55 protein-coding genes (1 of these 55 cut by a window edge) are annotated in these 57,105 nt (G+C 54.8%); 21 read left to right on the top strand and 34 right to left on the bottom strand.

Going from position 1 to position 57,105, the window contains the following annotated elements:
* Both H0S68_RS07605 and fghA read left to right on the top strand, forming a co-directional pair.
* Positions 1–97: the 3' end of an S-(hydroxymethyl)glutathione dehydrogenase/class III alcohol dehydrogenase gene (locus tag H0S68_RS07605; RefSeq protein ID WP_410529453.1), read on the top strand. 1,031 nt of this gene lie to the left of the window's left edge; the window shows 97 of its 1,128 coding nt (coding positions 1,032–1,128); its start codon lies off the left edge, out of view; the stop codon is at positions 95–97.
* A gap of 14 nt (positions 98–111) precedes the next feature.
* Positions 112–954 carry an S-formylglutathione hydrolase gene (gene fghA / locus H0S68_RS07600; RefSeq protein WP_410529287.1) on the top strand — a complete coding sequence of 281 codons (843 nt, stop codon included), beginning with the start codon at positions 112–114 and terminating at the stop codon, positions 952–954.
* A 61-nt stretch (positions 955–1,015) separates the two neighbouring features.
* On the opposite strand, the gene H0S68_RS07595 is transcribed toward fghA, so the two are convergent.
* The 9 genes from H0S68_RS07595 to H0S68_RS07555 form a co-directional block, all read right to left on the bottom strand.
* Positions 1,016–1,207 (bottom strand): hypothetical protein, encoded by a 192-nt coding sequence (locus H0S68_RS07595; protein WP_128864031.1) that lies wholly within the window; start codon positions 1,205–1,207, stop codon positions 1,016–1,018.
* A gap of 26 nt (positions 1,208–1,233) precedes the next feature.
* The gene (locus H0S68_RS07590) at positions 1,234–1,578 is read right to left on the bottom strand and encodes a hypothetical protein (protein WP_259216693.1); all 345 of its coding nucleotides are present in this window, start codon (positions 1,576–1,578) and stop codon (positions 1,234–1,236) included.
* A 262-nt stretch (positions 1,579–1,840) separates the two neighbouring features.
* Complete coding sequence (locus H0S68_RS07585) at positions 1,841–2,068, bottom strand: hypothetical protein (RefSeq protein ID WP_410529286.1); 228 nt, start codon at positions 2,066–2,068, stop codon at positions 1,841–1,843.
* 27 nt (positions 2,069–2,095) lie between these two features.
* Positions 2,096–3,004, bottom strand: coding sequence for a glutathione ABC transporter permease GsiD (gene gsiD / locus H0S68_RS07580; protein WP_170868507.1), 909 nt, complete (start codon positions 3,002–3,004; stop codon positions 2,096–2,098).
* A 9-nt stretch (positions 3,005–3,013) separates the two neighbouring features.
* A complete protein-coding gene (gsiC, locus tag H0S68_RS07575; protein ID WP_046374081.1) occupies positions 3,014–3,934 on the bottom strand; it encodes a glutathione ABC transporter permease GsiC in 921 nt (306 codons plus the stop codon).
* A gap of 50 nt (positions 3,935–3,984) precedes the next feature.
* A complete protein-coding gene (gene gsiB / locus H0S68_RS07570) occupies positions 3,985–5,523 on the bottom strand; it encodes a glutathione ABC transporter substrate-binding protein GsiB (RefSeq protein WP_020825980.1) in 1,539 nt (512 codons plus the stop codon).
* A 23-nt stretch (positions 5,524–5,546) separates the two neighbouring features.
* Positions 5,547–7,424, bottom strand: coding sequence for a dipeptide ABC transporter ATP-binding protein (locus tag H0S68_RS07565; RefSeq protein ID WP_262215329.1), 1,878 nt, complete (start codon positions 7,422–7,424; stop codon positions 5,547–5,549).
* A 19-nt stretch (positions 7,425–7,443) separates the two neighbouring features.
* A complete protein-coding gene (locus H0S68_RS07560) occupies positions 7,444–8,400 on the bottom strand; it encodes an isoaspartyl peptidase/L-asparaginase family protein (RefSeq protein ID WP_020825978.1) in 957 nt (318 codons plus the stop codon).
* Between the two features lie 409 nt (positions 8,401–8,809).
* Positions 8,810–9,346 carry a DUF924 family protein gene (locus H0S68_RS07555; RefSeq protein WP_020825977.1) on the bottom strand — a complete coding sequence of 179 codons (537 nt, stop codon included), beginning with the start codon at positions 9,344–9,346 and terminating at the stop codon, positions 8,810–8,812.
* A gap of 92 nt (positions 9,347–9,438) precedes the next feature.
* Here H0S68_RS07555 and moeA point away from each other — a divergent pair, with 92 nt between their 5' ends.
* Both moeA and moeB read left to right on the top strand, forming a co-directional pair.
* Positions 9,439–10,677 (top strand): molybdopterin molybdotransferase MoeA, encoded by a 1,239-nt coding sequence (moeA, locus tag H0S68_RS07550; RefSeq protein ID WP_128864028.1) that lies wholly within the window; start codon positions 9,439–9,441, stop codon positions 10,675–10,677.
* Between the two features lie 2 nt (positions 10,678–10,679).
* Positions 10,680–11,435, top strand: a complete 756-nt coding sequence (gene moeB / locus H0S68_RS07545) for a molybdopterin-synthase adenylyltransferase MoeB (RefSeq protein ID WP_410529285.1) — start codon at positions 10,680–10,682, stop codon at positions 11,433–11,435.
* Between the two features lie 261 nt (positions 11,436–11,696).
* Here the strand turns inward: moeB and H0S68_RS07540 are convergent, their stop codons facing one another.
* The 3 genes from H0S68_RS07540 to cynR form a co-directional block, all read right to left on the bottom strand.
* Positions 11,697–13,289, bottom strand: coding sequence for an ABC-F family ATPase (locus H0S68_RS07540; protein ID WP_071827008.1), 1,593 nt, complete (start codon positions 13,287–13,289; stop codon positions 11,697–11,699).
* Positions 13,290–13,448: 159 nt separating this feature from the next.
* Entirely contained in the window at positions 13,449–13,865 is a 417-nt protein-coding gene (gene mchS3, locus H0S68_RS07535) for an MchS3 family protein (RefSeq protein ID WP_261108157.1), read from the bottom strand.
* Between the two features lie 100 nt (positions 13,866–13,965).
* Positions 13,966–14,850 carry a transcriptional regulator CynR gene (gene cynR, locus H0S68_RS07530; protein ID WP_142815632.1) on the bottom strand — a complete coding sequence of 295 codons (885 nt, stop codon included), beginning with the start codon at positions 14,848–14,850 and terminating at the stop codon, positions 13,966–13,968.
* Positions 14,851–14,964: 114 nt separating this feature from the next.
* On the opposite strand from cynR, the gene H0S68_RS07525 reads away from it, so the two are divergent.
* Both H0S68_RS07525 and cynS read left to right on the top strand, forming a co-directional pair.
* Positions 14,965–15,618 carry a carbonic anhydrase gene (locus H0S68_RS07525; protein ID WP_046374088.1) on the top strand — a complete coding sequence of 218 codons (654 nt, stop codon included), beginning with the start codon at positions 14,965–14,967 and terminating at the stop codon, positions 15,616–15,618.
* 18 nt (positions 15,619–15,636) lie between these two features.
* Positions 15,637–16,107, top strand: a complete 471-nt coding sequence (cynS, locus tag H0S68_RS07520) for a cyanase (RefSeq protein ID WP_046374089.1) — start codon at positions 15,637–15,639, stop codon at positions 16,105–16,107.
* A 71-nt stretch (positions 16,108–16,178) separates the two neighbouring features.
* Here cynS and H0S68_RS07515 read toward each other — a convergent pair whose 3' ends face one another.
* Positions 16,179–16,673: an AAA family ATPase gene (locus H0S68_RS07515; RefSeq protein WP_410529284.1), complete on the bottom strand. Its 495-nt coding sequence runs from the start codon at positions 16,671–16,673 to the stop codon at positions 16,179–16,181.
* A 224-nt stretch (positions 16,674–16,897) separates the two neighbouring features.
* Positions 16,898–17,245 carry an antibiotic biosynthesis monooxygenase family protein gene (locus H0S68_RS07510; protein ID WP_020825969.1) on the bottom strand — a complete coding sequence of 116 codons (348 nt, stop codon included), beginning with the start codon at positions 17,243–17,245 and terminating at the stop codon, positions 16,898–16,900.
* Between the two features lie 97 nt (positions 17,246–17,342).
* On the opposite strand from H0S68_RS07510, the gene H0S68_RS07505 reads away from it, so the two are divergent.
* The 6 genes from H0S68_RS07505 (at position 17,343) to H0S68_RS07480 (ending at position 23,928) form a co-directional block, all read left to right on the top strand.
* On the top strand, positions 17,343–18,026 hold the full coding sequence (locus H0S68_RS07505; protein WP_020825967.1) for an ArsR/SmtB family transcription factor: 684 nt from the start codon (positions 17,343–17,345) through the stop codon (positions 18,024–18,026).
* A 63-nt stretch (positions 18,027–18,089) separates the two neighbouring features.
* The gene (locus H0S68_RS07500; protein WP_020825966.1) at positions 18,090–18,797 is read left to right on the top strand and encodes a glutathione S-transferase N-terminal domain-containing protein; all 708 of its coding nucleotides are present in this window, start codon (positions 18,090–18,092) and stop codon (positions 18,795–18,797) included.
* A gap of 253 nt (positions 18,798–19,050) precedes the next feature.
* Positions 19,051–20,478, top strand: a complete 1,428-nt coding sequence (phoA, locus tag H0S68_RS07495) for an alkaline phosphatase (RefSeq protein ID WP_410529283.1) — start codon at positions 19,051–19,053, stop codon at positions 20,476–20,478.
* Positions 20,479–20,666: 188 nt separating this feature from the next.
* Positions 20,667–21,239, top strand: coding sequence for a GNAT family protein (locus H0S68_RS07490; protein ID WP_316044338.1), 573 nt, complete (start codon positions 20,667–20,669; stop codon positions 21,237–21,239).
* A 447-nt stretch (positions 21,240–21,686) separates the two neighbouring features.
* Positions 21,687–23,264 carry a malate:quinone oxidoreductase gene (locus H0S68_RS07485; RefSeq protein WP_020825962.1) on the top strand — a complete coding sequence of 526 codons (1,578 nt, stop codon included), beginning with the start codon at positions 21,687–21,689 and terminating at the stop codon, positions 23,262–23,264.
* A 205-nt stretch (positions 23,265–23,469) separates the two neighbouring features.
* Complete coding sequence (locus tag H0S68_RS07480) at positions 23,470–23,928, top strand: helix-turn-helix domain-containing protein (RefSeq protein WP_128864019.1); 459 nt, start codon at positions 23,470–23,472, stop codon at positions 23,926–23,928.
* A 61-nt stretch (positions 23,929–23,989) separates the two neighbouring features.
* Here the strand turns inward: H0S68_RS07480 and H0S68_RS07475 are convergent, their stop codons facing one another.
* From H0S68_RS07475 to H0S68_RS07460, 4 genes are all read right to left on the bottom strand, one after another.
* Positions 23,990–25,033 carry a fimbrial protein gene (locus H0S68_RS07475; RefSeq protein ID WP_128864018.1) on the bottom strand — a complete coding sequence of 348 codons (1,044 nt, stop codon included), beginning with the start codon at positions 25,031–25,033 and terminating at the stop codon, positions 23,990–23,992.
* 11 nt (positions 25,034–25,044) lie between these two features.
* Positions 25,045–27,660, bottom strand: a complete 2,616-nt coding sequence (locus H0S68_RS07470) for a fimbria/pilus outer membrane usher protein (RefSeq protein WP_020825959.1) — start codon at positions 27,658–27,660, stop codon at positions 25,045–25,047.
* Positions 27,661–27,688: 28 nt separating this feature from the next.
* The gene (locus H0S68_RS07465; protein WP_020825958.1) at positions 27,689–28,372 is read right to left on the bottom strand and encodes a molecular chaperone; all 684 of its coding nucleotides are present in this window, start codon (positions 28,370–28,372) and stop codon (positions 27,689–27,691) included.
* A gap of 71 nt (positions 28,373–28,443) precedes the next feature.
* A complete protein-coding gene (locus H0S68_RS07460) occupies positions 28,444–28,971 on the bottom strand; it encodes a fimbrial protein (protein WP_012005952.1) in 528 nt (175 codons plus the stop codon).
* A gap of 516 nt (positions 28,972–29,487) precedes the next feature.
* Between H0S68_RS07460 and H0S68_RS07455 the strand changes: the two genes are divergently transcribed.
* From H0S68_RS07455 to H0S68_RS07445, 3 genes are all read left to right on the top strand, one after another.
* Complete coding sequence (locus tag H0S68_RS07455; RefSeq protein WP_217330978.1) at positions 29,488–30,204, top strand: EAL domain-containing protein; 717 nt, start codon at positions 29,488–29,490, stop codon at positions 30,202–30,204.
* Positions 30,205–30,226: 22 nt separating this feature from the next.
* Complete coding sequence (locus tag H0S68_RS07450) at positions 30,227–30,817, top strand: LuxR family transcriptional regulator (protein ID WP_020825955.1); 591 nt, start codon at positions 30,227–30,229, stop codon at positions 30,815–30,817.
* A gap of 182 nt (positions 30,818–30,999) precedes the next feature.
* Positions 31,000–32,622 (top strand): FMN-binding glutamate synthase family protein, encoded by a 1,623-nt coding sequence (locus tag H0S68_RS07445; RefSeq protein ID WP_115059427.1) that lies wholly within the window; start codon positions 31,000–31,002, stop codon positions 32,620–32,622.
* Positions 32,623–32,752: 130 nt separating this feature from the next.
* On the opposite strand, the gene betA is transcribed toward H0S68_RS07445, so the two are convergent.
* From betA to betI, 3 genes are all read right to left on the bottom strand, one after another.
* A complete protein-coding gene (gene betA / locus H0S68_RS07440; RefSeq protein ID WP_410529282.1) occupies positions 32,753–34,420 on the bottom strand; it encodes a choline dehydrogenase in 1,668 nt (555 codons plus the stop codon).
* A 219-nt stretch (positions 34,421–34,639) separates the two neighbouring features.
* Positions 34,640–36,112 (bottom strand): betaine-aldehyde dehydrogenase, encoded by a 1,473-nt coding sequence (gene betB, locus H0S68_RS07435; protein ID WP_020825952.1) that lies wholly within the window; start codon positions 36,110–36,112, stop codon positions 34,640–34,642.
* 20 nt (positions 36,113–36,132) lie between these two features.
* On the bottom strand, positions 36,133–36,729 hold the full coding sequence (betI, locus tag H0S68_RS07430; protein ID WP_046374098.1) for a transcriptional regulator BetI: 597 nt from the start codon (positions 36,727–36,729) through the stop codon (positions 36,133–36,135).
* Between the two features lie 413 nt (positions 36,730–37,142).
* Between betI and H0S68_RS07425 the strand changes: the two genes are divergently transcribed.
* Positions 37,143–39,182, top strand: coding sequence for a choline transporter (locus tag H0S68_RS07425; RefSeq protein WP_020825950.1), 2,040 nt, complete (start codon positions 37,143–37,145; stop codon positions 39,180–39,182).
* 47 nt (positions 39,183–39,229) lie between these two features.
* Here the strand turns inward: H0S68_RS07425 and H0S68_RS07420 are convergent, their stop codons facing one another.
* From H0S68_RS07420 to H0S68_RS07405, 4 genes are all read right to left on the bottom strand, one after another.
* Entirely contained in the window at positions 39,230–39,700 is a 471-nt protein-coding gene (locus H0S68_RS07420; protein ID WP_046374100.1) for a YkgB family protein, read from the bottom strand.
* Positions 39,701–39,770: 70 nt separating this feature from the next.
* Complete coding sequence (locus H0S68_RS07415) at positions 39,771–40,091, bottom strand: pentapeptide MXKDX repeat protein (protein WP_046374101.1); 321 nt, start codon at positions 40,089–40,091, stop codon at positions 39,771–39,773.
* Between the two features lie 58 nt (positions 40,092–40,149).
* Positions 40,150–40,938: a molybdopterin-dependent oxidoreductase gene (locus tag H0S68_RS07410; protein WP_410529281.1), complete on the bottom strand. Its 789-nt coding sequence runs from the start codon at positions 40,936–40,938 to the stop codon at positions 40,150–40,152.
* Between the two features lie 10 nt (positions 40,939–40,948).
* Positions 40,949–41,560, bottom strand: coding sequence for a cytochrome b/b6 domain-containing protein (locus H0S68_RS07405; RefSeq protein ID WP_020825946.1), 612 nt, complete (start codon positions 41,558–41,560; stop codon positions 40,949–40,951).
* A gap of 150 nt (positions 41,561–41,710) precedes the next feature.
* Here H0S68_RS07405 and H0S68_RS07400 point away from each other — a divergent pair, with 150 nt between their 5' ends.
* Together H0S68_RS07400 and H0S68_RS07395 are read left to right on the top strand one after the other, a co-directional pair.
* On the top strand, positions 41,711–42,424 hold the full coding sequence (locus H0S68_RS07400) for a response regulator transcription factor (RefSeq protein ID WP_020825945.1): 714 nt from the start codon (positions 41,711–41,713) through the stop codon (positions 42,422–42,424).
* Positions 42,425–42,427: 3 nt separating this feature from the next.
* Positions 42,428–43,894 (top strand): sensor histidine kinase, encoded by a 1,467-nt coding sequence (locus tag H0S68_RS07395; protein ID WP_020825944.1) that lies wholly within the window; start codon positions 42,428–42,430, stop codon positions 43,892–43,894.
* A 7-nt stretch (positions 43,895–43,901) separates the two neighbouring features.
* Here the strand turns inward: H0S68_RS07395 and H0S68_RS07390 are convergent, their stop codons facing one another.
* From H0S68_RS07390 to H0S68_RS07350, 9 genes are all read right to left on the bottom strand, one after another.
* Positions 43,902–44,609 carry a fimbria/pilus periplasmic chaperone gene (locus H0S68_RS07390; protein WP_048761595.1) on the bottom strand — a complete coding sequence of 236 codons (708 nt, stop codon included), beginning with the start codon at positions 44,607–44,609 and terminating at the stop codon, positions 43,902–43,904.
* Positions 44,578–46,212: a hypothetical protein gene (locus H0S68_RS07385; protein WP_115059434.1), complete on the bottom strand. Its 1,635-nt coding sequence runs from the start codon at positions 46,210–46,212 to the stop codon at positions 44,578–44,580. Before H0S68_RS07385 ends, H0S68_RS07390 begins: the two co-directional genes overlap by 32 nt.
* Positions 46,202–48,727, bottom strand: a complete 2,526-nt coding sequence (locus H0S68_RS07380; protein ID WP_410529452.1) for a CS1-pili formation C-terminal domain-containing protein — start codon at positions 48,725–48,727, stop codon at positions 46,202–46,204. The genes H0S68_RS07385 and H0S68_RS07380 overlap by 11 nt, the downstream gene beginning before the upstream one ends.
* A gap of 79 nt (positions 48,728–48,806) precedes the next feature.
* Positions 48,807–49,475 (bottom strand): hypothetical protein, encoded by a 669-nt coding sequence (locus H0S68_RS07375; protein WP_020825940.1) that lies wholly within the window; start codon positions 49,473–49,475, stop codon positions 48,807–48,809.
* A 79-nt stretch (positions 49,476–49,554) separates the two neighbouring features.
* The gene (locus H0S68_RS07370) at positions 49,555–50,142 is read right to left on the bottom strand and encodes a common pilus major fimbrillin subunit EcpA (protein WP_020825939.1); all 588 of its coding nucleotides are present in this window, start codon (positions 50,140–50,142) and stop codon (positions 49,555–49,557) included.
* A gap of 464 nt (positions 50,143–50,606) precedes the next feature.
* Positions 50,607–51,236 (bottom strand): LuxR C-terminal-related transcriptional regulator, encoded by a 630-nt coding sequence (locus H0S68_RS07365; protein ID WP_020825938.1) that lies wholly within the window; start codon positions 51,234–51,236, stop codon positions 50,607–50,609.
* 205 nt (positions 51,237–51,441) lie between these two features.
* On the bottom strand, positions 51,442–52,281 hold the full coding sequence (locus tag H0S68_RS07360; RefSeq protein ID WP_046374108.1) for a transcriptional regulator: 840 nt from the start codon (positions 52,279–52,281) through the stop codon (positions 51,442–51,444).
* A 531-nt stretch (positions 52,282–52,812) separates the two neighbouring features.
* Positions 52,813–54,237, bottom strand: a complete 1,425-nt coding sequence (locus H0S68_RS07355) for a heavy metal sensor histidine kinase (RefSeq protein ID WP_130015999.1) — start codon at positions 54,235–54,237, stop codon at positions 52,813–52,815.
* Positions 54,234–54,905: a heavy metal response regulator transcription factor gene (locus H0S68_RS07350; protein WP_020825935.1), complete on the bottom strand. Its 672-nt coding sequence runs from the start codon at positions 54,903–54,905 to the stop codon at positions 54,234–54,236. Before H0S68_RS07350 ends, H0S68_RS07355 begins: the two co-directional genes overlap by 4 nt.
* Before the next feature lie 140 nt (positions 54,906–55,045).
* On the opposite strand from H0S68_RS07350, the gene H0S68_RS07345 reads away from it, so the two are divergent.
* Genes H0S68_RS07345 through H0S68_RS07335 form a run of 3 tightly spaced genes read left to right on the top strand, consistent with a single transcriptional unit; the run spans position 55,046 to position 57,052 of the window.
* Entirely contained in the window at positions 55,046–55,672 is a 627-nt protein-coding gene (locus H0S68_RS07345; protein WP_046374110.1) for a hypothetical protein, read from the top strand.
* A 14-nt stretch (positions 55,673–55,686) separates the two neighbouring features.
* Complete coding sequence (locus H0S68_RS07340) at positions 55,687–56,295, top strand: cytochrome b/b6 domain-containing protein (protein ID WP_020825933.1); 609 nt, start codon at positions 55,687–55,689, stop codon at positions 56,293–56,295.
* A complete protein-coding gene (locus H0S68_RS07335; RefSeq protein WP_020825932.1) occupies positions 56,285–57,052 on the top strand; it encodes a molybdopterin-dependent oxidoreductase in 768 nt (255 codons plus the stop codon). The genes H0S68_RS07340 and H0S68_RS07335 overlap by 11 nt, the downstream gene beginning before the upstream one ends.
* The last annotated feature ends 53 nt before the right edge of the window (positions 57,053–57,105 follow it).

Here is a 57,105-nt window from a genome sequence, read left to right as displayed (position 1 = left end):
TACCCACACCATGGGCCTGGAGCAGATTAACGAGGCGTTCGATTTGATGCACGAAGGCAAATCCATTCGTTCCGTTATTCACTTCGACAAAAAATAAGCCAGGAGGCAGAGATGACCTTGTCATTAGAACTTCTCGAAGAGCACCGCATGTTTGGCGGCTGGCAACAGCGTTACCGCCATGCGGCGCAGAGCCTGAATTGCAACATGACTTTCAGCATCTATCTGCCGCCACCGCGCGATGATAACCCGCCGCCGGTGCTGTACTGGCTGTCGGGGCTGACCTGCAATGACGAAAACTTCACGCTGAAGGCCGGTGCGCAGCGTATCGCCGCCGAGCTGGGACTGGTATTGGTGATGGCCGACACCAGCCCGCGCGGCGACGATGTGCCGAATGATGAAGGCTACGATTTGGGCCAGGGCGCAGGCTTCTATCTGAATGCCACCCAAGCACCGTGGGACAAGCATTTTCGCATGTACGACTACATCAGCGATGAGCTGCCGGCGTTGATAAACCAGCATTTCAGCGTTAGCGATCGCCAGTCGATTTTCGGCCATTCGATGGGCGGCCACGGCGCACTGATGATGGCGTTCCGCAATCCGCAGCGCTTCCGGTCGGTATCGGCGTTTGCGCCGATCGTCAATCCCTGTCAGGTGCCCTGGGGACGTAAAGCCTTTGCCGCCTATTTGGGCGACGACGAAAGCCAGTGGCTGCAGTATGACAGTTGCCACCTGCTGGCCAACGGCGCGGAAAAAATACCGGTATTGGTGGACCAAGGTGACGACGATCAGTTCCTGGCAGATCAACTGCAGCCGGCAAAACTGGCCGAGCTGGCACGCCAGCGCGACTGGCCGCTGATCCTGCGCATTCAGCCGGGCTACGATCACAGCTACTTTACCATCGCCAGCTTTATCGAAGACCATCTGCGCTTCCACGCCGAACATCTGTTCCGCTGATCATAAAACCGTAACAGTGCTTGCGATAATCGCTATCGCAAGCACTTATTACGGCGACTGCTTATTCCCGGCCATTAAACCAATAATAAAAATTCTCAACTGAAGTCATTACCGCCTTCACGCCAAAAAAGGCGAAAACCGCCACGGCAATATCCACATAGCTATTATCCGGTTTCATAATGGCCAGTGATGAGTGATTAATCAAAGGGTAAAATATTGATGTCCATAGTGCGATAATAATGCAAGCTTTCATCTTATATTCCATTGATGAAATATGAATTACCAGCGACATTGGCCATTCACACTATTACGGCTATTATTACCTCCCAGCGCATCCTGTCGTCCCCCTCTGCTAGGCCCCTCATCCGCACATGATATTCCCGCTTGTATTCCCCCAAACACAGCACCAGCAATCATAGCTGCCGGATGACCAGCTCTAAGAATAGCACCGATAACCACGCCTTCAATCACACCGGCAATGAGACTGGCACCCACTTTATTCGCACAGGTATTCGGTGCTCCACCATAGTGACCACGGCCATCCCCACGGCCTTCATAACCGGAGTCAGCGTTACCGCCCGAAATTAAATCAAGATCCTGTGATGTTAACTCACGAATAGCCATATTATTCACTCCATGAAGTAAAGTGATTAGATCCTCACAAACAAACACACCGGACAACCATGGCGATAATATAACCATGAGAATGAAACGCAAATTTTAATTATTAAAAACGTGACGAGGGCAATAGGTTACTCAAGTATTCCGCAGTTAATTACCGACAACACTAAAACACTCTATTTAATTAAAAAACTAAAAACTTAGCGTATTAACCTTGAGGTAAATTAATCTTATCCGGTACGTTAGCCTTCTCTCACGCTAAAGATCATGAAACATTCTCGATGCCGTTATACCAACGGTAGAAGGCTTGCATCAGGTTACAGGCCTTCCAGATACCAAAAAATGCCAGCAAACCAACAACCACATCGACATAGCTAATATTGGGGTAGGCTACCAGAAGCGACGAATTGCACACCAGATAGGATCCTCCCCAATAGGTGATGATGGTAATCAGCATGCTTGTTTTAATTCCCTTTTTACTGATATTGCTCATAGCCAGCTCCTTTGGACTAAAAAACGGTTATCCCTTCAACTTCGGATCCAACGCATCGCGCAAGCCATCCCCCAACAGGTTAAACGCCAGCACGGTGATAAATATCGCCAGGCTGGGGAAAATCGCCACGTGCGGCGCAATCACCATATCCGCCCGCGCCTCGTTGAGCATTGCGCCCCATTCCGGCGTTGGCGGCTGGGCACCCAGCCCGAGGAACGACAGGCTGGCGGCGGTGATGATTGAAGTACCGATGCGCAGGGTAAAATACACCACAATCGACGAAATTGTCCCCGGCAAAATATGCCGCATGATGATGGTCCAGTCTGACGCGCCAATGCTGCGTGCCGACTCGATGTAGGTCAGATGTTTCAACACCAGGGTGTTGCCCCGCACCAACCGGGCAAATGCCGGAATGCTGAAAATGGCCACGGCAATAATCACGTTGGCCATGCCGCTGCCCATAATCGCCACCACGCCGATCGCCAGCAGAATGCCAGGAAAGGCGAACAGCACATCGCAGATACGCATGGTAATGCGATCCCACCAGCCTTCGTAATAGCCCGCCAGCAGACCCAGCAGCGTACCGATCAGCCCGCCCACCAGCACCGAGAACACTCCGGCGGCCAGCGAAATACGGGTCCCCATCAGAATGCGACTGAAAATGTCTCGCCCCAGCGAATCCACCCCCAGCCAATGCATCAGGGAAGGGCCTTCGTTCAGGCGGTCGTAATCAAAGTAATTTTCCGCGTCAAAGGGAACCAGATAGGGTGCCAGCAGCGCAGCAAACACCAACAGTAACACCAATAGCGCAGCGACCAGCGCCACGCGTTGCTGACGGAACCGCCGCCAGAATTCATGCCACGGCGTTCGTACCGCGTTAGGATCGATTGTCGGCATCGCCTTCAGTGCGGCGTCGCGTCGCCAATGCTTAATCATGCAGCGCCCTCATTTGTATCGTATTGCCGGGTTAATTGCCGCATACAGCAGGTCCACCAACAGGTTAATCAGAATAAACTCCAGCGAGAACAGCAAGACTTCGGCCTGGATCACCGGGTAATCACGCATCTCCACCGAATCGACCAGCAGCCTGCCCAACCCCGGCCAGTTGAAGACCTTCTCCACGACGATCGAGCCGCCGAGCAGGAAGCCAAACTGCAATCCCATCATGGTGACGACCGGGATCATCGCGTTGCGCAGCCCGTGTTTCACTACCACCATGGTTTCCCGTACGCCTTTGGCGCGCGCGGTACGCATGTAGTCTTCCTGTAGCACCTCAACAAACGAAGCGCGGGTAAAACGCGCCATCACCGCCGCTACCGCAGCCCCAAGGGTGATGGAAGGCAAAATATAGTGCCGCCAACTGTCGGCGCCCACCGTCGGCAACCAACCGAGATTGACGGAAAACACCTGCATCAGCAGCATACCCAGCGCAAAGGCGGGGAACGAAATCCCGGAGACCGCCAGGGTCATGCCGAGACGATCGGGCCAGCGGTTGCGCCACACGGCAGACACCATGCCGATGCCCATACCGAAAATCACCGCCCACAGCATGCTGCTCAGCGTCAGCCACAGGGTCGGTAAAAAGCGCGAGCCGATCTCTTCGCTCACCGGGCGCTTGGAAACCATCGAGGTACCGAAATCCCCCCGCAGCGCATTGACAAAAAAGTGCACGAACTGTTGCGGCAGCGGCTTGTCCAGCCCCAGATCCTTACGCACCAGCTGTACTACCGCTTCGTCGGCTTCCGGTCCTGCCGCCAGCCGCGCCGGATCGCCGGGCAGCATATGGACGAACAAAAACACCAACACCGCGACAATCAGCAGCGTCGGGATCAGGCCCAGCAGTCGTTTAAGAAAATAATTAAGCATCTTGGGTGCGTCCCTTCACCCCGCCCTCCAGGAGAGCGGGGATCGGTGCCTTATTTAAGATCGGCATTATCAAAGTTGAACGAGGTATCCGGCATCACGTAAAAGCCGCTCAGCTGTTTATTGTTAGCCGACAGCAAGCGCTCGGTGGCCAGGAAAATCCATGGCGCATCTGCCCAGATACGATCCTGCGCGTCCTTGTACAGTTTCTGCTTCTCTGCGCGGTCGGTGGTCGCCAGCGCGCCGGTCAGATCCTGATCCACCTGCGGATTACTGTAAAACGCCGTGTTGAACTGCTTCGGCGGCGCAGCCTGGGTTGAGAACAGCGGTGACAAGGCCCAGTCCGCTTCACCGGTTGATGCTGACCAGCCGGTATAGAACATACGCACGCCGGTGTCTTTCACCCCAACGCTTTCCACCTGGGCCGCGCGCTGACCGGCATCCATCGCCGTCACCGTCACTTTCACGCCAACCTGCGCCAACTGCTGCTGGGCAAACTGCAGCACTTTCTGCGCGGTGCTGTGGTTATGAGACGACCACAGGGTGGTGGTAAAACCGTTAGGGTAACCGGCCTCTTTAAGCAGTTCGCGCGCCTTGGCAGGATCATAAGGCCAAGGCTGGTAACGGGTGGCAAAATCGATCGCCGGCGGTACCGGGCCTTCCGCCGGAACGGCGTAGCCGGAGAACGCGACCTTGATCAGCGCGTCTTTGTTGATGGCGTAGTTCAACGCCTGACGTACTTTCAGGTTATCGAATGGCTTTTGAGTCACGTTCAGGCTGATATAACGCTGCAGGATCGACGGCGCGGCCACCAAATCGAGCTTGGCATTGCCTTCCAATACCTTGGCCTGCTCATAGGGGATCGGGAAGGCAAAGGTCGCTTCACCGGTCTGCAGCATGGCAGCGCGGGTATTGTTATCCACGACCGGGCGCCAGGTGATGCTGTCGAGCTTCGGCAGCCCCTGTTTCCAATAACCGTCAAACTTTTTCACCTTGACGAAATCGGTCTGGTTCCAGGTCACGAACTGATAAGGGCCGGTCCCCACCGGGTGGAAACCAATCTCTTTGCCGTACTGCTTCAACGCGGCCGGCGAAATGATCACCGCCGCCGGGTGCGCCAGGTTGTTGATAAAGGCCGAGAATGGCGCTTTCAGCACGATCTTCACCGTATTGGCGTCCACCACTTCGGTTTTGTCGATCATTTTGAACAGGTTGTAGCGCTTGAGGTGATTGTCCGGGTTGCTGGCGCGATCCAGGTTCACCTTCACCGCTTCGGCGTTAAACTCGGTGCCGTCATGGAATTTCACCCCCGGATGCAGCTTGAGGGTGTAAGTCAGGCCGTCTTTGCTCACCTCATAGCTGTCCGCCAGCACGTTCACCAGTTTCATGTCTTTATCGAAACCGAACAGGCCCTGATAGAAGGATTTGGCCACCGCCTGCGACAGCGTATCGTTGGCGTCATACGGATCAAGCGTGGTGAAATTGGACGCGACGGCGATCACCGCATCTTTCGCAGCCCAGGCTGGGCCGGCGACCGCGGCCGCCAGCAGCACGGCGCCCGCTAATGCCTTACGTTTGAATGAGTGCTTCATGGTGCTTGTCTCTCCTGAGGTCACTAAAAGGCACCGGCGATCGGATGGCGGGCGACAAAATGCCCCGGTCCAACCTGCACTAGCGGTGCGGTAACGGGTTCATCGCCCAGCGCGCGGATCGGGCTGGGGATTTCATCGACCAGCAGCGGCTGGCGTTTATAAGCATGGTTAGGATTGGCCACCGGCACCGCCGCCATCAGCTTGCGGGTGTAAGCGTGCTGCGGGTTCTCAAACACCGCCCGACGCGGGCCAATCTCGACAATCTGCCCGAGATACATCACCGCAACGCGGTGGCTGATGCGCTCTACTACCGCCATATCGTGCGAGATAAACAAAAAGGCGATGCCGAACTCACGCTGCAGATCGAGCAGCAGATTGACGATCTGCGCCTGAATCGACACGTCGAGCGCCGACACCGATTCGTCAGCGATCACCACCTTGGGATTAAGCGCCAACGCGCGCGCAATGCAGATTCGCTGCCGCTGGCCACCGGAAAACTCATGCGGATAACGACGCGCATGCTCTGGTTTAAGCCCGACGCGTTCCAGCAGCCAGGCCACGCGCTCTTGTGCCGCCTTGCCACGCGCCACGTTATGTACCAGCAGCGGTTCCATGATCGAGAACCCGACGGTCAGACGCGGATCGAGCGAGGCGTAAGGATCCTGGAAGATAAACTGGATGTCCCGCCGTAGGTGCTGCAGCGCCGGGCCTTTCAACTGATTGATTTGACGACCGTCAAAGGTAATGGTGCCGCGCTGGCTGTCCACCAGCTTCAACAACGAGCGGCCGGTAGTTGATTTGCCGCAGCCGGACTCTCCCACCAGCCCCAGCGTTTCGCCGGGGTAGAGATCAAAACTGACGTTTTCCACCGCATGCACTCGCCGGGTGACGCGATTTAAAATACCGCTGCGTAGGTCAAAGCGCGTAACCAGATTTTCTACCCGCAGGATCGGCGTCGCCCCCGGCGGTACGGTATCCTGCGGCCCGCCATTGTCTGCGCCGTTCGGCAACGGGAATTTCGCCGGGAAGTCCAACTCCGCCATTGATCCCAGCCTGGGTACCGCCGCCAGCAGCGCTTGGGTATAGGGCTGTTGCGGCGCGGCAAACAGTTCGCGCACCGGCCCCTGCTCCACCTGTTCCCCCTGACGCATGACCAGTACCCGATCGGCTATCTCCGCCACTACGCCCATATCGTGGGTAATAAAAATCACCCCCATCTGCATTTCCTGCTGCAGTACGCGGATAAGCTGCAGGATTTGCGCCTGAATGGTGACGTCCAGCGCTGTGGTAGGTTCATCGGCAATCAATAAGGCTGGCTTGCAGGACAGCGCCATGGCGATCATCACCCGCTGGCGCATACCGCCGGAGAGCTGATGTGGGTAACGGTTAAGTACGTCTTTGGCTTCGGGAATGCGCACTAAATCGAGCATCTGCAAGGCGGCTTGTCTGGCGGCGCGGTGATCCATCGCCTGATGCAGGCGCAGAGATTCGGCGATCTGTTCCCCTACCGGGAATACCGGGTTCAGCGAGGTCATCGGTTCCTGAAAGATCATCGCCATATCGGCACCGCGCACCGTGCGTAATGTACCCTGACGTGCGTGGGCCAGATCGAGCACCTCGCCGTTACGCCGACGAAAGGGCATCGTCCCGCTGACGATGTTGCCACCGCCCTGTTCGACCAGGCGCATCAATGCCAGAGAGGTGACAGATTTACCCGAACCGGATTCACCGACGATCGCCAGCGTCTCGCCGCGATCGAGATCAAATGACATGTTGCGCACCGCTTCTACGGTATCGCCCTGTTGTTGAAATTGGACGCTCAGATCGCGCACCGACAGCACGCGCTGCGGCGGCAATAATAGCCCGGCGTCGGCCGCAAGCGGCATTAAGGCATCGGTCATGCACCCTCCTGGCGATCGGTTAGCGGTAAATCCCTACGGACGGCGCATCGCCGACATAACCGAAACCGCGGTACATGCCTTCACTGTTGAAAGGCAGCGCCACGTTGCCGTGACTGTCGATGGCAATCATGCCGCCACTGCCACCCATCGCCAGCAGTTTTTCCATCACCACCCGGTCAGTGGCCTGCTGCAGACTGAGCCCGGCGTACTCCATCAATGCGGAAACGTCATAAGCCGACACGCCGCGCATGAAGGTTTCCCCGGTACCGGTGCTGGAGACCGCCACCGTGGCATTGTTGGCGTAACAACCGGCACCGATGATCGGCGTATCCCCCACCCGGCCGGCCTGTTTGTTGGTCATGCCGCCCGTCGACGTTGCGGCCGCCAGGTTGCCCAGGGCATCCAGCGCCACCGCGCCAACGGTACCGAATTTACGATCGGGGTCGATCGGCTCACCGCTTTGCGCAGCGCCATCGTGATCGAGCAACACACGCCCAAGCTCTGCCTGAGCACGGTGCAGTTGGTCAAAACGTGGTTGGGTAAAGAAGAAATCGGGTGCGACCATTTCAAGATCGTGGGCGGCGGCAAATTTCTCCGCACCCTCCCCAGCGAACAGCACGTGCTGGCTGTTTTCCAATACCGCGCGCGCAGCCAGCACCGGATTGCGTATCCGGCTGACGCAGGCCACGGCACCGGCATCGCAGGTGCTCCCATCCATCACACAGGCATCCAACTCGTGGGTGCCCTGATGGGTGAATACCGAGCCTTTACCGGCATTAAACAATGGGCACTCTTCCAGCAGCCTCACCGCCTCGGTGACCGCATCCAGGGCGCTGCCGCCCTGGGCCAGGATCTGCTGGCCGGCGGCGACGATGTCGGACAACGCCTGAATATACTCCTGTTCCTTTTCAGCACTCAGCGCCGCACGGGTAATTGCGCCCGCGCCGCCATGAATGGCAATCACTGGTTTGCTCATTTGCCTGTCACCCTGTGTTAATCCTGCCAATCCCGCCCCTCATTGAAGGGGAAATAGATTCACCTCGGCGGCAGCCCACAACGCGGCGGCCGGCAAGGCGACGGGTATAATTATTATTCGGCCTTTTCCCGACTATATTTAGCCGCGCTATCGAAGTAAAGCATAAAGTCTTCGCCCAGCTTTTAGCGTAGCCCGCTTAGATTATTTCGCACATTGAAATATCTTAATGGAATAAAAACAGAGAGTTATAAATTGGAAAAACCGTTCTGAATAACGATTGGGATTTTTGGTAGAAACCCGTGAGGGGCACACAGTAATTACCGGCAAAAATAATCGATATCTCTAAATATCCGGCCGTTGTGCGTTCAACCTGCTGTTTTTTAGCCGGCTGAACGCAGATGATCAATATTTAGAATCCTGACCCCGGCAACAGCAGAAATGCTTCCTCCTCCGGGGTAGAGACTCGGCCTAATATCGCATTACGGTGCGGGTAACGGCCAAAGCGGTCAATAATGGCTTTGTGCCGCACTTCAAACTCCAACTGATTGGCATTGCCCAGCTCGGTATACAACGCCAAAGCCTGTTGATGAATCAACGCCGACTCTGAATGCATAAAGGGCAAATAGAGAAAGCCCCGTTGCTCTGGCGTAAGTCGTTCACATTGCCCACTACGGACCGCTTCCTGTGCCAGCACCAACGCCATGCAGTCGCTGGCAAATGAACGCGGCGTGCCGCGGAACAGGTTGCGACTGAACTGATCGAGCACGATCACCTCCGCCAACCGCCCCTCAATGGTGTCTCGCCAGTGCGCCAGCTCGCCGGCGGCGGCGGCCTGCCAGATCTGACCAAAGCGCGTATGCAACAGGCGATCGAAATCATCGTCCTTTTTGAACCACATTGCCGGTTCGATCTCGTCAAACCAAAAGTCTAATACCTGTCTGTGCATCACTGCCTCCCGTTGTTTACTTCAGCATAGCATCCTTCATAATACCCCCACTTTGCCGCCATTTGTCGCGCACCCTGATTACGGAGTTCCTTATGGATCATTGCCATACTTCCGATCTTATTTCCCTGGAGCAGGCGTTGGAGAAGATGCTCAGCCAGATCTCCCCCCTTCAGCAGACCGAATCCATTGCCCTGACCGCCGCCGCCGGCCGCATTACCGCCGCGCCGGTCATTTCGCCGATTGATGTACCGCCCTTCGCCAATTCGGCCATGGACGGCTATGCCGTGCGCCTCACCGATCTGCAAGCCAACGCGCCGCTGCCGGTCGCGGGCAAAGCTTTTGCCGGTGCTCCGTTCGACGGCAACTGGCCAACCGGTACCTGCGTACGCATCATGACAGGCGCGCCTGTCCCCGCAGGGGCCGAGGCGGTGATCATGCAGGAGCAGGCCGAGATCAGCGATGCCGGCGTGCGCTTCACGGCCGAAGTGCAAGCCGGGCAAAATATTCGCCTGGCGGGGGAAGATATTCGCCAGGGTGCCGGGGTTTTACCTGCGGGTATCAGACTGGGCGCTGCGCAGTTGCCGCTGTTGGCCTCGCTCGGTGTCGCCGAGGTGCAGGTGGTACGTAAGCTGAAGGTGGCGGTATTCTCCACCGGCGACGAGTTACAGCCGGTCGGGCAGCCGCTGCAGGCGGGCCAAATCTATGATACCAACCGTTTTGCCGTACGCCTGATGCTGGAACAGTTAGGGTGCGAAACGCTGGATCTGGGCATTATCCGTGATGATCAAAACGCGCTGCGCGCCGCCTTCGAGCAGGCAGACCGCCAGGCCGATGTGGTGATCAGCAGCGGTGGCGTCTCGGTCGGTGAAGCCGACTACACCAAGCAGATGCTCGACGAGCTGGGCGAAGTCGGCTTCTGGAAGCTGGCGATCAAACCCGGTAAACCCTTTGCCTTCGGCAAGCTCAAGCAGGCCTGGTTCTGCGGCCTGCCGGGCAACCCGGTTTCTGCAGCGCTGACCTTCTACCAACTGGTGCAGCCGCTGTTGGCGAAGCTGGCGGGCCACAGCGACTGGCATTTGCCACCGCGTTTGCAGGCTCGCGCCCTGACCCCCCTGAAGAAAGCGCCGGGACGCCTTGATTTTCAGCGCGGCGTGTTTAGCAGCAACGCTCAGGGCGAGCTGGAAGTGAGCACCACCGGCCATCAAGGGTCACACGTGTTCAGTTCTTTCAGCCAGGGTAACTGCTTTATCGTGCTGGAGCGCGAACGCGGCTCCGTGGCAGTGGGCGAAAAAGTGGACATTGAGCCCTTCAACGCCTTGCTGAGGAGCTGAGCATGCTGCCGGAATTAACCGATGACGAAGCGCTGCGCTATAACCGCCAGATTATCCTGCGTGGCTTTGACTTCGACGGTCAGGAAAAACTGAAGGCCGCCCGGGTATTGATTGTCGGCCTCGGCGGGTTAGGCTGCGCCGCCGCCCCCTATCTGGTCGCGGCGGGCGTCGGCCACCTGACGCTGGTTGATTTCGACACCGTTTCACTCTCTAACCTGCAGCGCCAAATCCTGCACCGCGACGCGCGCATCGGTATGGCGAAAGTTGAATCGGCCCGTCTCGAACTCAGTGCCATCAACCCACATGCTCAGATTGAAACTGTTGATGCACAGCTGGACGACGACCAGATGGCGGCGCAGATTGCCGCCTGCGATTTGGTGCTGGACTGCACTGACAACGTGGCGACGCGCAATCTGCTAAATCGCCTCTGTCATACTCAGCGCAAACCCCTGGTGTCCGGCGCGGCCATCCGCATGGAAGGGCAGCTCAGCGTCTTCACCTATCAGCCCGGAGAACCCTGCTACCGCTGCCTGAGTCGGTTATTCGGCGACAACGCCCTTACCTGCGTCGAGGCCGGTGTCATGGCACCGCTGGTCGGTACCATCGGCACGCTGCAAGCGATGGAGGCCATCAAACTGCTGACGCAGTACGGCCAACCGCTCACCGGAAAACTGCTGATGTTTGATGCCATGACGATGCAGTTCCGCGAGATGAAGCTGCCGAAGGATCCGCAGTGCGACGTTTGCGGTGGGGAATAGCAGAGACAAAAAAGGCGGGAATGCTCCCGCCTGAGATTTTTTGACAAAGGGGGATAAAAGCGTGGTTTTTCCCCCTTTGTGTTATCAGCCGAAAATCAATAAATTGATTTTCCTGATTTGTTTTCAAAACCTTTAGCGCCTGCCGCCAAACATTATATGTTTGTCAGCCGTCTCTGGCGGGAATGCTCCCGCCCGAGTTTGATGACAAATTCGTCACCGGTTATAGCTTCGGGCGCAGCATGCCGCGCCCCTGCCGCTGGGTTACACGATACCCTGGCTACGCAGATAATCTTCGTAGTTGCCGGTAAAGTCGATCACTTTGGTCGGCGTCATTTCCAGTACCCGGGTCGCCAACGAGCTAACGAACTCACGGTCGTGGGAAACGAAGATCAAGGTGCCTTCGTACATTTCCAGCGCCATGTTCAGCGACTCGATGGATTCCATATCCAGGTGGTTGGTCGGTTCATCCATAACCAGGATATTAGGACGCTGCATCATCAGCTTGCCAAACAGCATGCGACCCTTCTCACCCCCGGACAACACCTTCACTTTCTTCTTGATGTCGTCCTGGCTGAACAGCAAACGGCCCAGTACGCTGCGCACCGCCTGCTCGTCGTCTTTTTCCTGCTTCCACTGGCTCATCCAGTCGAACACCGTCAGGGTGTCATCGAATTCGTATTCGTGATCCTGAGCGTAGTAACCGATCTTGGCATTTTCAGACCATTTCACGGTACCGCTGTCCGGCAACGTATCGCCCACCAGCGTTTTCAGCAGGGTAGATTTACCGATACCGTTCGGGCCCAACACCGCCACTTTCTCGCCCACTTCAACCATCAGGTTGAACTTGCTGAACAGAGGACCGTTGTCGAAACCTTTGGCCAGCGCTTCCACTTCCAGCGCGTTACGGAACAGTTTTTTGTCCTGTTCGAAACGGATGAACGGGTTCTGACGGCTTGAAGCCTTAATTTCTTCCAGCTGGATCTTGTCGATCTGGCGGGCACGTGAGGTTGCCTGCTTGGATTTGGAGGCGTTGGCACTGAAGCGGCTCACGAACGATTGCAGTTCGTTAATCTGCGCCTTCTTCTTGGCGTTATCCGCAACCAGACGTTCACGCGCCTGAGTGGCCGCCGTCATATATTCGTCGTAGTTACCCGGATACACGCGCAGTTCGCCGTAGTCCAGATCCGCCATGTGAGTACAAACCATATTCAGGAAGTGACGGTCGTGCGAAATGATAACCATGGTGCTGTTACGTTCGTTCAGCACCTGCTCCAGCCAGCGGATGGTGTCGATATCCAGGTTGTTCGTCGGTTCGTCGAGCAACAGAATTTCCGGATCGGAGAACAGCGCCTGCGCCAGCAATACGCGCAGTTTGAAGCCCGGTGCGATTTCGCTCATCGGGCCATAATGTTGTTCAACCGGGATGCCGACGCCGAGCAGCAGTTCGCCGGCGCGCGCTTCGGCGGTATAACCGTCCATCTCGCCGTAGGCCACTTCCAGATCGGCCACTTTATAGCCGTCTTCTTCGCTCATTTCAGCCAGCGCATAAATGCGATCGCGTTCTTCCTTCACCGCCCACAGTTCGTTGTGGCCCATGATGACGGTGTCCAGCACGCTGTATTGCTCGAAAGCGAACTGATCCTGACGCAGTTTACCCAGGCGCTCGTTCGGATCGAGGAACACGTTGCCGCCGCTCGGCACCAGATCGCCGCCCAGGATTTTCATAAATGTGGATTTGCCGCAGCCGTTGGCGCCGATCAAACCATAGCGGTTACCGCCGCCAAACTTAACGGAGATGTTTTCAAACAGCGGCTTACTGCCAAACTGCATAGTGATGTTGTTAGTGCTTAACACAGCGCTCGCTCTTCATATCATTGGGAATGTGATTTGGCGCGCATTATGCCATAACGGGCAACAGAGATCGCGGGAAGTTTCGGTGACAATTTGAGCAAAGGTGCGGCGGCAGGCCAAGTGGAAAGAACGTCTCGGCCTGAGGGAGGTGAATGCAGAGGTTTACCAACACCCCTGTTTTAGAATACTGAAATAAACATCGCTGAATTTTTCTTTCCTTAAAACATCCCCTTTCAATACCGAAACCGGTTGATCCCACACTTGGGTGAAATTGGGTTCGCCGGTTTTGTTATTGAGCTTTTTTAAGCCGCAGGCAGCATAAAGTTTCGCTTCTGGGGTTGCCTGCGGGTTATTGGCAATACGCAAGAAAACGGCCCCCGCGTCCTGGTAGGTTAGGATTTCTATTACATCGGTTTCTCCGGCACTGCCAATGCCAACAAACCCGTTCATTCCCAAAGAGAAATGAGTCACCTTGGATAAATTATTTTCTGTCGCTTCACGGTGTTGCTCAGCGGCGTAACCGTGGAGGGAACAGAAAGAAACAAAAACCAAAATAATAACGCTCAAGATCCTTTTCACAAAAACCTCCCTATTCAGCCAAGAATGAAAGTGACGATCGGACCAGCTCGGTGCGCCACACTACCACGGTATTCAGCCGGTTTTATAGCGGGCCGAAATGTCACTGGCTAAATTTCTGCCGGTGCAAGACCTCGATAAACGCCCGTGACGCCGCGCTACGGTAGGCGTCTTTACGTTGCAGCAACACCGCCCGGCGAGCGGGCATGACGTCGGTAAGCCGTACCGGGTGCAACTGCGGGTTTTCCTGCGCAACCGCTGCCGGTAGCAGGGTAGCCAGTTGGCCACGGCGCACAATTTCAATGATGGCACCAATTGCGTTGGCCTCCATTGCTACCCGGGGGCGGATCCCCTGTCGACGACAATAATCGTCGATAAACTGACGGGTAGCGAAGTCCTCGCTTAATAACACCAGAGGTTGCTGTTCGAACACCTGCGCACTCAAAGGCTCACGCTGTTGAACCAGCGGGTGCTGAGCCCCAACCATCATATTCAGTGACTCGGTAAACAGCTCCTCGGCCACGATGTCCACCGATTGCGCCTGACTGAACGCGATCCCCACATCCAGCCGATCTTCCGCCAGAAGCGCCTCGATCCTGTCCTGCGTCATTTCATGAATACTCACCGAAACGCCCGGATATTGCCGATAAAAAGCATCGATAACAGGCCCCACCAGATAGGCGGTAAAGGTTGGCGTCATCGCCAGCCGCAAATTACCGCGTTCCAGCGTCGCCACGTCGTGGATCGCCCGAGTGCCGGCTTCCAGATCCTGCAGCGCCAGCCGGGCATAGCGCATCCAGGCCATACCGGCGTCGGTCAGGCGCACCGTTCGGCCGGAACGATCAAACAGAGGCGTTCCCAGGTTTTCTTCCAACTGCTTGATTTGTTGCGACAGCGTCGGTTGCGAGACGTGTAGCGCTTCGGCGGCGCGGGTGAAGTTGCCCTGTTCGGCAACGGCAAGAAAATAACGGATGTGTCGCAGCAGCATAACGCCTCAACTATTAGTAATTTCTATGGAGACCATTATAAATGGGTCTTAGACCCTATAGCCAGAGCGGCGCATCATGCCCCCATCGCTTAACAGCATCCTGATGGAGACAGCATGAAAGAGGTTATTGAGGGTTTTTTGAAGTTCCAACGCGAGGCGTTTGTCGAACGGTCCGAACTGTTCCGGCAGTTGGCCACGCGCCAGAACCCACGCACCCTGTTTATCTCATGTTCCGACAGCCGCCTGGTGCCGGAACTGATCACCCAGCGTGAGCCGGGTGACCTGTTCGTGATCCGCAATGCCGGCAATATCGTGCCTTCGTTCGGCCCGGAGCCGGGTGGCGTAACAGCTTCTGTGGAATATGCCGTCGCCGCACTCGGCGTGGAAGATATCGTGATCTGCGGACACTCCGACTGCGGCGCAATGACCGCCATCGCCACCTGTCAGTGCCTGGATCATATGCCAACCGTAGCGAATTGGCTGCGTTACGCCGATTCAGCCAAGGCGGTGAATCAGGCCCATCCGCATACCTCTGAAAGTGAACGCGTCAGTTCGATGGTGCGTGAGAACGTCATCGCACAACTAACCAATATTAAAACCCATCCTTCAGTGGCGCTGGCGCTTGAGCAGGGCCGGTTGAAGCTGCACGGTTGGGTCTATGACATTGCCAGCGGCTGTATTGAAGCGCTGGATGGCGAAACCCGCCGCTTTATTCCACTGGCCACCAATCCAAATGTCACGGCTACCCCTGCCGTATCCCGTTTTTGATCTCAATAAGGAGATAACATGACACAGTCCCTGCATTATTCATCCCCACGCGAAACCTTGACCGACACCATTATGGCCGCCAAGATCCGTAAAAACCTGACTTTCGAAGCGATCAACCAGGGTACCGGGCTGAGTCTGGCCTTCGTCACCGCCGCTCTGCTGGGTCAGCATCCGCTACCAGAACAGGCGGCGCGTGTGGTGGCCGCCAAGCTCGATCTGGACGAAGACGCCATCCGTCTGCTGCAAACCATTCCGCTGCGCGGCAGCATCCCTGGCGGTGTGCCGACCGATCCAACCATTTATCGCTTTTATGAAATGGTGCAAATTTACGGCTCCACGCTGAAAGCGCTGGTGCATGAGCAGTTTGGCGACGGCATTATCAGTGCGATAAACTTCAAACTGGACATCAAGAAAGTGCCGGATCCGGACGGTGGCGAACGCGCGGTGATCACCCTGGACGGTAAATACCTGCCAACCAAGCCTTTCTGATCCTGACGATGCCGGCGATAGCGTCGCCGGCATCGGATGCTTTTCTCCGCAGTCTCTGCGCTTCACCCCATCTATTCACCGTATCTGATAAGGCTCAGGCGTTCTTCCTCGGTAGGGGCGACAAAATATTGCGTGAGCAGATCGAAGGTCTCTTCACTGAGCACAAAGGGATGTTCACCTTGCTCATTTCTGTGTTTTATTCTGCTCTTGCACTGCGCATTGCTGACGTCCAGAAAATGCAGGCAGTGCGCTACACCGGCCTCCTCCGCCAGTTGTCTGCCCCATAAGCGCCGATCCGGCGTATTCATCGGAAAATCCAGCACCACCGACAGACCATGCCGCAGCAGTTGCACCAAATGCTCGCTCAGCACCTGCCGCAGGTTGGCGGAATAACGAACGTAGTCCTGTAGGGTTTTCATCTGCTGGTCATATAACGTTGCCAACCAGCTATCTTCAACGATCAGCAGCGTATGGGGCTGCTGCGCCAGTCGATTTGCCAGAGTTGATTTGCCGGAGCCGGCTTTGCCGCACATCAAATGTAAAACGGCGTGGGAAGAATTATTCATGGCGTTCTCCTGAAGGTGAGTACCGGCAGGAGGAAAAGATGGCCCGCCTTACCGGCGGGTTTTAGCATGACAGAGACGCGCTATCCCACCACTCCGAGAATGGTGATAATAATCTGCGCGAATGAAACCTTGTTTATGCTCATACATTATCAATAAGGCAAATCCCCACATATTGTCAACAACGCTGTGCCTCACAGAGTCATAACTGATAATGGCCGCGCACTTTACCCCGCGTGATAGCCGCGGCTGTCATGCGGGGTCTGTTCTCGCTGATCCAGACCATAGTCCCGCACCACCTCAGCCACCCGTAGGCGATACTGTGCCAGCACGCCATGGCGGCCCCGTTTCTGTGCGGCTCGGTGCTGCTCGACATTTCGCCACTGCTGTACCGCCGCCTCATCACGCCAAAAGGACAGTGACAGCAGCCGCTGCGGATCGGCCAGGCTTTGAAAACGCTCAATGGAAATAAAACCGTCAATTTCTGCCAGTAGCGGCTTCAGATCGGCGGCCAAATCAAGGTAGGTCTCACGTTGGCCGTCAGCGGCCTGCAGCTCAAAAATAACGGCAATCATAGGGCGCTCCTGTCAGAGGTAAAACTCAGGCACACATTCATTTTGTGAACTCATCCTAACGGTGGACGCACAGCCATACTTCGCCTAACCTCGAAGTATGAATAACATCGATATTGAAGATCGTCTGGCGGCACTGAGCGGTGCCATTGCCGACCGCACCCGGGCGCGCATGCTGTGCCTGCTGATGGATGGTCGCGCTTATACCGCCACCGAACTCAGCGCCGCGGTGGACGTTGCCGCCTCTACGGCCAGCGGCCATCTGGCACGCCTGCAGGAACAGCGACTGATCGCCTGCGTCAAGCAAGGGCGTTACCGCTATTTCCGTCTGGCAGGGCCGGAAGTCGCCGCCGCGCTGGAAACGCTAATGGCACTGGCCGGCGTCGAAAAGCCCGTGGTGAAAAGCACTACTCCGACGTCATTGCAATTCGCTCGTACCTGCTATGACCATCTGGCCGGTGAAGTGGCGGTAAAACTGCACCAACGCCTGCATCAGCTAACCTGGTTAGAAGGTGAGGAAGACTATCGGTTAAGCGAGGCCGGCCACGCTGCACTCACTCGGTTGGGCGTCGACTGTTCCCCTGCGCCCTCACGAAGACGCTTCGCCTGCGGTTGCCTGGACTGGAGCGAGCGCAAGGCCCATCTGGGTGGTGCATTAGGTGCGGCGATGCTTACCGCATTTATCCGTCGTGGCTGGATAAAACGCCAGTTGGAGAGTCGTGAACTGCAGCTCACCGCCAGCGGGAAAAAAGCGCTTAAAGCACATTTTGACCTCACTGTTTAACCTCACAACAGGTTAGTTTTGGTGCAATACTCAATAAGCAAACCGTCAACCCGAGGACTCCCCATGCTCGATCAAACCCAATTCCCAATCACCAAACTGTGGCCGGCGCAGCATCCGGAGCGGCTGCAGCTCTATTCGCTGCCCACGCCGAACGGGGTAAAAGTTTCTATCATGCTGGAGGAGATCGGCCTGCCGTATGAAGCGCACCTGATCGACATCGGCAAAAACGAGACCTGGACGCCCGAGTTTTTGTCGCTGAACCCGAACGGCAAGATCCCGGCAATCATCGATCCCGATGGCCCTGGCGGCAAGCCATTACCCCTGTTCGAATCCGGTGCCATTCTGCTGTATCTGGCGGAAAAAAGTGGCAAGTTCCTGCCGCAGGATCCGGCTCTGCGTTATGAAACCATTCAGTGGGTATTTTTCCAAATGGCAGCCGTTGGCCCCATGTTCGGTCAGCTCGGCTTCTTCCACCGTTTCGCCGGTCGTGAATACGAAGATAAACGCCCGCTTGAGCGTTATAAGAATGAGTCCAAACGCCTGCTGGGCGTACTGGAAAGCCGGCTTGAAGGCCGCGACTGGATCATGGGCCAGGATTACACCATTGCCGACATTTCACTGTTGGGCTGGGTGCGTAATCTGATCGGCTTCTACGAAGCCCGCGAGATAGTCGATTTCGACAGTTTCCCACGCGTAGGGCAATGGCTGGAGCGCGGTCTGGCACGACCGGCGGTGCAACGCGGCGTCAACATTCCCGCCCGCAGCGAATAATGGCTTGCCTGGGATAGCCGCCCGGCTATCCCTTTTGCGTCTTCTTTACCGTCATAAAAGTGTCACACCCCTGCATTACCCTCCCTGCCTAACAAGTTCGTGTTATACCCCTATGATTTTTAAGCCACGGTCAGGCACCCAAGGCGCTTACTCCAGTAAGTAACCTGGGGTTAGCGAGTGCTGGTAACCACGCTGTAGCTTGAAAGGCGACCGGGTATTTATGTTTTTATATTACGACAAGGAGCTTTCCCCGATGTTGCAGCCTGTTTCCCTGATCGCCAGTGCCGTGTTATCCGCCTTATTATGCTCAAGCGCCTTCGCCGATGAGACGCAGGCCAACGCTGCCGGACTTTCCGAGCGTGCGGCTCGCGGCAATATCGTTGAACCCGGCGGAGCACGTCGCCTGAGTGGCGATCAAACCGCGGCATTGAAAGCTTCGTTGTCTGATAAAACGGTCAAGAATGTGATTTTGCTGATTGGCGACGGCATGGGCGATTCGGAAATCACTTCGGCACGCAACTATGCCGAAGGCGCAGGCGGCTATTTCAAAGGCATCGATGCCCTGCCGTTAACCGGCCAATACACCCATTATTCGCTGGACAAGAAAACCCACAAGCCGGATTACGTCACTGACTCCGCCGCCTCCGCGACTGCCTGGTCCACCGGCGTCAAAACCTATAACGGCGCGCTGGGCGTTGACGTTAATGGCAAAGACCAACCGACCTTATTGGAAATTGCCAAAGCGGCGGGTAAAGCCACCGGCAACGTTTCCACCGCAGAGTTGCAAGACGCCACACCTGCGGCGCAGATTTCCCACGTCACCTCGCGTAAATGTTACGGCCCGGAAGAGACCAGTGAAAAATGCGCAACCAACGCGCTGGAAAATGGCGGCCGCGGTTCGATCAGTGAACAGTTACTCAAAGCCCGCGCCGACGTCACCTTAGGCGGCGGAGCAAAATCCTTTAATCAGTTAGCCAAAAGTGGCGAATGGCAGGGAAAATCACTGAAAGAGCAGGCAAATGCATTAGGTTATCAGTGGGTGGAAAACCTCGATGCCCTGAACGCCGTTAACGTCGCCAATCAGCAAAAGCCGCTGTTGGGGCTGTTTGCCGCCGGCAATATGCCGGTACGCTGGCAGGGGCCGAAGGCCAGCTATCACGGTAATATCGACCAACCGGCGGTGACCTGTCAGAACAACCCGGCACGTACGGCGGATATCCCGACGCTGGCGGTCATGACCGAGAAAGCCATCGATCTGCTGAAAACCAACAAAAATGGTTTCTTCCTGCAGGTTGAAGGCGCATCGATCGACAAACAGGATCATGCCGCCAACCCGTGCGGCCAGTTCGGGGAAACTGTCGATCTGGATGAAGCCGTGCAGAAAGCATTGGAATTCGCCCGTGCCGACGGCAACACTCTGGTGATCGTCACCGCTGACCATGCTCACTCCAGCCAGATTATCGCCGCCGACGCCAAAGCGCCGGGCCTGACGCAAATGCTGACCACCAAAGATGGTGCGCCGATGACCATCAGCTACGGCAACTCGGAAGAGGATTCGCAGGGCCACACCGGCACCCAGCTGCGTGTTGCCGCCTACGGCCCGCATGCCGCCAACGTCGTCGGGCTGACCGATCAGACAGATTTGTTCTATACCATGCGTGACGCCATGGCGATCAAGTAAGCTAACGACCCCGTCCACTGATTAATTAAACCCTGTTCATCGTTGCTCACGCCGGCGATGAACAGGGTTTTCGCCGTTTGAAACCTCCAGGCTACTGCTATATTGTGGGACCTGTATTCCTCGCAAAAATGTTCTGCCCTGTTCGTAAACAAACCAATGTGATCCCACCCGACAATAAGGATGTGCTCTTGCATTTGATTACCCTGCCCTTCGACACCGAACGCCTGCAACTGCGCCGCTTCACGCCCGACGATCTCGAAGCCTACTCGACTTACCACCGTTTGCCGGAGGTCTATCGTTATCTGTATGCCCCCACCCCGGACAACGCGCAACTGGCCGATCAGCTTGCTCAGGCGATAGCTTCGCGCTTCAGTCAGGACGGCGATATTTTTTATTGCGCCGTCACCCTAAAGGACAGCGGAGAGTTGATCGGTGAAGTGTTGTTGAAACTGGCTAACCGCGCAGCATTACAAGCCGAGATCGGTTATATCTTCAGCCCGGCTTATGCCGGTAAAGGTTATGCCAGCGAAGCCGTGCAAGCGATGTTGGATCAGGGGTTTAACCAAGTGGGCTGCCACCGCATTTTTGCCCGGCTCGATGCTGCCAATCAGGGGTCTATCGGGGTCGTCGAACGTCTGGGGATGCGCAAAGAGGCGCACCTGCGACAAAATGATCGTTTCAATGGCCAATGGGGTGATGAACTGATTTATGCACTGCTGAAAGAAGAGTGGCCATCGGCAGCAATGAAGGCCCGCCGCTAAGCGTCAACCAGCATCTTGGCCGCACTGAAATGCCCGGCGGCCATTTTCATTTTGTTACCTGCTGCTATTTGCCATTATTCCATAAATATTGTGTGATATTGGCATATCGTTTAAATCAGCGGCAATTAGACCTTATTAATTTAGCGGTTATATTTAAATAAAAATAATAAATGAATGATTCCTGCCTTTAATGGGCTTTTTTTAGTTACAAAAGTAGTTTTTAACAATATTGCAAACAATAATATCCCCGCAGTAACCAGAGTTGAACAACCTGTCCCCAGACAGCCTGTAATAATCCACTTTTCGTTAAGAAAACGATTAACAAAAAGACATTATCACTGTCACTCGGCTTAGCCGGGCGGGTTAGTTTTACTTATTTCCAGGGTAACTCCCGATAAATTCTTTCACCTGCAATGAGTAGAATTTACACACAAGAGATTTGATTCAATGAGAAAATTACTCGTCCTGATCTTCTGTCTGAACCTGTTTGGCGTTACGCAACAGGCGACGGCGGAAGAGAATAAGTCCGTTGATGTGGTATTGATCGGCGGTGGCATCATGAGCGCCACGCTGGGGACCTACCTGCATGAGCTGGAGCCAAACTGGTCCATCGACATGTATGAGCGCATGAACGGCGTGGCTGAAGAAAGCTCCAACGGCTGGAACAACGCCGGTACCGGTCACTCCGCCTTCGCTGAAATGAACTATACCCCGGAAAAAAAAGACGGCACCATCGACATCAGCAAAGCCGTGGTGGTTAACGAGTCTTTTGAAATCTCGCGTCAATTCTGGTCTTATCAGGTGAAAAATAACGTCCTGAAAGATCCAAAATCCTTTATTAACAGCGTGCCACACATGAGCTTTGTCTGGGGTGACGACAACGTCAACTTCCTGCGCAAACGCTATGCCGCACTGCAACACAGCACCCTGTTCCGTGGTATGGAGTACTCAGAAGACCCTAACCAGATTAAACAGTGGGCTCCGCTGGTGATGAACGGCCGCGATCCGGCGCAGAAAATTGCTGCGACCCGCATGCCGCTGGGTACCGACGTTAACTTTGGCGTGATCACCCACCAACTGGTGGACACGCTGACCAAAAACCCGAACTTCAAGCTGAACCTGAGCCATGAAGTCCGCGACATCAAGCGCAACGCCGACAACACCTGGCGCGTCACCGTGGCCGATCTGAACCGTGACGGCAAAGAAACCACCGTGAATGCCAAATTCGTGTTTATCGGTGCAGGCGGTGCTTCTCTGACGCTGCTGCAAAAAACCGGCATTCCCGAAGCCGAAGGCTACGGTGCCTTCCCGGTCGGCGGTCAGTTCCTGGTCACCACCAACCCAGAAATCGCTGACCAACACCTGGCCAAGGTTTATGGCCTGGCCAGCGTAGGTTCACCGCCGATGTCGGTTCCGCACCTGGATACCCGCATGCTGGACGGCAAGCGTGTCTTGCTGTTCGGACCGTTCGCCACCTTCTCCGGCAAGTTCCTGAAAAACGGTTCGCTGTTCGACCTGCTGCACTCCCTGAGCACTTCGAACCTGATGCCAATGACCCACGTCGGGCTGGACAACTTCGACCTGGTGAAATACCTGGTGGGTCAGTTGATGATGAACGACGACGATCGTTTCGCTGCGCTGAAAGAGTACTTCCCTGAAGCCAAACAGGCAGACTGGAAACTGTGGACTGCCGGCCAACGCGTACAGATCATCAAAAAAGATGCAGATAAAGGTGGCGTACTGCAGTTCGGTACCGAAGTGGTCAGCTCCGAAGATGGCAGCATTGCCGCTCTGCTGGGTGCATCACCGGGCGCATCAACTGCCGCACCGATCATGCTGCACCTGATGGAGAAAGTGTTCAAAGATAAAGTGGCTACGCCGGAATGGCAGAGCAAACTGAAAGAGATCATTCCGTCTTACGGCCACAAGCTGAACGGCGATATTGAAATGACCAACAAGATCCGCGGCTACACCAGCAGCGTCTTGCAGTTGGACTATATCGAAGTGAAGCCGGAAACTAACTGATCCCCGCCTTTCCCCTCTTTGCTCAAGGCCGCCACGTGCGGCCTTTTTCATTTCCCTGCGACCCAAAGAGCACGTTTAGCCACCTTTTTCCTCCGGGTTAACACTTGCGTAACCCGTCTCCGCGGCCTATTATCAAAGTACTAGCTTGGATAATTACTGTTACCTACTGTGACCTGAATGTCGTACCCGCAGGAGAACTAAAACAATGGATCGCGTTAATATCATTCACGATTTGCTGGACTGGATTGAAACCCATCTGGATCAGCCGTTACTGTTAGACAACGTAGCGGCGAAGTCAGGCTACTCCAAGTGGCACCTGCAAAGGATGTTCCGCAGCACTACCGGGCATGCTTTAGGCAGTTACATCCGCGAGCGTCGACTGTCGCAAGCCGCGCAAGCACTGCGTTCGACACCGCGCCCTATTCTCGACATTGCCCTGCAGTTCCACTTTGATTCTCAGCCGTCTTTTTCACGCGCATTTAAAAAACAGTTCGGCAAAACGCCGGCGGTTTATCGTCGTACAACCCGCTGGGACGTCGCAGAGATGCACCCGCAACCGATAGAACCGCTGAACGGGCATCGCCACGAGTCCCCTGGCGTTCATCTGTGGTATGCGGGGAAATGTCTGGACAGTGTCTGCACCAACTGGGTTGGCCAGAGCTGAGAGAAAAATGCATTAAAAAAGGGGTTCAGCGCAGGCTGAACCCCTTTTTTACTGAAAGAGATTACTTAAAGGTTACGTCAATATTCGCCGAAGCACTGAATGGCCCAACCTGTGGATTGGTATTCAACCACTTCAGACTGGCCAAAAAGTTCTTTTCAACGATAGTACCGTTGACCAGGCCCAGATCAACCGGGGAGTTCATCATGATCGGCGTGTTCGGCGTTGCGGCCTGCGAAATTAAAATACCGAAGCCGCTGTTGCTGGTTGGCATAATCAGACTGTTATCCTGCAAGGGATAAGTGGTGCTGAAACTGGCCTGCAAGGTTTCCCCTTTGCAATCCTGCCCGGTTGTCGGGTCAGACATGTTAGCCGCAACGGAGAAAGGAACCTGCTTCTCGATTTTGCCGGCCACCGCATTTTGACGCGGAATGGTGCCAAAGTTTACGGTTGAACCGTTGTTAGCCACCACGGTAATTTTCGGGTTACAAGAGATAAACTGAATGTTGCCCAACCCGGAAATATAGGCGTTAAAGTTACTGTCTGGCGTGCCGTTCAGACCACCAACCCCATCCACCTGGAATACGGAATACGCGTTATTGTCATTGATCTTGCCGCCCGCAGGTGGCGCCTTACCCGTCGCCTTGATGTAAATGGCATAGGAAACCGTCACGGTCAACGACCTGGCTGGTGAAAGACATCGTGAGCCGGAACGACGACACTCGGTACCCGGCCCCACGTCTTGCTTGGCACCTTTAGTTGGCTTGATATCAAGGCCGTTGTAGGTTACACCGACTTCAATCGAGTTATGGATCTGGCTCATGCGAGCCTTAGGATCCCAGTACAGGAAGGCATTTTCCCCTTTTGGGTTATTCCAGTCATCCACACACTGGAAGGTCGAAGTGAAGGTCTGTGAACGCCACAGTAATGCCCCAGGGGCAGTATTGGCCGTTGACACCTTGATCGCCTTATCCAACACGATATCCTGACGAATGTTGCCATTCTGCTTACAAGCCAGCGCAAAGCTACTCTGCGAGAACGTCCCCAGCGTGACCAGCAGCCCTGCCGCCAGCCCGAGGTTTTTATGTTTTAACAACAAAGAAGACATATTCATTCCTTTTACGGTTTTCCGCAGGTCAGCGAAAGTTCCTGATAGCCCATCAGCTGTTCGGTCGCCGATTTCAGTTCCGGCACCACCAGTGAACAGCTGTCGCCGGCATCGCTGCCCCATTTAACCAACAGGCGATCCCCTGCGGATGCGCCGGAGATATAAATATCCCCATTGGTACCCACGGTACCGTTGTTCTTGCCGTCGGCGCTAAACACGTTGGCGCCGATTGGCGGTACGCTGCCGTCCAACAGTTTACTGTGTACCAGCAGGCTTTGGCCGGTATGCGTTTCAAATTTCACGCGGGTAATGGCGCCATATGTCGGTACCACGTCGCGGGCCGCCATCGGGATATCCAGGCCGTTGCCGATATCCTCAGTGCGCAACGCCACGCGGTTGTGACGATAAGGTGAGGCCGAGGTCATTACCGCGTAACCGAAGCGGTCGATAGCCACACCCGGCTGGTTTTCCAGACGGACGCCCTTGGCATCTTTGGCCTCAACCAGCACAAAGGTATTTTGCAGCGGCTGGGTCAGCGTCACGCCGCCGGAGTGCGCCACGATACCGCCCGACACGCCCAGGGTAGACTGCTGGTAATCATTGCTGTAGCTGTAACCGGCATTGACGGTACCCATGCTGCCCTGGTAGCCGACGTTAGCCGAGCTGGTTTGGCCGGAGTAACGATCGTGACCACTTTGCACCGCGTAGTTCAGACGGTTATCGTCCAGCGCGGTACCACTCAGGCCAGCGCTGTATGTATTACCGCTCTGCTTGCTGTGACCGGCGTTGAAGCTGGCCGTCATATCAGACGAATCGCGGCTGAAGAAGCTGAACGGAATAGAGACGCTCATGTTGATGCTGCGATCTTTATAACCGTAGTTGCTGCGGCTGTCCTGATAGAACACGCCGTAGCTGATATTTTTGTAGCTGCTGTTAAAGCCGGTTTGAACCGTACGATCCTGGCCGGAGCCGCCCCAATATGACTGGTTGCTGATATTGGTGTACAGCGTTGAGTTACCGGCAATACGCTGGTTGATCGACAACTCTACACGCTGGCGTTTGTTATTGAAACGGCTGGTGTAATAGGTACGACGACGTGATTCTGCCCAATCCGGCACGCCCAGATTGCGGTCATTCTCATCGTAGTAATCGTTACGGTAGACGCCGTTTTCATAGCGATCGCGTTCCGCAACCGCATCAGAGAAATCATAGTAACCAGAGGTCGAGTAACGGTAACCGGCGATCTGGAATTCGGTGCCCCAGTCGTTGAGCGATTTGGAGTACAGGAAGCGGAAGCTCTCCCCCTGTTTGTCGTCACCGTTGACCAGGTTGGTGTCGGAATAGGACATATCGAAGGAAACTGCCCCCCAGACACCCATGTTTTTACCCATACCCACTACCGCCGAACGGTAATTTTCCGCGACCAGCACCCCACCATAAGGCGTGATGTCATACGCCATGCCGTGGGACAAGGTGCCTTGCACAAACTTCGGCTGGTATTTGGTGGTGCCGTCATGGTATTTACCGGCGGTCATCTGGTAGTCCCAGATCCCTTCGCGCAGCATGTTCGGCACGGAAGAGAACGGCACCACGAAAGAGGTTCTTGAACCGTTGGCCTCAATGACCGTGACGTTCAGGTTACCGCTCAAGGTGCTTGGGAAGATGTCGGTCAGCGCAAACGGACCCGGCGGCACGTTGGTGCTGTAAATGGTGTAGCCGTTTTGGCGGATCTCAACGCGGGCGTTGGTCGACGCCACGCCACGGACCACCGGCGCGTAACCGCGCTGGCTTTCCGGCAGCATATCGTTGGCGCTGGAAATCTGCACACCGCGGAACTGAATGCTGTCGAATACGTTGTTATTGGTGTTGGTCTGGCCAATCACCAGACGGCTGCGCAGGGAAACGATGTCGGTTTCCGCCCAGCTTGAAACGGTATTCCAGTGCGTGCCGGCACCCGACTGCTGATTCAGCGTCGAGTTGTTACGCAGGCGCCAATTACCGACATTGATGCCGTTGTTCAGGCTCAGGAAGTAGTAGTCGGATGTTTTATCGTTGGCGTTATTACGGTAATTATTATGGTTGCCGCTGAAGTTATAGTTAACGAAACCGGCGTTAATCCCGCGATCGTAAACCTTCGGCGAGATAGCACCCTGTGGACGCGGCTCCAGGAATATCTGCGGCACTTCCAAATCCATACGCTGTATGGCTGCGTCGTAGCTCAGCTTGGCACCCGAAATTTGCTGTGACAGAGCGTAGCACTGCGCGGCACCTTCGGTTTTCATATCGCCCGGCAGTTTTACACCGTAGTCCTGGTAATCCTGCGCAGTCAGGCAAGGCGTTACCGGCGTGTCTTTGGCGTCTTTTTTGAATTCGATGTCGCGGTGATCGATACGCTGTCCGTTCAGGTAAATATCGAACGGATATTTACCTGGCAGGATATCATCGCCGCTGGACAACGCTGCCACCTGGGCAATGTTGTCATCGCCATGGATGAAGGAGGTGTTGAACTGCTCCTCCGCCATGGCCATATGAGAGAATGAAAATGGCACCGCAGAAAAATAAATTACACCATTAATCAGCCTGACCAAACGTTTTGGCGTGAGGGTTGTTATTCTTTTATGTGCCATTTTTTGTTCATTCCTTGAAGGGCTTAAATCAATTTAATGCAACGTTCTTAATCTCGGTGTGGCCGCCGTAATCGTTGATATAGGTGAACGACATACTGTTGGCCGACTGCGCGCCCTGTGGCAGAGCAATCCGCAGGCTATCTTGCGGTTTCACCATGTCGGCATTCACTTTCCAGCTTTTGCCACCGCTTTTCAGCGTCAGTACACCCAGCGTCACAAACAGTGGACCATTGTTGGTCACCACCAGATTGCTGCCCTGACGCTGCCATTTCAGAGCCTCCGCCTGCTGTTGCAGGTTGGCCTTCAAGGCTTCTGGGCGGTAGAACAGTTTGATACGGGTACGGATCGCCACCTGCAGCACGTTGTCTTGCTTAGGCGTTGGCGGAATTTCCTGTACGTTTACCCAGAGCAGACTTTCTCTGTCCTGCGGTAACCCGCTGCCGGAATAAATAAAGCGCAGAATTGCGTCTTTTTTGGCAGCCAGTTTTAAAATAGGTGGAGTGACCACGATCGGTAAATTCTTCGGCATCTGGCTTGAATCGCCAGTATCCAACCAGGTTTGCACCATATAGGTGTCGTCGCTGTCATTGCTGATTGAGAGCGATGCGGATTTACTTCCGCTGTTATAAATTACGCGCGTCGAATCAACCTGAATTCCGGCAAAAGCATTTACGGAAAACGCGAATAAAATACAAGAAAGCACTTTTTTCATCGGAATATCTCAACTCTCAGAATTTAGCCGTCCGTGGCCAATAGCTCTATCTATCCTGCCAGCGAATTAAATTACTTGTATTCGATGGTGAAGGTAGCGTTAGAGTTTGCCTGACCCGCAGTTACCAGATCCTGGTAAGATTTATAACGAGCGCGCAGGTTGAAAGTCGCAGAACCTGGGTTGTCGCCATCAGCAGCAACAGAAACGGTCGCTGGAGTAGCAACTTCCTGAGAGATTGGCAGAGTTGCGCCGTTGTTATCCAGGATTTCAACGCCAACGCCGTTAGCGCCGCCAGTTACAGCCAACAGCTCTGGGTGGCCAGCTGGGGTGTTACCGTCGAAACGCAGGGTGTAGTTACCCGCTTCACATTTCTCCAGGCTAATATCGAAAGCTTTAGCACCGCTGGTAGAACCAGAAGTTGGGAATGCGGTAGTAGGGTATTTACCCAGGTAAACTTCTTTATTCTGGTCTTTATCAACAACTTTACAGGTGGACTGTACGATTTCACCGGTGAATTTAACGTTGCCGCTTGCAGCAGTAGCGTTATAAGCAGTAGCAGACAATACCAGCGCGGCCAAAGGCAATAATACTTTTTTCATTTCCAGCTCCATAGAAAAACAATAAAATAATCGATTCAGTGACAGACGAATATATAGTTCCCCGGCACTGAGCATACACTCAGCGATAGCACTCCTTGCTTAAAAGGAGTGTTGCCTCGATGAACCCATTGCCGGACGAAATATAGACTAAGCGCATTCTTATTGTTAAATCGTTTAAAACATTCATAACCCCCCTCTTGATAGGAATAAACTATCAACAAATACCTATCGATCGATGTTGACGATTCAATCGAATAGGAATAATCTGTGTTTTGGAAAGTCATGCAGTCAGACATTTTTCTTTAAGGCCTGATTAACAGCATATTATTCCGTATATTTACATTTTGTTACCTTTAGAGCCCTTTGGACTTCACGACTAAATGCGCGTTAAATGGTCTGCAAGCGACATTTCACAATCACGTCGCACCAAATAAGACATTTACCTATAAACAGCCTGATATTGAATTAATTTTAGTTAAAAAACAGGCAGTTACATATCAATCAAGGGATTGAGGAATGCGCAGTTCTTTTAGAGAGAAAAATAACGGAATTAATTATGTTTTCCAGCCAATGTTCGCAAAATCCGGACAATTGCTGGCCGTTGAGTGCCTATCTCGATTCACTTTTAATAGTGAATATGCGCATTTTTCTCCTGAACAGTTCTTTCGTACTGCCGATAGCGAGACCCGAATTGAGATTCTGTTAGACCAGGTCAGTCTGATAGAGAAATATAATCACTGGTTTCGTGAAAATCAGGTTATAGCCACGCTGAATGTAGATGACCATTCTCTACGCTCGTTGGCCAATAGCCATTTTGCAGAAAGAATTAGCGCCACTCGCTGTATACATTTCGAAATCAGTGAGAACTCAACCCGTTTGGTTAAAGATCGCGTTCATGGCGATCCTTCACTAAAGAGCTATTCATTTTGGCTCGATGATTTTGGTTCTGGCTATGCGGGTTTTTCCGCGCTGTATAACAGCCAGTTCCGCTTCGTTAAACTCGACCGCTTTTTGTTATGGGACTTTATGAAAAAGTCCGGCGGCGACGGTTTAATGCGCGCTTTATTGCGCTTTTTTTACCTTAATCATTACAAGGTAATTATTGAAGGGGTTGAAACCCCCGAGCATAAAAAATGGCTGGACGAAATGCCATATTACGCACTGCAGGGAAAGCTGTGGAAGGAATCCGACATCAAGGATTTGAACTCGCTTCTTACAGCTGAATACTTTTAACTCATTATGGGTGTTTGCCATTATGTCTAAAAACAATGTCCTTGTTATTAGTGAGTGTAAGTACAGCTATGTCGGCCTTTCGGTGTTACTGAAAAAACATTACGGCAAGTACGATATCAGACTGTTTTCAGATTTTATGCACGGTGGCGCCAAGGCGGAGAAAATAATTAAGCACGACATCGCCCTGATCTTCACCTCACAAAATCTGGAGCAAAGCGTTAACGTCATTGAAAGCCTGGTGTCTTTGCATCAGCAATACAACTCCAAAACGCGTCTGTTGGTGTTTTATGACGATGAACGCGTGGTGAAACTATTGTCGATCCTGGGCATCTCCGTTGAATTGGTGTCTACACGCATTCCACTTTATTCGCTGCAGGAAAAAATACAGAACCTGCTGGAAAGTAAAGAGCCCGGGGGGATAAAAATGCAGAAAACCCGCGAGCTTAGCCCGGCGGAAAGCGACGTTATCTTCAACCTGTTGCGCGGTGACAGCCTGCTGCATATTGCCCAAAAGCGCGGCACCCACCCCAAAACGATTTTCTCTCAGAAATACAGTGCGATGAAAAAGCTGCGTCTGCGCAGCATGAGCAGTATTTTCGTTGCCAGCAAGTAACTCCCTCCTCCCCTTCAGGCTGCCACCGGCGGCCTGAAGGGCGGACTCAACGTTAAATTAATGTAACAATCAACGATAAAGCAGTAACAGCCACATAACACTCCTGTCTATTGGTTAGGATCCGCTCAGCAAACTTTCTGTGAGCCATGTCGTCTGGACTAATAAAAACATCAGGAGATGTTATGAAGTCATCATTATTCAGCCGTTATACCTGCCTTGTGTTGAGTCTTTTGCTGACGTTGGCGTCTTTGGCGCTGTTGTCCCATAGCCCCTGGTTTTGGCTACCGACGATCATTTTTGGTGGTCTGAGCGCTCTGGGCATTTATGATCTGACCCAACAACGCCACGCCATCTGCCGAAACTATCCGATCATCGGCCGACTGCGCTTTTTCTTCGAGTTTATTCGCCCGGAAATACGCCAGTACTTACTGGAAGAAGATAACGCGCAGATCCCGTTTTCACGTACCCAACGCACGCTGGTTTACCGACGCGCCAAAAATGAAATGGGCGACAAGCCGTTCGGTACCCAGTTGGACGTTTATCAAACCGGCTACGAATGTATCGGGCACTCCATGCGTCCGGTCGAGGTATCTGACCCCACCAGCTTCCGCGTGACGATCGGCGGTCCAGATTGCAGCCAACCCTACTCCGCGTCGATCTTTAACATCTCCGCCATGAGCTTCGGCGCCCTGTCGGCCAACGCCATTCGCGCCCTCAACCTCGGCGCGGCAAAGGGCAATTTCTACCACGACACCGGCGAAGGCAGTATCAGCCGTTATCATCGCGAAAATGGCGGCGACCTGGTCTGGGAATTGGGCAGCGGTTACTTCGGTTGCCGCACCGCCGACGGCCATTTTGATCCGCAACGCTTCGCCGAGCAGGCTAAAAAACCGCAGGTGAGAATGATTGAAATCAAGCTCAGCCAGGGTGCTAAACCCGGACATGGCGGCATACTACCGGCGAAAAAAGTGGATGCGGAAATCGCCGCAACGCGCGGCGTACCTGAAGGGGTCGACTGTATTTCTCCGGCTTCGCACAGCGCCTTCAGCACGCCAATTGAAATGATGCATTTCATCCAGCAGCTACGTGAATTGTCCGGTGGCAAACCCGTGGGCTTCAAACTCTGTATCGGCCACCCGTGGGAATTTGTCGCCATCGCCAAAGCCATGTTGCAAACCCAGATCTTGCCGGACTTTATCGTGGTGGACGGCAAAGAAGGCGGAACCGGCGCAGCACCGCTCGAACTGTCCAACTATATGGGCATGCCGCTGCGCGAAGGGTTGTTATTCGTCCATAACACCCTGGTGGGCTGCGGACTGCGTGACAAAATCAAGATTGGTGCCAGCGGTAAAATCATCAGCGCCTTCGATATCGCCAGCGTGCTGGTGTTGGGCGCCGACTGGGTGAACTCAGCCCGTGGTTTTATGTTCGCCGTCGGCTGCATTCAGTCGCAAAGCTGCCATACCAATCACTGCCCTACCGGGGTCGCCACCCAGGATCCACTGCGACAGAAAGCCCTGGTGGTGCCAAACAAGGCCGAACGCGTTTATCACTTCCACCAGAATACGGTGAAAGCGCTGGCAGAAATGCTTGCGGCGGCGGGCGTCAGCCGCCCTGAGCAGTTGACTTCGCATCATATGCTGCGCCGTATTACTTCAACCGAAATCAAGGTCTACGCCGACATCTATTACTACCTGGAGCCTGGTGCACTGCTGCAAAAAGAGATCGAAAGCGATTTTTATGCGCGCATGTGGCGCATGGCGACGCCAAACAGTTTCGATCAGGCGATCGCCCTGCCGGCTTAAGGGGTACGTTTGTACCTGCTGAGGTGAGAGATAACGGGAATGAATTGCCCCCTCGCCTCGGGGAAGGACATTGGAGAGGGGGTTGCTTGCTACAGCGGCCCTCCCCCTCAACGGCGAGAGGGCATGTGGGTTATGGCTTACGCGCCGGGGCGTCGCCGGCCACGTAATAGTCGGCATTGCTACGCGACAACGGCGTGCGCTGGCGAATACGATCGGCAATCTTCTCGGCGATCATGATGGTGGTGGCGTTCAGGTTACCGGTGATGATCAGCGGCATAATGGACGCATCCACCACCCGCAGGCCTTCCATACCGTGCACTCGCCCTTGCCCATCCACCACCGCCATCTCGTCTTCGCCCATTTTGCATGAGCAGGAAGGATGGAAGGCGGTTTCGGCATGCTCACGCACAAAAGCGTCCAGCTGTTCGTCGGTCTGCACTTCTGGCCCCGGGCTTATCTCGCGGCCGCGGTATTCGTCCAATGCAGGCTGCGCCATGATTTCGCGCGTGATGCGAATGGCATCGCGGAACTCCTGCCAGTCCTGTTCGGTCGCCATATAGTTGAACAAGATGCTCGGATGTTGGCGCGGATCCTTCGATTTCACCTGCACCCGGCCACGGCTTGGGGAGCGCATTGAACCGACGTGCGCCTGAAAACCGTGCTCTTTCACCGCGTTGCTGCCGTTGTAGTTAATCGCCACCGGCAAGAAATGGTACTGAATGTTCGGCCAGGCGAACTCTTCGCGGCTGCGGATAAAGCCACCGGCTTCAAACTGGTTGCTGGCGCCCACGCCGGTGCCGTTGAACAGCCACTCTGCGCCGATCTTCGGCTGGTTGAACCATTGCAATGCCGGGTACAACGACACCGGCTTTTTACAGGCGTATTGCAGGTACATTTCCAGATGGTCCTGCAAGTTCTCGCCCACGCCGGGCAGATCGTGCACCAGATCGATGTCCAGGCGGTTCAGCAGCGCCGCTGGACCAACGCCGGAACGCTGCAAAATCTGCGGCGAGGCAATCGCGCCGGCACACAGCAACACTTCACGACGCGCTCGGGCACTGTTGATTTGGTTACTTTCGCCCTGCAAGTAATCAACGCCCACAGCACGCTTACCCTCGAAGCGGATGCGGTCGGTCAACGCGTGAGTCACAATCTTCAGGTTTGAACGGGAACGAGCCTGATCCAGATAACCCCGAGCGGTGCTGGCGCGACGGCCTTTCGGCGTGACCGTGCGATCCATCGGGCCAAAGCCTTCCTGCTGGTAGCCGTTCAGGTCATCAGTACGCGGATAACCCGCCTGCACACCGGCCTCCACCATTGCGTGGAACAATTCGTTATTACCGGCTTTCGGCGTGGTCACGCTGACCGGGCCGTCGCCACCGTGATAATCATTAGGCCCGATATCGCGGGTTTCCGCCTTGCGGAAATATGGCAGGCAGTCCAGATAACTCCAGTCCTCCAACCCCGGTGCTTTTGCCCAGTTGTCGAAGTCCATCGCGTTGCCGCGGATGTAGCACATGCCGTTAATCAGTGATGAGCCGCCCAGCCCTTTACCCCGGCCACACTCCATGCGGCGGTTGTTCATGTGCGGCTCAGGATCGGTTTCATACGCCCAGTTGTAACGACGGCCCTGCAGCGGGAATGCCAGCGCGGCCGGCATCTGGGTGCGAAAATCCATCCGATAATCCGGGCCGCCGGCTTCCAGCAGCAATACGCTAACATCAGCGTCTTCGGTTAAACGGGTGGCTAAAACGTTACCGGCTGAGCCGGCACCGATAATGATGTAATCGTATTCCATACATTATCTCCTAAATATTCGTATGCCTGAATGATGCGAATGACTTGAATATCGCATGCTGAATATATCCAGGCAGTTTTGGATGCAAGAAAGGATTATCCCCTATGGATTTCGCGTTACAGCTAGGCGGCAAGGGCGTGGAACCCCAGGAGTCAAGTAAGTGACTGGGGTCCGCGTTCGCAGCCAACAACGCTGTAGCTTGAAAGACGACGGGGATATTTAAAAGATGGAAATATATTCGCCCAGCTCGACTTGTACCGATTTGACCTGGGTGTAATGTTCCAGCGTACTGAGGCCATTTTCACGGCCGACGCCAGACTGCTTGTACCCGCCGACCGGCATTTCCGGCGCCGATTCACCCCAGGTGTTGATCCAGCAAATGCCGGCCTCCAACTGGTGGATCACCCGATGCGCCCGGGTCAGATCGTTCGTCACCAAACCGGCAGCCAGGCCGAAGGTGGTGTCGTTCGCACGGCGTACCACTTCTTCTTCGCTGTGGTAAGTGAGAATGCTCATGACTGGCCCAAAGATCTCTTCGCGCACGATCTCCATCTCGTCACCGCAGTCGGTAAATACGGTCGGCGCCACATAAGCCCCTTTGGCGTATTCCCCCTCAGTCACACGTTCGCCGCCGCACAACAGCCGAGCGCCGCTTTTCTTGCCGCTTTCGATGAAGCGTAATACCGACTCCATATGCGCGAAGCTGACCAGCGGGCCGAAGTTGGTTTGTGGATCGGTAGGATCCCCCAGGCGAATGCGCTTAACGCGCTCGAGGATTTTGGCTTCGAACTCGGCCTGCAACGCTGCGGGGACAAATACTCGAGTCCCGTTGGTGCACACCTGGCCGGAGCTGTAGAAGTTGGCCATCATGGCGATATCGGCGGCGCGATCCAGGCAGGCGTCGTCAAAAATAATCAGCGGGGATTTGCCACCCAGCTCCATGGTGACTTCTTTCAGCGTCGAACCTGAGGCGTTAGCCATCACTTTCTTGCCGGTTTTTACACCGCCGGTGAAGGACACCTTGGCAATGCCGGGATGATCGGTCAGGTACTGGCCGACTTCTGCGCCGCTGCCGGTGACCACGTTGAATACGCCGTCCGGCAAACCGGCTTCGGTATAGATTTCCGCCAGCTTCAGCGCCGTCAGGGAAGTGACTTCACTGGGTTTGAAGATCATCGCGTTGCCTGCCGCCAGTGCCGGTGCGGATTTCCACAGGGCAATCTGGATCGGGTAGTTCCAGGCGCCAATACCGGCCACCACGCCCAGGGGCTCACGACGGGTATAAACAAAGGCGCTGTCACGCAGCGGGATCTGCTGGCCTTCGATCGCCGGGATCAGACCCGCGTAATATTCCAATACGTCGGCACCGGTAACGATATCCACCGCCGTGGTTTCCGACATGGCCTTGCCGGTATCCAACGTTTCCAGCGCGGCCAGTTCGTCGTTGCGTTCACGCAGAATATCCACCGCACGGCGCAGAATACGAGAACGTTCCATCGCCGTCATCGCCGCCCACACTTTCTGTCCGCTGGCTGCACTGGCCACCGCACGGTTGACGTCTTCAGCGCTGGCGGACTGGATCTCGGCAAGCACTTCACCGTTCGCCGGGTTAACCGCGTTGAAAGTTTTTCCATCGGTACTGTCTACATAGGCACCATTAATATAGAGCTTCTGTAAGCCAAAACGGGACATAGGTTCTCCTTGGGTTATCCTCAGGGTGGCGTTTGCCCCCGGAGTTGAAACGTAATGTATTCGGTCGTGAGCGCGATCGCCTGCGTCTGGTTGAACGCCGCGCCGCGCAACGCACTGCGCAGCCACAGGCCGTCAATCAGTGCTGCCAATCCTTTGGCTGCCAGTCGCGCCTGCGCCTTGGGCAGTTGGCGACTAAATTCGGCACACAGGTTGGAATACAGCCGACGGCCGTTCACCTGTTGCAGCCGATTAAGCTGCGGCTGGTGCAAGCTGCTGGCCCAAAACGCCAGCCAGGTTTTCATCGCCGCACTGTTGATCTGGCTGTCGTCGAAGTTACCGGCGACGATCGCCTGCAGCCGTGATGCCGGGCTCTGGTCGCTTAACGCCTGTAGCCGCAGCTTCACCGCCTCGCCCAAATGGCTAATCAAATAGCGCATAGTGGCTTCCAGCAGGCCGTTCTTGTCCTTGAAATAATGGCTGATGATGCCGTTGGAAACTCCGGCCCGCCGCGCTATTTGCGCGATGGTGGCGTCATGCATTCCCACTTCGTTCACCGCGGCCAGCGTGGCATCTATCAACTGCTGCCTTCTGATTGGCTGCATTCCTACCTTTGGCATAATTCGACTCTCACAAAACCGACTTCGGCCTCGTCTCAGCGGCGGGATTTCACGCCCTTTTCACCTGCTGAACTTGGTCTTCATGCTCACTATTAAACTTTTTTTTGATTGAACGTTCAATAAAAATTGCATATATTTTATTACCGCTTGGTTACAAATATGTACTTTTCGGTTGTGGAACTGGCTGATTTTTGTGAGGTATTTAACGAATCTGACCAAAATCAGTGTCTGTAAGCGGTTCCCACCACGAAACGATTTTCTGTTTCGTTAACAAGCAAAGCGGCAATCTTTGGCAAGCAGAATAGCGATTGCCGCGGCTTTATATCCGCACTTTTCCGGACGGCGCCGATGCGTCCGTTCAGGCTGGTGTGTGGGCACGATTTTACTCAGTTGTTAAAAAACAGAGGAAGACGATGACAACACGCGAAACCTCCTCAAAACCACAAAAGGATGGCCTTAATCCGGTGGTTTTCTTTACCTCGGCGGGGCTGATTCTGGCCTTCTCGCTGATGACCATCTTTTTTACCGATTTCTCCGGGCGATGGATCACCCGCACCCTGAATTGGGTTTCAACCACCTTCGGCTGGTATTACCTGCTGGCCGCTACTCTGTACATCGTATTTGTGGTGTTTATCGCCGCGTCGCGCTTCGGTTCGATCAAGCTCGGGCCAGAACAGTCGAAACCCGAATTCAGCCTGATGAGTTGGGCAGCGATGCTGTTCGCCGCCGGCATCGGCATTGATCTGATGTTCTTCTCGGTCGCCGAACCGGTGACGCAATATATGATGCCACCGGAAGGCCAGGGCCAGACGATGGAAGCCGCCCGCCAGGCCATGGTGTGGACACTGTTCCACTACGGGCTGACCGGCTGGTCGATGTATGCGCTGATGGGCATCGCCCTCGGCTACTTCAGCTACCGCTATAACCTGCCGTTGACCATCCGTTCGGCGCTCTACCCGATTTTCGGTAAACGCATCAACGGCCCGATCGGCCACAGCGTAGACATAGCGGCCGTGCTGGGCACTATCTTCGGCATCGCCACCACGCTGGGTATTGGCGTAGTGCAGTTGAACTACGGGCTGAAAGTTCTGTTCCACATTCCGGAAAACCTGACGGTTCAGGCCGCGCTGATCCTGCTTTCGGTGATCATGGCGACCATTTCGGTGACCTCAGGTGTTAACAAGGGCATCCGCATTCTGTCCGAACTCAACGTGCTGTTGGCGTTGGGACTGATCATGTTCGTGCTGTTCTTCGGGGATACCGAATTCCTGCTCAATGCGCTGGTGCTCAACGTTGGCGACTACGTTAACCGCTTTATGGGAATGACCCTTAACAGCTTCGCCTTCGATCGTCCGGTAGAATGGATGAACAACTGGACCCTGTTCTTCTGGGCCTGGTGGGTGGCCTGGGCGCCGTTTGTCGGCCTGTTCCTGGCGCGTATTTCGCGTGGGCGCACCATCCGCCAATTTGTAGTCGGTACGCTGATTATTCCTTTCGTGTTCACCCTGCTGTGGCTGTCGATTTTCGGCAACAGCGCGCTGTATCAGATCATTCACGGTAACGCCGCTTTCGCGCAGGAAGTAATGCAGTATCCAGAACGCGGTTTCTACAGCCTGCTGGCTCAGTATCCGGGCTTCACCTTCAGCGCCTCGGTGGCAACCATCACTGGCCTGCTGTTCTACGTCACGTCGGCGGATTCAGGTTCACTGGTTTTGGGTAACTTCACCTCGCGCCTGAGCGACATCAACAACGATGCGCCCAACTGGCTACGTATTTTTTGGTCGATAACCATTGGCCTGCTGACCATCGGCATGCTGATGACCGACGGCGTGCCCGCGTTGCAAAAAACCACGGTGATCATGGGCCTGCCGTTCAGCTTTGTGATCTTCTTCGTGATGGCCGGATTGTATAAATCATTGCGGGTAGAGGATTACCGCAAAGCCAGCGCGTTGAACACCAGTGCGCCAATGCCGGTGTCCAGCAATGACGTGCTCAACTGGAAACAGCGCCTGTCGCGCGTAATGAATTATCCTGGCACGCAGTACACGCAGAAAATGCTGGATACTCGTTGCCGACCGGCAATGCAAGAAGTGGCGCGTGAGCTGGAACTGCGCGGTGCCAAAGTGGAATTCAGTGAGGTACCGCCGACCGAAGATGAACGTTTGAGCCATCTGGAGCTGCTGGTGCATCTGGGCGAAGAACAGAACTTCATCTACCAGATCTGGCCACAGCGTTATTCGGTGCCGGGCTTTACCTATCGCGCTCGCTCCGGTAAGTCGCATTACTACCGGTTGGAAACCTTCCTGATGGAAGGCACCCAGGGCAATGACCTGATGGATTACAGCAAAGAGCAGGTGATCGGCGATATTCTCGATCAGTATGAGAAACACCTGAACTTTGTGCATATCCACCGTGAGGCACCGGGCAATACCCTGACCTTCCCGGATATGTGATCCGTTCATCATGGCCAAAAGGCGCAGTTTAAAAACTGCGCCTTTTTTTACGGTATATCGTCAGGCAAGTCGGCTTTTAGCAGCAGTATCGAACCCGCCAATAACACCAGATCTTTTAGCAGAAAGCTGGTGGCCCCCCCCATCGCCGGAAAGCCACCGGCCGAAGCTTCCCAGGCACCCGGTGTGGAGAAGATCAGCGTCAGGGTCGTCAGATAAGTCAGCGTCGATCCCACCGCCCCCAATAACCCCAAACGTCGCGACCAAAAACCGGCCAGCAGCAAAAGACCAAAGCTCCACTCGGCAACCCCTAACGCATAACTGGCACCGCGAATGCCAAACACATCGTGCATCCAGGCCAGCAGCGGGCTATTACCAATCAGAGGCACCAGCCCCTGCGCTTCATAATCAAACCACTTGGCATAGCCGAAAGCGGCGAAGATCACCACCAGCGCCAGCCGCATAAAGGCCACGTCCCAGTTCGAGCGCTTAAAGCGCTGCAGCCACATAGTCTGAACCATCGTCCCTCCCGTTGTACTTGCCCGCAGCCGGGATTAAACCAGCGTCCATCCGGCTGCGGGACGCGGCGGCTTACTGCCCCATAGCGTCTTTTTGCATAGCGTCTTTGCTCATACTGTCTTTCTTCATGCCGTCATGCTTCATGGCGTCTTTACCCATGCTGTCTTTCTTCATGCCATCATGTTTCATGGCATCTTTGCCCATGCCGTCTTTCTTCATGCAATCCTTGCCCATACACTCTTTTTTCATGCCGTCTTTGGCCATACCGTCGTGCGACATCTGGCTCATGCCGTCTTTTTTCATCGCGTCTTTGCCCATGCTGTCGGCGGCATTGGCACCGAGGGAACCTAACATCAACGCGCTACACATCATTACTGCGAATAACTTTTTCATGGTATTTCCTTTTCTCATTTAAAAAGCACCTGTGTGCCGGGGATAATTGGGGCCGTCGTTAGCTGCCGCCAAACCAGTTGTAACCTTGATCTTCCCAGTAGCCGCCGGGAAAGCGGTTGGTGATCTCTATGACCTGAATATGTTTCGGGTTCTTGTAGCCGAGCTTGGTCGGCATGCGCAGCTTCATCGGATAGCCGTATTTACGCGGCAGGATCTGGCCATCGTAAGTCAGCGCCATAATGGTTTGCGGATGCAGCGCCGTGGCCATGTCGATGCTGGTGTAGTAGTCGTCGGCGCATTTGAAGCTGACATAGTTGGCGCTCAGGTCCGCGCCGATCGCCTGCAGAAATTGCGCAAAGGGTACGCCCCCCCACTTACCGATGGCGCTCCAACCTTCAACGCAGATATGGCGCGTCACCTGGCTGATTTGCGTCATGCTGTGCAATTGCGGCAAGGTCCACGGCTGCTTATTCAGCACTAACCCACTGACCTCCAGCCGATAATCCTCGCCATTGATATCCGGCGCCTCTTCTTCGGCGTAAAACGCGTTGAACGGAAACGGACGAGTAATCTGCGACTCGGCATACACCGGTGCCAAATGGTCGGCGTTAAACAGCCACCCCTGCACCCGATCGTTAAAGCGCGAGATACGGCTCAACGCCTGTTCCACATGGGTGTTGTCGCTAAGGTCACAGCCGGTGAGCATCGCAATGCCACCCAGCGTCAACCCGTTACGCAGAAAACGGCGGCGTGAAGAGGAGGTCAATTGGCGCGCCAGCAACTGGTGTGCCTCCCTGACAATCTCCCGGCCTTCACTCAGGCTGATAAGGGGTTTATCTGTTTTCATCGGGTTCTCCTTAACGTCCACGCAGCATGGCCAACAGCGTGCGTGGTACCAGCGCCACCATGACCAGGTGCACTACTACAAACCCCACCAGCGCCGACATGGCGTAAAAGTGGATATAACGTGCCGCTTCATAGCCGCCGAGCAATTCGCGCAGCAGCGGAAATTGCACCGACTTCCACAACACCAGGCCAGATATCACCATCACTACGCCTGCCACCATCACAAACAGATAAGCAGCTCGCTGTACCATGTTGTAATGACGCAAATCGCTATGACCGAGTTTGCCCCGTAGCGCCGCCAGCAGATCGCTCAACAAGGCTTTTGGGCTGAGCGGCCAAAATTTGCGTTTCAAACGGCCGCTGAACAGATTGATCAGCAGATAACACAACCCGTTGATCCCAAACAGCCACATGCCGGCGAAGTGCCATTGGAGCGCCCCACCCAACCAACCGCCTAGCGTCAGCTCATTGATAAAACTGAAGTTGAACAGCGGGGAAGCGTTGTAGATGCGCCACCCGCTGGTGACCATGATCAGCATCGCCAACGCATTCAACCAATGCGTCAGGCGCAGCCACAGCGGGTGGATCAGTGCGGGTTTCTCCGGCGTAATGGACATGGCCATGACGTCTCTCCTGACGGTGGCGGTTTCGATGGGCTGAGTATCCGTCCGATTTGTTCCCCAAGACCTCACGCAAAGTTAAATAAAATGTGATAACTCAGGCTCCGGTGGTTGTGTAGACTTCACTAAGGCCTGGCAATCAGCGGTGAGAGAATGGAAAAGCCAAAGAAAATTTTAATCGTCGAGGATGACGGCAATATCGCGGAGCTGCTGCAGTTACATCTGCGCGACGAGGGTTATGACATCAGCCATGCCGCCGATGGCAATCTGGGGATGGCGATGCTGGAACAGGGCGGCTGGGACGCATTGATCCTCGATTTGATGCTACCGGGGATCGATGGGCTGGAGATCTGCCGCCGCGCGCGCAACATGACGCGCTACACGCCGATCATCATCACCAGCGCGCGATCCAGCGAGGTACATCGCGTGCTGGGGTTGGAACTCGGTGCCGACGACTATCTCGCCAAACCCTTTTCGATGCTGGAACTGGTGGCCAGGGTTAAGGCACTGTTTCGCCGTCAGGAAGCCATGAGCCGCAACCTGAAAATGGACGCCGGCACCTTGAGCTTTGACGGCCTGACCATCGATCCGATTGCGCGTGAAGTACTGTTGAATCATCAAGCCATCGACCTGACGCCGCGTGAATTCGACCTGCTGTATTTTTTTGCCAAACACCCCGGCAAGGTCTTTTCCCGCTTGAGCCTGCTCAACCAGGTGTGGGGATATCAGCACGAAGGCTATGAGCACACCGTGAATACCCACATCAACCGGCTGCGCATCAAGATTGAAAGCAACCCGGCGGAACCCGAGCGCATCCTCACCGTGTGGGGTATGGGCTACAAATTCGCGGCAGCGCCGCAAGAGTGAATCATGAAAAACCTTACGTTAACGCAACGTCTGACCCTGATCTTCGCACTGCTGATGGTGGTCAGCTGCGCCATATCCGGCTGGATGCAGGTGCGCAGCAGTACCCAGTACAGCCAGGCGGTGATCCAGCGGTTGTCCGGTAATCTGGCGCAGCACATTGCCGACAGTAACCCGCTGTTGGGGCAAAACGGGCTGAACGCCCCCTCGGTTCACAGCCTGTTCGATCAACTGATGGCGGTAAACCCCAGCGTTGAGGTCTACCTGCTCGACAAACAGGGCAATATCATTGGCAACGCCGCGCCGGCCGGCCACCTGAAACGCCAGAAAGTGGATCTGCTGCCGTTGCAGGCCTTGTTCGATGGCGCCAGCATGCCGGTTTACGGCGATGACCCGCGCAACCCGAATGCCAGAAAAGTGTTCAGCGCCGCACCGCTGAAGGTCAATGGTCAGGTTGAAGGCTATTTGTACGTGGTGCTGCTGGGCGAAGACTACGACGCGCTGGCCAGCAACGCGCTGTTTAGCTCTGCGGTTTCCATGGCGCTGTGGTCATCGGGCCTGATGGTGCTGTTCAGCCTGTTGGCCGGCGGATTCGCGTTCTATTGGGTCACCCGGCCAATCCGTCGTCTTACGCGTCAGGTCAGCGAGCTGGACAGCGGCGGCATCGCTGCGGTACAGGCCTATGCCGCGCTGCCGGTCGACGCCGCCGGACGCGACGAGGTCAGCCGACTGCAGCAAGCCTTCAACAGCATGGCGCAACGCATCGCCTTACAGTGGCAGTCGCTTTCACAGCAGGACCAACAGCGCCGCGAGTTTATCGCCAATATCTCGCACGACCTGCGTACCCCGCTGACTTCGCTGCACGGCTACCTGGAAACGCTGTCGGTAAAATCCGCCAGCCTGAGTGAAAACGATCGCCAACGCTATCTGGAGATCGCGCTGGCGCAGAGCCGCAAGGTCGGTCGGCTGGCGCAGGAGCTGTTCGAGCTGGCACGGCTGGAGTATGGCGTGGTGAAACCGCAGAAAGAGCCGTTCTCGCTCAGCGAGCTGGTGCAGGATGTGTTCCAGAAGTTCGAGCTGGCAGCCGAGGCTCGCCAGCAACGGCTGCTGGCTGATATCGCCCCGGGCATTCCATTGGTGTTCGCCGATGTCAGCATGATTGAACGCGTGTTGACCAACCTGCTGGACAACGCTATTCGCCACACGCCACAGGGGGGCGAGATTGAAGTGCGGCTCTGGCAGCAGGCAGGCAAGGTGCTGGTTCAACTTAACGACAGTGGCCCCGGTATCCCACAGGAGCTGCGCGCCGATCTGTTCGTTCGCCCTTCTATTCTGAGCAGCGCGCGTCGCCACGCCAGCGGGCTGGGATTGATGATCGTGCGGCGCATTTTGTTGCTGCACGACAGCGATATCCAACTGATCGAACAACCGCAACGCGGTGCCTGCTTCCGCTTCTCAATCCCGCTGCGTTAGCGCGTTATTATTCGTTGAGGCAGCTTTTATCGATGCTGATAAATTTGTCGTTATAGATAATAAATTTCTGCCCTTTCTGGCGAATACCGGCATGAGTCAAAGTATCGCCAGGACGCAGGTATTCGGTTACCCCTTCTTCGTCGGTACTGTCGCAACCGGGCTTGATCAACAGCTTGAAGTAGGTGTTGCCGGTATTGGTGACGGTGCCGCGCTGTGAATCGAGCCGATAGGCAAAATTGGTCTGACGTGGCCGCACCACCAAAATGGTGTCCATTACCACGATTGGCTCCAGCGTCACGCCAGTCGCCTTTTGCCCTGCGGGATCGAATAAGCGGGTCGGAATTTCTCGGAACGATACCCGGTAATAGCGTTCGCGGTTATCCTGCGGCCCGCGGTAAAAGAACTTGTAATATTCGCTCTGTCCCGCCTGCAGCTGGAGTTGACGAGGGGCAAACAGCAGTTCGCCATCGGCCGGTTTGCTCCGCGTTTCGCTATCACCCGGTCGATCAATGGCCCGCAGCGTCACCTGATAAATACGCGCGCTGCGGTTATTGTTCAACACCCGCTTGGCGGTGAAGGATTGGTCCTGATCCATGGCGAACGTCAGGGTGCCAACGTTAATCGCGCTGGCATAAAATGGCAGGCACAATAGCCCGAGCAGCAAGCTTCTCACAGCCTTTCCCCTAGTTAATGTTGCGCCAGGTGGCTTCAACATGGATCTCACCGGCGGCGCTAACGTCGCCGTACCAACCATTACCTTCAATCGTCCTCAGTGAAATCGGGTTATTCATCGGAATACTGAATTTCACCCGTGTTTTGTTTAACACCCCTACCTCGCCGGAAATGTCATTCCACGGCGTACTGCTCCATAACGCATTCGTCATGTCATGCCACTGCCCGTCGCAGCCGGCGTCATAATCCTGCTGCCCGTTGGTGCTGGTAGTGATGCTCAGCGTCGCCGGGAACGGTACTTTGGTGCTGTTATCCGCCGAGGAAAAAATGCAGTAGCTTCTGCCGCTGAGGGCCTGTGTCGGGCCGGTGGCCATGACTCTCACCTCATCGGCAGCGGTTTTACCGCTGGTGGTAACAATATAAGTAAACTCCAGCGGTGGCTCACCCGGTCCAACGTAACCTTCACGATGAGGGGTATTGTCATAGTCGTCAGAAATAATGCTAATGCTGAAATCGCGCGGTTTAATAATCAGCTGGTTTGAGGTGGAAAACTCATACCAGCCGGACTCCGGCGACGTGGTGTTCTGGAAGCGGAAGTTAATCAGGTCGCGAGTGCCACTGTCGGAGATCCCCAGCTTCACCATCTGCTTAAAGAAGTTGCTGGCGAAAAAGACGTAGATGGCATTGCTGCTTTTCAGCTCGTTAAAGGTGTAATAGCTGCCGGTACCGGAAGTGTTTTTCCAGGTGTTGCCGTTCAGACTGAACTGCAGGTCGGCGGCGTTAACCGCCGAGGACAGCGCCGCATGGTTAATGGCCGGGAACACGTGAATCGAGGTATTGCTGACGCTGCCATCGGTCTGCAGATCGTAGCTGACCATTTTGCACATGATGCCGGCGCGCGCACCGATAGTCTGGTTTTTACAGTCGGCATTCCCCTCACCGATGATCGGCACGCCGTCGCTGTTAACAAACACTTCCGATACCGCGTTGGTGTTGATAAAGCGCAGATGCGCGGCCTTGCTGTGGGTCACGGTGCGTTTATACCAATTACCGCTGGCCTGGTTCTGGCACCGTCCCCCAGCGCCGGCATCATAAGTGGCCGAGGTCTGGCAGCTGTTAATCTGCATACTGAATGCATCGCCGGGGGCCATCTGCTGCAAATATTGGTAGAAACTCGGCGACATCATGCCGTGCATCCATTTTGCGCCGCCCGGCGTCACCACCGCACCATAAAACCCTTTTTCATCGGTGCTTTGCGGCAGGATCAGGCTGGTGTCCATATTACAGCCCGCATACCAGTTAATGCAGCGCAGGCCGAGGAACGGATTTTTTATCGGGGCATTTTCCAGCCACATGTCAAAGCGGTTGTTCGCCGACAGGCCGGTGTTATAACCATTGTCCACATAGCCCAGGCTCTGCTGATAAATGGTGCCGGAGCCGCCGTATTTCAGGCCGGTCCATTTATTCGCACCGGTCATGCGCGGATCCAGCACCCCGGACGGCGTAACGAAAAAGTTGTCGTCGGCGTTGTTTTCAACGAACACGAACTTCACGGTCGCGGCGTTTGGCCAGTTGGTAACGGTAACCGCCGCACGCAACGGCAGGGCCACCCACAGCATAAGCAGCAGCGCAATTTTAGCCTTCATTGATCGTTTCTCCTGCCTGCATATTGTTGCCGGCATAGGTTTTCAGCCCGGTACAGACCACGTCACCGACCCACACGGCGCCCTGAGCCTTGCTCAGATCCAGATCCACTTCGCAGCTCTGGTTACCGCTATGCGTAAAGTCGATAACCGGGAATTTCTTATCGACGTCCATAATGAATTCGCCTTTGTCATCGGTGCGGGTGCGCCCGATATTGTTTTTGATATAGGCGTTGGCCAGCAGCGTGCCGTCTTCAGCCTTGATGCGACCAAACACCGTCACCATCTGTTTGATTTCTGGCGTGATCACCGCCACGTTACCCGGATACAGCGTCAGCTTGCTCTTGCGTTTGGTGACGATATCGAAGCTTTCCGCCGAGTTTTTATTGTTCATCAACTCCACTTCGTACTGACCGTACGGCGACAACGGCACATAGTTTTTATTGCCGGTCAGCTTGACCGTCCGTCCGTCGACCCGGGCGGTCAGCATGCCGTCGTTTTCAATACCGGTATTAAAGATGATGCCCGCATTGCCTTCGCTTCGGCCGCTGGCCGCAATATCACGCCCCTGCCAACCCATGCTGCCGCTGGCGGACAGGCTCGAGTTGACGTAACCGTCGGCGGAGCTGCTGACGTTGACCGTACCGGCGGAATATTTGGTATCAAAGCGCGCGTATGCACCGCCGTTAAGGCTGTTATCGCCGTTAGTGTCGCCGGATATCGCCCGCGACAGGTTGGCGCCGAGGGTGCGGATCGGCCCGTTTTGAATATCCTTGCGCGCCGCCAGGTTAGCCGTGGTATAGCCGTTTTGATTGGAAACTCCAGCGCTGAGCCAATTGCCCATCGGCAAAGAGAAGTCCAGCGCAATATATTTACCGGTATTTGCGCTGTAGCCACCGTTGTTATAGCGCTGTATGCCGGCGCGTACGCCCAGCGTGCCAAAACGGCCAGTAAACACATTTTGATAATAATCGGCGTTGTAGTAATGACTGTTGTTCTTCTTATCGTCGTTGTAGCTGAGACTCAGGCTACCCAACGGCGACCATAGCGCACCAAAATTCATCGTGCCGCCGATGGCACGGTTATATGCATCGTTTTGCAGCAGTTTGTCGCCAATCGAGGTTTTTTCCTGATTGATCCACACACTGCTGAAACCGCCAGGCAGTGCTGCGCTGACGCTGTTAACCATGCTCCATGAGCTGTCGGAGGCCGCCATGTTCTGCAGGTTGAACTGAATCGACTCGGTGAGCGGTACGCTGATGCGGCTTTCACCGACCGCGTTGCTGTCAAACGAATAGCCGGACAGCGCCCAGTTGAGCCTGTTTACGTTGCCGGTAGCAGAGGCACCCAGCAGATAAGAATCTTTCGCCGGTCGCTGACGTTGGTTATCGCCGCGCCAGTCGTCCATACGGATCATTCCGCCCCAAAACTGCCAGGCCAGCGGCGCATTGGCACCACGATTGGGGCTGAACAGTTTGTTCACCCGCTGCATGCGCTTATCTACCACCTTGCCGTTGACCACCACTTCGACTTCGACGTCATAAATGCCGTAAGGCAAGTTACCGGTATCCACTTCATGGTTACCCATGGCAAAATTTTGTACGCTGAGCAGCCGCCCTTCACGCGACAAGTGCACTTCCCCCGCCGATGGGAAAAATGCCACGATCGGCGTCAGCGACTGGCTGTTATCAAAAACGGTAGAGTTGGCACGGTTACCGTAGGACAGGCCGTAGATCTTGCTGGAGTTGATGGTGGTGACCGGTCCCAGCGACTGCAGGTTCCAGCTGTCGAGCATGCCGGCGGCAAAGCGGCGGCCGGCAAAATCGCGCTCGTACATCGCCTTATACAGCGTAGCGTTTTCGTCGCCGCTGCCGATGCCGTAAATCGAACCGTTCACTTCCACGTGGTGCTCGCGCAAAGCGGTAACGCTGTTGAGTGACAGGTAACTGGAAGTGTTGCCCTCGCTGGCACGGGTGCGGTTATCGTAAATACCAAGGTTATAGTCCAGCGTGCTGCTGACGGCATTGACGCTCGACGCGCCAATGTCGCTGGAGCGCGCGCGGAGCAGGGTTCCCATCGCGGACGCTTTCACCACCAGCTGTAAATTGAGCTGGCGGAAATCCAGCGCCAGCCAGGCGTCGGGCGTCAGCGCAATACGCTGCAGCCGATCAAATGCGGTCTCCTGCAGTGCCTGCAGCTGTTTGATGGTTTCCGCAGTCAGCGGTGTCCCCTCGTCACCCTCTTCCAGGGTAATTTGGCGAATTTTTAGTTGGTCGTTTTCGAGGTACAAAAAGGCATGGCCAATACGGCGGTCGTCTTTTACACCGCTGTTTTTTTCAAAGTGCAATAGCAGGGGGATGCTCATGCCTTCGCGCAACGCCAGGCTGAAGGTCTGGGGGATCAAGACGCCATCAATCTGGGTCAGTCCGGCAGCCATCGTCGTCTGACCCGGCAACAGCACGGCAGGAAGCACAAGCGCGCCGGCGGCAAGCAGGGTTTTTAACAACACATCATCCAGCGCACCTTTCACATCCACTCCTTGAATTCTTGTTATGAGTTCCATTCCGCATAGGCTTTGCCGTGGGTTACGCAGTCCGTTATTTCACCGGGATAAACTGGTCGCCATGCCACAGCGCAACGCGACCCTTCTTGTCGCTGACGTCCACCTTGCTGAAAGCTCGAGCCTTGCCTGGCATGACGAAATAGTTTTCCTTGCAGTCATTCCCCTCTTTCTTGTCGCGGCAATTACCGTAGGCCACCACCTTAAAGGTGGCGTTGCCGGTGTTTTTGATCTGGCCGTCGGCAAACTGATAGTCGAATTGGTCCTGCCGTGGCGCCACCACCAAAATGGTGCCGATACGTGCCGATGTGGTGGCAACCGCGTTGCGTTTAGCCGAGTTTTTCCCCACATCGCTCAACGCCTGATCGAACCAGACAATGCGGTAATACCGTTCCTGGTTGTCGCTGGGGCCTTTGTAATAGAAACGGATCACGTCGCTGGCATTGGCCGGTAATATCAGGCTGGCCGGCGACAGCAACATTTCATCTTTACTGCCCATCGGGAGCACCGTGCCGGACTCCAGCGGGCTGGAAATTCGCTCGATCTTGATATTCACCAGACGACCGCTGTCGGTGGTGTTCTTGATTTCTTTACTCAGACGCGCGCTATCGCTGTGCATGAACGAGCTGATCTCACCGACGTCGAGCGCGAAAACAGGTTGAGACAGCGATAGCAACAGGCAGGCGGCGAGAGAGAGTCGTTTCATAACGGTATTCCAGTGACGTTCTTCAGCGGGGTGGAATAAGCAGGGGATTGCCCCCTGCTCTAAACCAGCAACTCGGGGATTACGCAGTCCAGGTGGCGTTGAATTCCACGCTCACATCACCGCTCCAGATACCTTCCGGCAGGGTGCTGAAGTCGGTGACCGCAGTGGTGCCGTCAGAGGTGGCGCCAATAATGGTGAAAGTGAACTGATCTTGTGCGCTGGTGCGGACAGCTTGATTGTAAGCGTTGGATAACGCGCTCAGGTTGCCCCCCAAAATGCCGGCAGAGGTGTCGATCATGGTGGTTTCCGCCGTTTTCTCTACCGCTGCGCCGTTGTAGTTCACGCCGACATTCAGGGTTGAGCCAGAGGTATCCAGCTGAGTCAGGGTGTTTGAAACCAGTTTAGAAGTCAGTTTGAAGGCAGTTGCAGTGGCATCCCCTTCTACGGTCACGTCAAACAGACCTTTCTGGCTGTTGAAACCCTTGATGCCTTCCGCATAGTTGAAAGACAGGCTGCCGATTGGGGTAACAACCAGTTTGCTGGTGGTGTCTTTCTTCGCGGTAGCAGACCAGGTAGCCAGCGCCTGAGCGGTAACGTCGGCGGCTTGAGCAGTGCTGACCGCAGCGAAGGCGGAAATGATTGCCAGAGCCAGTGTAATTTTCTTCATGGTAAAACTCCCTTCAACTTTAAATATGATTGTGCGTCCATTAGCCTGACGTGCCTTAATCAGTCACTTGCATGAGTGCTTTTAGCCAGTCTGCTTGACGGAGAAAAGAGTAACCGCATCAAATCAAAAAAGAACCATTAACTACCAATGGTCAAATATTTAGATTTTTATTCTTACTTTAATGTTTATTTTGCTTCCAGTAAGTTAAAAGGGCCATGTAATGATGCTGCAGGGAACAAAACACCTATTGTTTTCATCCCCTCTAAAACCACGTTAACGGTATATAAAACGCACTATTGCGTCAGCGCATAAATAAGGGCGACAGGTTTATTTTTGTAGGATGTTTAATTTGATGCAGATCAATTCATCTGGGTGGCTGGCAGGAAATAAAGGGATAAGCGCTTGGAACGAGAAAGTATTAAACCGCCGGCGCGGCGTGTGCCATTACAACCGACGGCGAATTTTTAGGCCGGGTGTTGAGTCCTGAAGGCCAAAATCAGGCGCATAAACCCTGCTTGATTAAGCCTCAGCTTACGCATGATATTCAGCTTATGGCTACTGACCGTTTTACAACTGCGATGGGTAATACTGGCGATATGTCGCGGATTGGCGCCGGCGATCATCATCGCCAATATTTGCCATTCGCTACGGGACAAGGGTTCTACCGCGGATATCAACGCTTTCTGAATCGCCGGACTACGGTAACTTACCCCCGTGCCGACAGCGTCAATGGCCTGATACAGGCAAACCAATGGATCGTCTTTGGCCACCAGGGATAAATGCGTTTGAGCAGCCAGAATGGTCAATATGCTGGCATTGGTCACTTCAGTAAATATGATCAGTGGCGTCTTGGGCCAAATATCCTTTATCGTCAGGATGAAATGTAATACATCATACAAACTCTCACTTTCATTATACAGCTCCATTATGAGGATTTGTTTCTCATTCTCCTTTAACCCTGCCTCCACTGCCCTGATGCTGTGCACAAATTGGTAGTGTATGGGTTCGGTTCCAATAAGTGCCCGTAATCCTTTTCTCACCCAGGGGTTGGGTTCGAAAAAGAGAATGTCCTCCCTGAAAGAGATATTTTTCATAATCTATTACCATAATTAGGTATTACAAAAGCGGTTGGCGCAGAAATGCAAGGCAGCGCCGGCGAGCAAAATATAAGGCTTGCATCGAATAAATGCTGCATTATTAACCAGGTGGTGAAAATTAAGTATTTAATATCAAGACAATAAAGATTGGTGGCATATTCCTTTCCCCCGGGGTGGCGTTCATCCTGACACCGATTGATGATTAATTAAGAATTGCGGCGTTGTCGCTTTCGAGCCCAGAGCAAATCTCTACCCGATGTTCGCGTAAAATGCGACAGCGCAGAAAAAACAGTCGGGAAATGCCCGAAATGTAAGAACGTACCTGATTGCTGCGTACTACCAACAGGAATTCGTCACCGCTGCACTCTGCCGTTTGCGGGCCCGCATAGGCCAGAATGTCGCGACTTAGAGCAGCACTGACGGCAGCTGAGGCGCCCGGCATCGACATAAACACCTTACAACTGCTGACTTTGCCCAGATAGATTTCTTGCCGGGAAACCGAACCGGTGAGATAGGTGGTAATGCCAACCGCCAGCATAATTACCCCCAATGCCACTACGCTGACTATCGCCCACCAGCGCCGGGAATACCCGGTATAAACCGCTTCGGCTGCGGCTGAAGAGCCTGACGAAGGCGCGATTTCCGCTTGAACCGGCGCCGGTGGAGGGGAATTTATATCTCCATTTACGAAACGATCTTCCGGCCCTTCGCAAGACTCCACCATAATTTCATATCGCAGCATAAAACCGACCTTGGGGACGGTGACAATCACCTCGTCCTCAATGCCCAGATTTTTAATAACCCGACGTAATTTACTCACACATTGGTTAAGATTATTGTTGCCTGACACCATGCCATAATCATCCCAAACCTTCTTGAATATTACCTCCCGCCCCACTGGCTCGCCATGATGCGTAATCAATAGCAGCAGTAACCGCTTCGACGGATTGGAAATAGAGATGGGATCGTCAGGAAACTCTGTCAGGCTCATGGTTCCCGTATCCACGTCAAAAATGATGTGGTCATTAATTCTATATTTCATTTTTCACAGGTTTCACTCTAGGATTATTTATCGCCGGCGTTAAATGTTAATAGAATATTAAGCAATATTTAATCAGATTAATTAGCCAACCTTAGCCACTGACCCTTCTGAAAATCAATTAACGCCACAAAGTAAATATTTCTCACCTTATCATTTTTGATATAAGAATTTTCTCATATGTCATAACCAAAGATTATACAAACATCCACATCATTGATATATTTATATGTAAAAGATCTTAAAGTTAGTTTTTTGTTTTGTAAATTACCGCCTTTAAGCTGAAAATTCTCGTCATTCCTTTAATGCAAGCAATTTTAATAACAACATAACGATGAGTGAATTTTGCCAAAAGGGGTCGCCGCCAAAAAACCGGGCCTAGGCCGCAACATTGCCCTAATTCTGGTCAGAATTAATCTTTTGATCCGGAGGTGATTGGGTTAGCCCAGCGGTAAATGAAAGTAAATAGTTTCGACCAGGCCGGATAAACGGATGTGGCCGACCCAGCCAATCAAATCCGGCGTGGGAAATAGGCTATTCTTGCGCGGGGAATATCAGGCTGAAGGTGATGCGAGCGGTATTTTCCTCGACAACACAATGGGCGTGCGCTGTGCCACCATGCAGTGTCATGATCGCACGGACGATCGCCAGCCCCAGTCCGCTGGCATGGCTGCCGGAACTGCGGGCGGCATCGGCACGATAGAAGCGGTCGAACAATTTGTTCAGATGCGCCGGGGAGATCGGCGGGCCCTGATTGATAACCAGTATCGCCAGCCCACCATCGGCCTGACTGACAGCCTGCAGCTGTACCTGACTGTTTTCATCGGCATAGCGTACCGCGTTGGAGACCAGGTTACTCAATGCGCGCTGAAACAGCATGGCATCCGCCATCCATTGCCCTTCTCCCTGGCAGACCAACGTAATGCCGCGTTCTTCCGCCAAACCTTCGAAGTAGTCAGCCACCCGTTGCAGCTCTTGCGCCACATCAAGCCGCTGAGGGTTCAACACCGCTTGCCCTTCGCCGGCGCGCGCCAGAAATAGAATATTTTCCACCATACGGGAAATACGCTCCAGCTCCTCCATGTTGTTCGACAACAAGGTTTCATACTCTTCCACACTGCGCGCCTGATACAGCGCTACCTGACAGTGCCCCATCAGTGCCCCTACCGGTGTGCGGATTTCATGGGCCAAATCGGCGGAGAATTGCGTCAGGCGCAGATAACCTTCATTCAGGCGATCCAACATGGCGTTGAACGAACGGGTCAGTTGCTGCAATTCCTTCGGTACCCCGTGCTCGCTCAGGCGAGTCGACAGCGTGTTCGGGGTGATCACCGCCGCCTGCGCCGCCATTCGCCACAGTGGCTGCAGCCCGCGGCGCATCACCCAGTACCCCAGCAATGCAATCAGAATAAATGCCACCGCGACGGCGGCGACGATCCGCCAGAGATAACGCGCCAGCATCTTCTGCTCATTGACCATCACATGGGCAGCCGAAATTTGCAGCAGGTTACCGTCCTCCAGCCTGACCAGTGCCGATGCAGCACGCAATGGCACTCCTTGAGCGGTCATTCCGCCTTGAACCGCGCTCAAGCGCTGCGGCGTGCCGACCGGCGTCGGGATCACCGGTGGCAGGATCAACCTCGCCGGATTCACGTTGATTAACGGTTTTTTCCCCGGCTGCTGAAAAATCAGCACGTCCTGTTCGTTACCCAGCATATTTTCGAACAGGCCGGTATTCGCCGTCAGACGCTCCAACGGAAAACGCTGACTCAGCAAATTGCGGTAATACTCCACCCGGCCGGTAACCTGCAAATCGCTACGGGTAGTCATCTCCTGACGCATTGCACCGTACAGGTACCCCCCCGCGCCGCTAACCACCAGAGCCGCCACCAGTGCAAACAGCATGGCGCTGCGCAACGTCAGTGACAAGACGCGCCAACGCTGGATCACGGCCTTCATGAACGCGGTTCGCAAACGTAGCCGATACCACGCACGCTGTGGATCAGCTTGACCTCGAACGGCCGGTCAATCTTGGCACGCAGCCGCTTGATGGCGACATCCACCACGTTGGTATCGCTGTCAAAGTTCATGTCCCAAACCTGGGAGGCGATCATGGTGCGTGACAACACCTCCCCCTCACGTCGTACCAGAAGATGCAACAACATAAATTCTTTATTGGTCAGCGCGATCACCTGCTCCTGCCGCACCGCTTTACGGCGCAGCACGTCGAGCTGCAGGTCGGCTATTACATAGTGATCGGCTTCACGTACCGTGCCACGCCGCAGCAAAGTGCGCAGACGCAACACCAGTTCCGTAAAGGAGAAGGGCTTAATCAGGTAATCATCGGCACCCAGTTCGAGGCCATGAATGCGATCCTGCACCCCATCTCGCGCGGTCAGAAATAGAATGGGCACATCACTTTTCTTGCGCAGTACCTCGATAATCTGCCAGCCGTCCAGCCCCGGCAACATTACGTCCAGCACGATAGCGTCATAGCCGTGTTCCAGTGCCCGAAACAGGCCATCGGTGCCGTTACGTGCCAAATCGACGCTGTACCCCGCCTCTCCAAGCCCCTTTTTCAGGTAATCACCCGTGCTGATGTCGTCTTCAACCACCAGTATTCGCATTATCGCCACCTCATGACTCTTGCGGAAATACTAGCAGTTCTGGCGGACATTCTTGATGACATTAATGTCATCAAACGGACATGGTGCTGTCCCCGGTGTTCAACCATGCTTAACCGGCAACCTAAACAAAGGAGAACTTTATGATTACCCGTCATCGTTTTGCCGGTTTACTGCTTTCCACTCTCATGCTGTGCAGCGGTGCGGCCGCCGCAGCGCAAACCCCAGGCAAGGTGATTGCCCCGCTGCGTGGCGTTATCGATCAGGTGAGCGACACCAGCCTGCAGGTCACCGATCGCAAAGGGGAAAAGGTCAGCGTCAAGCTCAATGACCAGACCCGAGTGCTGAGCGTGTCGAAGGGCACGCTGGATGATATCAAGCCGGACAGCTTTATCGGCACCGCTGCCGTACCGCAGCCGGACGGCTCTTTGAAAGCGTTGGAAGTGCACGTGTTCGCAGCCAGCCTGCGTGGCACCGGCGAAGGCCACTCGGCCTGGGAATCCGCCGACGGTAAGGTCGACACCATGACCAACGGCACCGTGGGCAAACTGGTGAAGTCCAACGGCCGCACCCTGACCGTGACCTACGGTAACCAGCAGAAAACCGTTAACGTGCCGGAAGATGTGCCGATCGTCACTCTGGATCCCGGTGACCGCAGCCTGTTGAAACCGGGCGCGCATATCGTGTTGTTCTCCGCCACGGACGATAAGGGCGAACGCGTTGCTACCCGCATTTCTGCCGGCAAAGACGGTACCGTTCCACCGATGTAATTCAGGAGTGCATGATGAAAAGCAACGCGCCGCGGCCGGTGCATCGCTGGCCGGTCCGCCTGACCCATTGGATTAACCTGTTCGCCATGGTCTGCATGTTCATGAGCGGCTGGGAAATCTATAACGCTTCGCCGCTGTTCGGCTTCCGCTTTCCGCCGCAAGTCACGCTCGGCGGCTGGCTGGGCGGCGCGATCGGCTGGCATCTGGCGGTGATGTGGCTGCTGGCCTGCAACGCGCTGTGTTATGTCTTGTGGAGCCTGTTCAGCGGCCACTTGCGGCGCGATCTGCTGCCGCTTGGCCTCGGCGCGCTGCGGCGCGATATCTGGCAAGCCGTAACACTGCGGCTCAAACATCAGCATGGTCATTACAACGCCATTCAAAAACTGATGTACCTCGGCGTACTGCTTCTGGGGCTGCTGCTGGTGCTCTCCGGGCTAGCCATTTGGAAACCGGTGCAGTTACAAGGTTTGGTTAGCCTGTTCGGCGGCTTTGACATTGCGCGTTACGTACATTTTTTCGCCATGGCAGGCATTGGCTTATTTGTGGTGATTCACCTGCTGATGGTGATTATCGTGCCGCGCACGCTGTGGGCAATGATAACGGGTGGCAAACATGACGGATAAAAAACAACGCCCCATGGCACCGGGGCTGGAACCGGCACAAAAGAAACAGCTGGTTAATTTGCAGCGCCGCCTGATGCTTCGCTCCGGCCTGACGCTGGGTGGCGTCGCCATGCTGACCGGCTGCAACCTGCAGGACGGTGACCAGGTGGATAAAGTGCTGTGGGCAATGTCCCGCTGGAACGATCGGGTGCAAGCCTGGCTGTTCAACGGCCAAAAGCTGGCGCAGACCTACCGTTCGGATCAGATTACCCATCCGTTCCCGTTCAACGCGTATTACCCGGAATACAACGTTCCGGAAGTGGATCTCGCCAGCTACCGGCTGGAAGTCTCCGGTAAAGTAGAAAAAAAGGCCCCCTGGACGCTGGAGCAACTGCAACGCCTGCCGCAGCAAAGCCAGATAACCCGGTTAATCTGCATCGAGGGCTGGAGTGCCATTGGCCAATGGGGTGGCGTGCCGCTGCGCAATTTCCTGCAGCACATCGGGGCGGATCTGAACGCCCGTTACGTCGGATTCAAATGCGCGGATCGTTACTATTCCAGCATCGATATGGCCACCGCACTGCATCCACAAACCATTCTGGCGCTGGATTTCGGCGGCAAGGCGCTGCCGGCCGATTACGGTTACCCGCTACGGCTGCGGGTGCCGACCAAGCTGGGCTTCAAGAACGCCAAACATATCGCCGCCATTTTCGTCAGCGATACCAATCCCGGCGGTTACTGGGAAGATCAGGGCTATAACTGGTTCAGCGGCATTTAATTTCTGCGTAGCGCTGCGCAGAGAGCTCACCGCCCGCTGGTGCATTTATTCCG

The sequence above is a fragment of the Serratia sp. AXJ-M genome (assembly GCF_046531865.1).
GTDB classification, from domain to species: domain Bacteria; phylum Pseudomonadota; class Gammaproteobacteria; order Enterobacterales; family Enterobacteriaceae; genus Serratia; species Serratia liquefaciens.
Note: the sequence above shows the minus strand (reverse complement) of the source record. Positions and strands in the feature narration are given on the sequence as shown.

What these genes read in the sequence shown, in the direction of transcription:
- fghA (WP_410529287.1), top strand. Translation starts at nt 112, where the DNA reads ATGACCTTGTCATTAGAACTTCTCGAAGAGCACCGCATGTTTGGCGGC.
- H0S68_RS07595 (WP_128864031.1), bottom strand. Translation starts at nt 1,207, where the DNA reads ATGAAAGCTTGCATTATTATCGCACTATGGACATCAATATTTTACCCT.
- H0S68_RS07590 (WP_259216693.1), bottom strand. Translation starts at nt 1,578, where the DNA reads ATGGCTATTCGTGAGTTAACATCACAGGATCTTGATTTAATTTCGGGC.
- H0S68_RS07585 (WP_410529286.1), bottom strand. Translation starts at nt 2,068, where the DNA reads ATGAGCAATATCAGTAAAAAGGGAATTAAAACAAGCATGCTGATTACC.
- gsiD (WP_170868507.1), bottom strand. Translation starts at nt 3,004, where the DNA reads ATGATTAAGCATTGGCGACGCGACGCCGCACTGAAGGCGATGCCGACA.
- gsiC (WP_046374081.1), bottom strand. Translation starts at nt 3,934, where the DNA reads ATGCTTAATTATTTTCTTAAACGACTGCTGGGCCTGATCCCGACGCTG.
- gsiB (WP_020825980.1), bottom strand. Translation starts at nt 5,523, where the DNA reads ATGAAGCACTCATTCAAACGTAAGGCATTAGCGGGCGCCGTGCTGCTG.
- H0S68_RS07565 (WP_262215329.1), bottom strand. Translation starts at nt 7,424, where the DNA reads ATGACCGATGCCTTAATGCCGCTTGCGGCCGACGCCGGGCTATTATTG.
- H0S68_RS07560 (WP_020825978.1), bottom strand. Translation starts at nt 8,400, where the DNA reads ATGAGCAAACCAGTGATTGCCATTCATGGCGGCGCGGGCGCAATTACC.
- H0S68_RS07555 (WP_020825977.1), bottom strand. Translation starts at nt 9,346, where the DNA reads ATGCACAGACAGGTATTAGACTTTTGGTTTGACGAGATCGAACCGGCA.
- moeA (WP_128864028.1), top strand. Translation starts at nt 9,439, where the DNA reads ATGGATCATTGCCATACTTCCGATCTTATTTCCCTGGAGCAGGCGTTG.
- moeB (WP_410529285.1), top strand. Translation starts at nt 10,680, where the DNA reads ATGCTGCCGGAATTAACCGATGACGAAGCGCTGCGCTATAACCGCCAG.
- cynR (WP_142815632.1), bottom strand. Translation starts at nt 14,850, where the DNA reads ATGCTGCTGCGACACATCCGTTATTTTCTTGCCGTTGCCGAACAGGGC.
- H0S68_RS07525 (WP_046374088.1), top strand. Translation starts at nt 14,965, where the DNA reads ATGAAAGAGGTTATTGAGGGTTTTTTGAAGTTCCAACGCGAGGCGTTT.
- cynS (WP_046374089.1), top strand. Translation starts at nt 15,637, where the DNA reads ATGACACAGTCCCTGCATTATTCATCCCCACGCGAAACCTTGACCGAC.
- H0S68_RS07515 (WP_410529284.1), bottom strand. Translation starts at nt 16,673, where the DNA reads ATGAATAATTCTTCCCACGCCGTTTTACATTTGATGTGCGGCAAAGCC.
- H0S68_RS07510 (WP_020825969.1), bottom strand. Translation starts at nt 17,245, where the DNA reads ATGATTGCCGTTATTTTTGAGCTGCAGGCCGCTGACGGCCAACGTGAG.
- H0S68_RS07505 (WP_020825967.1), top strand. Translation starts at nt 17,343, where the DNA reads ATGAATAACATCGATATTGAAGATCGTCTGGCGGCACTGAGCGGTGCC.
- H0S68_RS07500 (WP_020825966.1), top strand. Translation starts at nt 18,090, where the DNA reads ATGCTCGATCAAACCCAATTCCCAATCACCAAACTGTGGCCGGCGCAG.
- phoA (WP_410529283.1), top strand. Translation starts at nt 19,051, where the DNA reads ATGTTGCAGCCTGTTTCCCTGATCGCCAGTGCCGTGTTATCCGCCTTA.
- H0S68_RS07485 (WP_020825962.1), top strand. Translation starts at nt 21,687, where the DNA reads ATGAGAAAATTACTCGTCCTGATCTTCTGTCTGAACCTGTTTGGCGTT.
- H0S68_RS07480 (WP_128864019.1), top strand. Translation starts at nt 23,470, where the DNA reads ATGGATCGCGTTAATATCATTCACGATTTGCTGGACTGGATTGAAACC.
- H0S68_RS07475 (WP_128864018.1), bottom strand. Translation starts at nt 25,033, where the DNA reads ATGTCTTCTTTGTTGTTAAAACATAAAAACCTCGGGCTGGCGGCAGGG.
- H0S68_RS07470 (WP_020825959.1), bottom strand. Translation starts at nt 27,660, where the DNA reads ATGGCACATAAAAGAATAACAACCCTCACGCCAAAACGTTTGGTCAGG.
- H0S68_RS07465 (WP_020825958.1), bottom strand. Translation starts at nt 28,372, where the DNA reads ATGAAAAAAGTGCTTTCTTGTATTTTATTCGCGTTTTCCGTAAATGCT.
- H0S68_RS07460 (WP_012005952.1), bottom strand. Translation starts at nt 28,971, where the DNA reads ATGAAAAAAGTATTATTGCCTTTGGCCGCGCTGGTATTGTCTGCTACT.
- H0S68_RS07455 (WP_217330978.1), top strand. Translation starts at nt 29,488, where the DNA reads ATGCGCAGTTCTTTTAGAGAGAAAAATAACGGAATTAATTATGTTTTC.
- H0S68_RS07450 (WP_020825955.1), top strand. Translation starts at nt 30,227, where the DNA reads ATGTCTAAAAACAATGTCCTTGTTATTAGTGAGTGTAAGTACAGCTAT.
- H0S68_RS07445 (WP_115059427.1), top strand. Translation starts at nt 31,000, where the DNA reads ATGAAGTCATCATTATTCAGCCGTTATACCTGCCTTGTGTTGAGTCTT.
- betA (WP_410529282.1), bottom strand. Translation starts at nt 34,420, where the DNA reads ATGGAATACGATTACATCATTATCGGTGCCGGCTCAGCCGGTAACGTT.
- betB (WP_020825952.1), bottom strand. Translation starts at nt 36,112, where the DNA reads ATGTCCCGTTTTGGCTTACAGAAGCTCTATATTAATGGTGCCTATGTA.
- betI (WP_046374098.1), bottom strand. Translation starts at nt 36,729, where the DNA reads ATGCCAAAGGTAGGAATGCAGCCAATCAGAAGGCAGCAGTTGATAGAT.
- H0S68_RS07425 (WP_020825950.1), top strand. Translation starts at nt 37,143, where the DNA reads ATGACAACACGCGAAACCTCCTCAAAACCACAAAAGGATGGCCTTAAT.
- H0S68_RS07420 (WP_046374100.1), bottom strand. Translation starts at nt 39,700, where the DNA reads ATGGTTCAGACTATGTGGCTGCAGCGCTTTAAGCGCTCGAACTGGGAC.
- H0S68_RS07415 (WP_046374101.1), bottom strand. Translation starts at nt 40,091, where the DNA reads ATGAAAAAGTTATTCGCAGTAATGATGTGTAGCGCGTTGATGTTAGGT.
- H0S68_RS07410 (WP_410529281.1), bottom strand. Translation starts at nt 40,938, where the DNA reads ATGAAAACAGATAAACCCCTTATCAGCCTGAGTGAAGGCCGGGAGATT.
- H0S68_RS07405 (WP_020825946.1), bottom strand. Translation starts at nt 41,560, where the DNA reads ATGGCCATGTCCATTACGCCGGAGAAACCCGCACTGATCCACCCGCTG.
- H0S68_RS07400 (WP_020825945.1), top strand. Translation starts at nt 41,711, where the DNA reads ATGGAAAAGCCAAAGAAAATTTTAATCGTCGAGGATGACGGCAATATC.
- H0S68_RS07395 (WP_020825944.1), top strand. Translation starts at nt 42,428, where the DNA reads ATGAAAAACCTTACGTTAACGCAACGTCTGACCCTGATCTTCGCACTG.
- H0S68_RS07390 (WP_048761595.1), bottom strand. Translation starts at nt 44,609, where the DNA reads ATGTTGAAGCCACCTGGCGCAACATTAACTAGGGGAAAGGCTGTGAGA.
- H0S68_RS07385 (WP_115059434.1), bottom strand. Translation starts at nt 46,212, where the DNA reads ATGAAGGCTAAAATTGCGCTGCTGCTTATGCTGTGGGTGGCCCTGCCG.
- H0S68_RS07375 (WP_020825940.1), bottom strand. Translation starts at nt 49,475, where the DNA reads ATGAAACGACTCTCTCTCGCCGCCTGCCTGTTGCTATCGCTGTCTCAA.
- H0S68_RS07370 (WP_020825939.1), bottom strand. Translation starts at nt 50,142, where the DNA reads ATGAAGAAAATTACACTGGCTCTGGCAATCATTTCCGCCTTCGCTGCG.
- H0S68_RS07365 (WP_020825938.1), bottom strand. Translation starts at nt 51,236, where the DNA reads ATGAAAAATATCTCTTTCAGGGAGGACATTCTCTTTTTCGAACCCAAC.
- H0S68_RS07360 (WP_046374108.1), bottom strand. Translation starts at nt 52,281, where the DNA reads ATGAAATATAGAATTAATGACCACATCATTTTTGACGTGGATACGGGA.
- H0S68_RS07355 (WP_130015999.1), bottom strand. Translation starts at nt 54,237, where the DNA reads ATGAAGGCCGTGATCCAGCGTTGGCGCGTCTTGTCACTGACGTTGCGC.
- H0S68_RS07350 (WP_020825935.1), bottom strand. Translation starts at nt 54,905, where the DNA reads ATGCGAATACTGGTGGTTGAAGACGACATCAGCACGGGTGATTACCTG.
- H0S68_RS07345 (WP_046374110.1), top strand. Translation starts at nt 55,046, where the DNA reads ATGATTACCCGTCATCGTTTTGCCGGTTTACTGCTTTCCACTCTCATG.
- H0S68_RS07340 (WP_020825933.1), top strand. Translation starts at nt 55,687, where the DNA reads ATGAAAAGCAACGCGCCGCGGCCGGTGCATCGCTGGCCGGTCCGCCTG.
- H0S68_RS07335 (WP_020825932.1), top strand. Translation starts at nt 56,285, where the DNA reads ATGACGGATAAAAAACAACGCCCCATGGCACCGGGGCTGGAACCGGCA.